At 46.6% G+C, this 53,726-nt stretch carries 71 protein-coding genes and 1 pseudogene (1 of these 72 running past the window's edge); 24 read left to right on the forward strand and 48 right to left on the reverse strand.

Annotated elements, in window-relative coordinates:
- Window positions 1–176 precede the first annotated feature (176 nt).
- Window positions 177–605, forward strand: a complete 429-nt coding sequence (locus JGK39_RS08240) for a hypothetical protein (protein WP_293250570.1) — start codon at window positions 177–179, stop codon at window positions 603–605.
- A 183-nt stretch (window positions 606–788) separates the two neighbouring features.
- Here JGK39_RS08240 and JGK39_RS08245 read toward each other — a convergent pair whose 3' ends face one another.
- Window positions 789–2,489 carry an ABC-F family ATP-binding cassette domain-containing protein gene (locus JGK39_RS08245; RefSeq protein WP_293250573.1) on the reverse strand — a complete coding sequence of 567 codons (1,701 nt, stop codon included), beginning with the start codon at window positions 2,487–2,489 and terminating at the stop codon, window positions 789–791.
- Window positions 2,490–2,778: 289 nt separating this feature from the next.
- Window positions 2,779–2,949 carry a hypothetical protein gene (locus JGK39_RS08250; protein ID WP_293250576.1) on the reverse strand — a complete coding sequence of 57 codons (171 nt, stop codon included), beginning with the start codon at window positions 2,947–2,949 and terminating at the stop codon, window positions 2,779–2,781.
- A gap of 268 nt (window positions 2,950–3,217) precedes the next feature.
- Between JGK39_RS08250 and JGK39_RS08255 the strand changes: the two are divergent.
- From JGK39_RS08255 to JGK39_RS08270, 4 genes and pseudogenes are all read left to right on the forward strand, one after another.
- Window positions 3,218–3,547, forward strand: a pseudogene (locus JGK39_RS08255) (element excision factor XisH family protein).
- A 74-nt stretch (window positions 3,548–3,621) separates the two neighbouring features.
- Window positions 3,622–3,996, forward strand: a complete 375-nt coding sequence (locus tag JGK39_RS08260) for a XisI protein (protein WP_293296037.1) — start codon at window positions 3,622–3,624, stop codon at window positions 3,994–3,996.
- Between the two features lie 42 nt (window positions 3,997–4,038).
- Window positions 4,039–4,242 carry a type II toxin-antitoxin system HicA family toxin gene (locus tag JGK39_RS08265; protein WP_366048847.1) on the forward strand — a complete coding sequence of 68 codons (204 nt, stop codon included), beginning with the start codon at window positions 4,039–4,041 and terminating at the stop codon, window positions 4,240–4,242.
- Window positions 4,239–4,457: a type II toxin-antitoxin system HicB family antitoxin gene (locus JGK39_RS08270; RefSeq protein ID WP_293296034.1), complete on the forward strand. Its 219-nt coding sequence runs from the start codon at window positions 4,239–4,241 to the stop codon at window positions 4,455–4,457. Before JGK39_RS08265 ends, JGK39_RS08270 begins: the two co-directional genes overlap by 4 nt.
- 19 nt (window positions 4,458–4,476) lie before the next feature.
- Here the strand turns inward: JGK39_RS08270 and JGK39_RS08275 are convergent, their stop codons facing one another.
- The 4 genes from JGK39_RS08275 to JGK39_RS08290 form a co-directional block, all read right to left on the reverse strand.
- A complete protein-coding gene (locus JGK39_RS08275; RefSeq protein WP_293296032.1) occupies window positions 4,477–4,647 on the reverse strand; it encodes a hypothetical protein in 171 nt (56 codons plus the stop codon).
- Window positions 4,648–4,740: 93 nt separating this feature from the next.
- Window positions 4,741–5,226 carry a hypothetical protein gene (locus JGK39_RS08280; RefSeq protein ID WP_293296030.1) on the reverse strand — a complete coding sequence of 162 codons (486 nt, stop codon included), beginning with the start codon at window positions 5,224–5,226 and terminating at the stop codon, window positions 4,741–4,743.
- Window positions 5,227–5,237: 11 nt separating this feature from the next.
- Complete coding sequence (locus tag JGK39_RS08285; protein WP_293296029.1) at window positions 5,238–5,981, reverse strand: hypothetical protein; 744 nt, start codon at window positions 5,979–5,981, stop codon at window positions 5,238–5,240.
- A gap of 153 nt (window positions 5,982–6,134) precedes the next feature.
- Window positions 6,135–6,746 (reverse strand): hypothetical protein, encoded by a 612-nt coding sequence (locus JGK39_RS08290; RefSeq protein ID WP_293308474.1) that lies wholly within the window; start codon window positions 6,744–6,746, stop codon window positions 6,135–6,137.
- A 148-nt stretch (window positions 6,747–6,894) separates the two neighbouring features.
- Here JGK39_RS08290 and JGK39_RS08295 point away from each other — a divergent pair, with 148 nt between their 5' ends.
- From JGK39_RS08295 to JGK39_RS08310, 4 genes are all read left to right on the forward strand, one after another.
- Window positions 6,895–7,713: a pentapeptide repeat-containing protein gene (locus tag JGK39_RS08295; RefSeq protein WP_293296026.1), complete on the forward strand. Its 819-nt coding sequence runs from the start codon at window positions 6,895–6,897 to the stop codon at window positions 7,711–7,713.
- A gap of 106 nt (window positions 7,714–7,819) precedes the next feature.
- Window positions 7,820–8,680, forward strand: coding sequence for an Rpn family recombination-promoting nuclease/putative transposase (locus JGK39_RS08300; RefSeq protein WP_293296024.1), 861 nt, complete (start codon window positions 7,820–7,822; stop codon window positions 8,678–8,680).
- A 65-nt stretch (window positions 8,681–8,745) separates the two neighbouring features.
- Entirely contained in the window at window positions 8,746–9,552 is an 807-nt protein-coding gene (locus tag JGK39_RS08305; RefSeq protein WP_293250612.1) for a pentapeptide repeat-containing protein, read from the forward strand.
- A 112-nt stretch (window positions 9,553–9,664) separates the two neighbouring features.
- On the forward strand, window positions 9,665–9,814 hold the full coding sequence (locus JGK39_RS08310) for a hypothetical protein (RefSeq protein ID WP_293250615.1): 150 nt from the start codon (window positions 9,665–9,667) through the stop codon (window positions 9,812–9,814).
- Between the two features lies 1 nt (window position 9,815).
- On the opposite strand, the gene JGK39_RS08315 is transcribed toward JGK39_RS08310, so the two are convergent.
- From JGK39_RS08315 to JGK39_RS08325, 3 genes are all read right to left on the reverse strand, one after another.
- Window positions 9,816–10,106 carry a helix-turn-helix transcriptional regulator gene (locus JGK39_RS08315; protein ID WP_293250618.1) on the reverse strand — a complete coding sequence of 97 codons (291 nt, stop codon included), beginning with the start codon at window positions 10,104–10,106 and terminating at the stop codon, window positions 9,816–9,818.
- Window positions 10,107–10,313: 207 nt separating this feature from the next.
- Window positions 10,314–10,679, reverse strand: a complete 366-nt coding sequence (locus JGK39_RS08320) for a helix-turn-helix transcriptional regulator (RefSeq protein ID WP_293250621.1) — start codon at window positions 10,677–10,679, stop codon at window positions 10,314–10,316.
- Window positions 10,680–10,729: 50 nt separating this feature from the next.
- Window positions 10,730–11,089 (reverse strand): helix-turn-helix transcriptional regulator, encoded by a 360-nt coding sequence (locus tag JGK39_RS08325; protein WP_293250624.1) that lies wholly within the window; start codon window positions 11,087–11,089, stop codon window positions 10,730–10,732.
- A 136-nt stretch (window positions 11,090–11,225) separates the two neighbouring features.
- Here JGK39_RS08325 and JGK39_RS08330 point away from each other — a divergent pair, with 136 nt between their 5' ends.
- Window positions 11,226–11,642, forward strand: a complete 417-nt coding sequence (locus tag JGK39_RS08330) for a hypothetical protein (protein ID WP_293250627.1) — start codon at window positions 11,226–11,228, stop codon at window positions 11,640–11,642.
- A gap of 18 nt (window positions 11,643–11,660) precedes the next feature.
- Here the strand turns inward: JGK39_RS08330 and prfA are convergent, their stop codons facing one another.
- The 31 genes from prfA to rplC form a co-directional block, all read right to left on the reverse strand.
- Complete coding sequence (prfA, locus tag JGK39_RS08335) at window positions 11,661–12,755, reverse strand: peptide chain release factor 1 (RefSeq protein WP_293250630.1); 1,095 nt, start codon at window positions 12,753–12,755, stop codon at window positions 11,661–11,663.
- 318 nt (window positions 12,756–13,073) lie between these two features.
- On the reverse strand, window positions 13,074–13,382 hold the full coding sequence (rpmE, locus tag JGK39_RS08340) for a 50S ribosomal protein L31 (RefSeq protein WP_293175969.1): 309 nt from the start codon (window positions 13,380–13,382) through the stop codon (window positions 13,074–13,076).
- A gap of 257 nt (window positions 13,383–13,639) precedes the next feature.
- Window positions 13,640–14,050, reverse strand: a complete 411-nt coding sequence (gene rpsI / locus JGK39_RS08345; protein WP_293250633.1) for a 30S ribosomal protein S9 — start codon at window positions 14,048–14,050, stop codon at window positions 13,640–13,642.
- Window positions 14,050–14,505 carry a 50S ribosomal protein L13 gene (rplM, locus tag JGK39_RS08350; protein ID WP_293175972.1) on the reverse strand — a complete coding sequence of 152 codons (456 nt, stop codon included), beginning with the start codon at window positions 14,503–14,505 and terminating at the stop codon, window positions 14,050–14,052. Before rplM ends, rpsI begins: the two co-directional genes overlap by 1 nt.
- Before the next feature lie 149 nt (window positions 14,506–14,654).
- A complete protein-coding gene (gene truA / locus JGK39_RS08355) occupies window positions 14,655–15,497 on the reverse strand; it encodes a tRNA pseudouridine(38-40) synthase TruA (protein WP_293250636.1) in 843 nt (280 codons plus the stop codon).
- A 29-nt stretch (window positions 15,498–15,526) separates the two neighbouring features.
- Window positions 15,527–15,877, reverse strand: coding sequence for a 50S ribosomal protein L17 (rplQ, locus tag JGK39_RS08360; RefSeq protein ID WP_293250639.1), 351 nt, complete (start codon window positions 15,875–15,877; stop codon window positions 15,527–15,529).
- Window positions 15,878–16,009: 132 nt separating this feature from the next.
- Window positions 16,010–16,954, reverse strand: coding sequence for a DNA-directed RNA polymerase subunit alpha (locus tag JGK39_RS08365; RefSeq protein ID WP_293250929.1), 945 nt, complete (start codon window positions 16,952–16,954; stop codon window positions 16,010–16,012).
- 174 nt (window positions 16,955–17,128) lie between these two features.
- On the reverse strand, window positions 17,129–17,530 hold the full coding sequence (rpsK, locus tag JGK39_RS08370) for a 30S ribosomal protein S11 (protein ID WP_265233150.1): 402 nt from the start codon (window positions 17,528–17,530) through the stop codon (window positions 17,129–17,131).
- A gap of 87 nt (window positions 17,531–17,617) precedes the next feature.
- Window positions 17,618–18,001 (reverse strand): 30S ribosomal protein S13, encoded by a 384-nt coding sequence (gene rpsM, locus JGK39_RS08375; protein WP_293250642.1) that lies wholly within the window; start codon window positions 17,999–18,001, stop codon window positions 17,618–17,620.
- Between the two features lie 87 nt (window positions 18,002–18,088).
- Window positions 18,089–18,202: a 50S ribosomal protein L36 gene (gene rpmJ, locus JGK39_RS08380; protein WP_015178722.1), complete on the reverse strand. Its 114-nt coding sequence runs from the start codon at window positions 18,200–18,202 to the stop codon at window positions 18,089–18,091.
- Between the two features lie 362 nt (window positions 18,203–18,564).
- Window positions 18,565–18,789 carry a translation initiation factor IF-1 gene (infA, locus tag JGK39_RS08385; protein WP_006276978.1) on the reverse strand — a complete coding sequence of 75 codons (225 nt, stop codon included), beginning with the start codon at window positions 18,787–18,789 and terminating at the stop codon, window positions 18,565–18,567.
- 420 nt (window positions 18,790–19,209) lie between these two features.
- The gene (locus JGK39_RS08390) at window positions 19,210–19,791 is read right to left on the reverse strand and encodes an adenylate kinase (protein WP_293250645.1); all 582 of its coding nucleotides are present in this window, start codon (window positions 19,789–19,791) and stop codon (window positions 19,210–19,212) included.
- 5 nt (window positions 19,792–19,796) lie between these two features.
- A complete protein-coding gene (gene secY, locus JGK39_RS08395) occupies window positions 19,797–21,101 on the reverse strand; it encodes a preprotein translocase subunit SecY (protein WP_293250648.1) in 1,305 nt (434 codons plus the stop codon).
- A gap of 103 nt (window positions 21,102–21,204) precedes the next feature.
- Window positions 21,205–21,651, reverse strand: a complete 447-nt coding sequence (gene rplO / locus JGK39_RS08400; RefSeq protein ID WP_293250651.1) for a 50S ribosomal protein L15 — start codon at window positions 21,649–21,651, stop codon at window positions 21,205–21,207.
- Between the two features lie 146 nt (window positions 21,652–21,797).
- Entirely contained in the window at window positions 21,798–22,346 is a 549-nt protein-coding gene (gene rpsE / locus JGK39_RS08405; RefSeq protein ID WP_293250654.1) for a 30S ribosomal protein S5, read from the reverse strand.
- Between the two features lie 185 nt (window positions 22,347–22,531).
- On the reverse strand, window positions 22,532–22,894 hold the full coding sequence (rplR, locus tag JGK39_RS08410; protein ID WP_293250657.1) for a 50S ribosomal protein L18: 363 nt from the start codon (window positions 22,892–22,894) through the stop codon (window positions 22,532–22,534).
- Between the two features lie 2 nt (window positions 22,895–22,896).
- On the reverse strand, window positions 22,897–23,445 hold the full coding sequence (rplF, locus tag JGK39_RS08415) for a 50S ribosomal protein L6 (RefSeq protein ID WP_293250660.1): 549 nt from the start codon (window positions 23,443–23,445) through the stop codon (window positions 22,897–22,899).
- A 261-nt stretch (window positions 23,446–23,706) separates the two neighbouring features.
- Entirely contained in the window at window positions 23,707–24,111 is a 405-nt protein-coding gene (gene rpsH / locus JGK39_RS08420; protein ID WP_293250663.1) for a 30S ribosomal protein S8, read from the reverse strand.
- A gap of 22 nt (window positions 24,112–24,133) precedes the next feature.
- Complete coding sequence (gene rplE / locus JGK39_RS08425; RefSeq protein WP_293250666.1) at window positions 24,134–24,679, reverse strand: 50S ribosomal protein L5; 546 nt, start codon at window positions 24,677–24,679, stop codon at window positions 24,134–24,136.
- A gap of 141 nt (window positions 24,680–24,820) precedes the next feature.
- On the reverse strand, window positions 24,821–25,183 hold the full coding sequence (gene rplX / locus JGK39_RS08430; RefSeq protein WP_293250669.1) for a 50S ribosomal protein L24: 363 nt from the start codon (window positions 25,181–25,183) through the stop codon (window positions 24,821–24,823).
- Between the two features lies 1 nt (window position 25,184).
- A complete protein-coding gene (gene rplN / locus JGK39_RS08435) occupies window positions 25,185–25,553 on the reverse strand; it encodes a 50S ribosomal protein L14 (RefSeq protein WP_193973611.1) in 369 nt (122 codons plus the stop codon).
- Between the two features lie 119 nt (window positions 25,554–25,672).
- Complete coding sequence (gene rpsQ / locus JGK39_RS08440) at window positions 25,673–25,921, reverse strand: 30S ribosomal protein S17 (protein WP_293250672.1); 249 nt, start codon at window positions 25,919–25,921, stop codon at window positions 25,673–25,675.
- A 71-nt stretch (window positions 25,922–25,992) separates the two neighbouring features.
- Window positions 25,993–26,235, reverse strand: coding sequence for a 50S ribosomal protein L29 (gene rpmC / locus JGK39_RS08445; protein ID WP_293133890.1), 243 nt, complete (start codon window positions 26,233–26,235; stop codon window positions 25,993–25,995).
- A 154-nt stretch (window positions 26,236–26,389) separates the two neighbouring features.
- A complete protein-coding gene (gene rplP / locus JGK39_RS08450) occupies window positions 26,390–26,809 on the reverse strand; it encodes a 50S ribosomal protein L16 (protein WP_293250675.1) in 420 nt (139 codons plus the stop codon).
- Between the two features lie 110 nt (window positions 26,810–26,919).
- Window positions 26,920–27,648 (reverse strand): 30S ribosomal protein S3, encoded by a 729-nt coding sequence (gene rpsC / locus JGK39_RS08455; RefSeq protein ID WP_293250678.1) that lies wholly within the window; start codon window positions 27,646–27,648, stop codon window positions 26,920–26,922.
- A 174-nt stretch (window positions 27,649–27,822) separates the two neighbouring features.
- Entirely contained in the window at window positions 27,823–28,182 is a 360-nt protein-coding gene (gene rplV / locus JGK39_RS08460; RefSeq protein ID WP_293250681.1) for a 50S ribosomal protein L22, read from the reverse strand.
- A 99-nt stretch (window positions 28,183–28,281) separates the two neighbouring features.
- Complete coding sequence (rpsS, locus tag JGK39_RS08465) at window positions 28,282–28,563, reverse strand: 30S ribosomal protein S19 (RefSeq protein ID WP_293250685.1); 282 nt, start codon at window positions 28,561–28,563, stop codon at window positions 28,282–28,284.
- A gap of 112 nt (window positions 28,564–28,675) precedes the next feature.
- Window positions 28,676–29,539 (reverse strand): 50S ribosomal protein L2, encoded by an 864-nt coding sequence (gene rplB / locus JGK39_RS08470; protein WP_293250688.1) that lies wholly within the window; start codon window positions 29,537–29,539, stop codon window positions 28,676–28,678.
- 168 nt (window positions 29,540–29,707) lie between these two features.
- Window positions 29,708–30,016, reverse strand: coding sequence for a 50S ribosomal protein L23 (locus JGK39_RS08475; RefSeq protein ID WP_293133910.1), 309 nt, complete (start codon window positions 30,014–30,016; stop codon window positions 29,708–29,710).
- Window positions 30,009–30,641 carry a 50S ribosomal protein L4 gene (gene rplD / locus JGK39_RS08480; RefSeq protein WP_293250691.1) on the reverse strand — a complete coding sequence of 211 codons (633 nt, stop codon included), beginning with the start codon at window positions 30,639–30,641 and terminating at the stop codon, window positions 30,009–30,011. Before rplD ends, JGK39_RS08475 begins: the two co-directional genes overlap by 8 nt.
- A 102-nt stretch (window positions 30,642–30,743) precedes the next feature.
- Window positions 30,744–31,379, reverse strand: coding sequence for a 50S ribosomal protein L3 (rplC, locus tag JGK39_RS08485; RefSeq protein ID WP_293250694.1), 636 nt, complete (start codon window positions 31,377–31,379; stop codon window positions 30,744–30,746).
- Between the two features lie 430 nt (window positions 31,380–31,809).
- Here rplC and JGK39_RS08490 point away from each other — a divergent pair, with 430 nt between their 5' ends.
- From JGK39_RS08490 to JGK39_RS08500, 3 genes are all read left to right on the forward strand, one after another.
- Window positions 31,810–32,286 (forward strand): NAD(P)H-quinone oxidoreductase subunit N, encoded by a 477-nt coding sequence (locus JGK39_RS08490; protein WP_293133916.1) that lies wholly within the window; start codon window positions 31,810–31,812, stop codon window positions 32,284–32,286.
- 123 nt (window positions 32,287–32,409) lie between these two features.
- Window positions 32,410–33,015, forward strand: coding sequence for a VWA domain-containing protein (locus JGK39_RS08495; RefSeq protein WP_293250697.1), 606 nt, complete (start codon window positions 32,410–32,412; stop codon window positions 33,013–33,015).
- A gap of 75 nt (window positions 33,016–33,090) precedes the next feature.
- Window positions 33,091–33,591 (forward strand): hypothetical protein, encoded by a 501-nt coding sequence (locus JGK39_RS08500; protein WP_293250700.1) that lies wholly within the window; start codon window positions 33,091–33,093, stop codon window positions 33,589–33,591.
- Between the two features lie 229 nt (window positions 33,592–33,820).
- Here the strand turns inward: JGK39_RS08500 and JGK39_RS08505 are convergent, their stop codons facing one another.
- Window positions 33,821–34,372 carry a dCMP deaminase family protein gene (locus tag JGK39_RS08505; protein WP_293250703.1) on the reverse strand — a complete coding sequence of 184 codons (552 nt, stop codon included), beginning with the start codon at window positions 34,370–34,372 and terminating at the stop codon, window positions 33,821–33,823.
- Window positions 34,369–35,898 carry a thymidylate synthase gene (locus tag JGK39_RS08510; protein ID WP_293296022.1) on the reverse strand — a complete coding sequence of 510 codons (1,530 nt, stop codon included), beginning with the start codon at window positions 35,896–35,898 and terminating at the stop codon, window positions 34,369–34,371. The genes JGK39_RS08505 and JGK39_RS08510 overlap by 4 nt, the downstream gene beginning before the upstream one ends.
- 206 nt (window positions 35,899–36,104) lie before the next feature.
- Here JGK39_RS08510 and JGK39_RS08515 point away from each other — a divergent pair, with 206 nt between their 5' ends.
- Both JGK39_RS08515 and JGK39_RS08520 read left to right on the forward strand, forming a co-directional pair.
- Window positions 36,105–36,899, forward strand: a complete 795-nt coding sequence (locus JGK39_RS08515; protein WP_293250709.1) for a hypothetical protein — start codon at window positions 36,105–36,107, stop codon at window positions 36,897–36,899.
- A 104-nt stretch (window positions 36,900–37,003) separates the two neighbouring features.
- The gene (locus tag JGK39_RS08520; protein ID WP_293250712.1) at window positions 37,004–38,116 is read left to right on the forward strand and encodes a DNA adenine methylase; all 1,113 of its coding nucleotides are present in this window, start codon (window positions 37,004–37,006) and stop codon (window positions 38,114–38,116) included.
- A gap of 32 nt (window positions 38,117–38,148) precedes the next feature.
- Here JGK39_RS08520 and JGK39_RS08525 read toward each other — a convergent pair whose 3' ends face one another.
- The gene (locus JGK39_RS08525) at window positions 38,149–38,736 is read right to left on the reverse strand and encodes a Uma2 family endonuclease (protein ID WP_293250715.1); all 588 of its coding nucleotides are present in this window, start codon (window positions 38,734–38,736) and stop codon (window positions 38,149–38,151) included.
- A gap of 156 nt (window positions 38,737–38,892) precedes the next feature.
- Between JGK39_RS08525 and JGK39_RS08530 the strand changes: the two genes are divergently transcribed.
- The 3 genes from JGK39_RS08530 (at window position 38,893) to JGK39_RS08540 (ending at window position 41,581) form a co-directional block, all read left to right on the forward strand.
- The gene (locus JGK39_RS08530; RefSeq protein WP_293296020.1) at window positions 38,893–39,468 is read left to right on the forward strand and encodes an HD domain-containing protein; all 576 of its coding nucleotides are present in this window, start codon (window positions 38,893–38,895) and stop codon (window positions 39,466–39,468) included.
- A 47-nt stretch (window positions 39,469–39,515) separates the two neighbouring features.
- Window positions 39,516–40,649, forward strand: coding sequence for an ABC transporter ATP-binding protein (locus JGK39_RS08535; RefSeq protein ID WP_293250721.1), 1,134 nt, complete (start codon window positions 39,516–39,518; stop codon window positions 40,647–40,649).
- 524 nt (window positions 40,650–41,173) lie between these two features.
- Entirely contained in the window at window positions 41,174–41,581 is a 408-nt protein-coding gene (locus JGK39_RS08540; RefSeq protein WP_293250724.1) for a hypothetical protein, read from the forward strand.
- Between the two features lie 65 nt (window positions 41,582–41,646).
- On the opposite strand, the gene JGK39_RS08545 is transcribed toward JGK39_RS08540, so the two are convergent.
- The 3 genes from JGK39_RS08545 to rbfA all read right to left on the reverse strand — a co-directional run bounded on the left by JGK39_RS08545 (window position 41,647) and on the right by rbfA (window position 44,468).
- Entirely contained in the window at window positions 41,647–41,877 is a 231-nt protein-coding gene (locus JGK39_RS08545) for a DUF4327 family protein (protein WP_293150704.1), read from the reverse strand.
- Between the two features lie 366 nt (window positions 41,878–42,243).
- Window positions 42,244–43,890: a glycoside hydrolase family 3 N-terminal domain-containing protein gene (locus JGK39_RS08550; protein ID WP_293250727.1), complete on the reverse strand. Its 1,647-nt coding sequence runs from the start codon at window positions 43,888–43,890 to the stop codon at window positions 42,244–42,246.
- A gap of 167 nt (window positions 43,891–44,057) precedes the next feature.
- On the reverse strand, window positions 44,058–44,468 hold the full coding sequence (gene rbfA / locus JGK39_RS08555) for a 30S ribosome-binding factor RbfA (protein ID WP_293250730.1): 411 nt from the start codon (window positions 44,466–44,468) through the stop codon (window positions 44,058–44,060).
- 283 nt (window positions 44,469–44,751) lie between these two features.
- Between rbfA and sipA the strand changes: the two genes are divergently transcribed.
- The gene (gene sipA, locus JGK39_RS08560; RefSeq protein ID WP_293250733.1) at window positions 44,752–44,973 is read left to right on the forward strand and encodes a regulatory protein SipA; all 222 of its coding nucleotides are present in this window, start codon (window positions 44,752–44,754) and stop codon (window positions 44,971–44,973) included.
- A gap of 246 nt (window positions 44,974–45,219) precedes the next feature.
- Here sipA and JGK39_RS08565 read toward each other — a convergent pair whose 3' ends face one another.
- Complete coding sequence (locus tag JGK39_RS08565) at window positions 45,220–48,546, reverse strand: EAL domain-containing protein (RefSeq protein WP_293250736.1); 3,327 nt, start codon at window positions 48,544–48,546, stop codon at window positions 45,220–45,222.
- A 576-nt stretch (window positions 48,547–49,122) separates the two neighbouring features.
- Between JGK39_RS08565 and JGK39_RS08570 the strand changes: the two genes are divergently transcribed.
- From JGK39_RS08570 to JGK39_RS08580, 3 genes are all read left to right on the forward strand, one after another.
- Window positions 49,123–49,563, forward strand: a complete 441-nt coding sequence (locus JGK39_RS08570) for a pentapeptide repeat-containing protein (protein ID WP_293250739.1) — start codon at window positions 49,123–49,125, stop codon at window positions 49,561–49,563.
- Window positions 49,564–49,688: 125 nt separating this feature from the next.
- Entirely contained in the window at window positions 49,689–49,988 is a 300-nt protein-coding gene (locus JGK39_RS08575; protein WP_293250742.1) for a type II toxin-antitoxin system Phd/YefM family antitoxin, read from the forward strand.
- Window positions 49,985–50,311 (forward strand): type II toxin-antitoxin system RelE/ParE family toxin, encoded by a 327-nt coding sequence (locus tag JGK39_RS08580; protein WP_293250745.1) that lies wholly within the window; start codon window positions 49,985–49,987, stop codon window positions 50,309–50,311. The genes JGK39_RS08575 and JGK39_RS08580 overlap by 4 nt, the downstream gene beginning before the upstream one ends.
- A gap of 66 nt (window positions 50,312–50,377) precedes the next feature.
- On the opposite strand, the gene crtH is transcribed toward JGK39_RS08580, so the two are convergent.
- Complete coding sequence (gene crtH / locus JGK39_RS08585; RefSeq protein ID WP_293250750.1) at window positions 50,378–51,922, reverse strand: carotenoid isomerase; 1,545 nt, start codon at window positions 51,920–51,922, stop codon at window positions 50,378–50,380.
- Between the two features lie 548 nt (window positions 51,923–52,470).
- Between crtH and upp the strand changes: the two genes are divergently transcribed.
- Together upp and JGK39_RS08595 are read left to right on the forward strand one after the other, a co-directional pair.
- The gene (upp, locus tag JGK39_RS08590) at window positions 52,471–53,121 is read left to right on the forward strand and encodes a uracil phosphoribosyltransferase (RefSeq protein ID WP_293250753.1); all 651 of its coding nucleotides are present in this window, start codon (window positions 52,471–52,473) and stop codon (window positions 53,119–53,121) included.
- 323 nt (window positions 53,122–53,444) lie between these two features.
- Window positions 53,445–53,726, forward strand: the 5' portion of a protein-coding gene (locus JGK39_RS08595; RefSeq protein WP_293250756.1) for a TMEM165/GDT1 family protein. Its footprint extends 186 nt past the window's final position; only the first 282 of its 468 coding nucleotides appear in the window; it begins with the start codon at window positions 53,445–53,447; its stop codon lies off the right edge, out of view.

Consider the following 53,726-nt stretch of genomic DNA (forward strand, 5'->3'; position numbering starts at 1 on the left):
AGGGCAACTAATTTCTAATGTCATATCACGCTATGGGAAACACTTCTCTAATTATAGCTTACTCCGATCCTTTCCTTCAGGGCACTACCCAAATTCAGAGGACTAAAGTCCTCACTACAAACTAATTTTATTGCTACGAACTAATCTTACTGTGTTCTTTCAAGCGCACATCAAATATGAAATATTGGCACTATTGCATCGATTTGGGATTGATAGCGGTATTTTCTATCGCCCTTGCCACTGAAAAATCTTTAGCTGCTTTACCCTTACAAGAAGGAGTCTATCACGGCGGCGGTTCTCGCTACATTCAGATCGCTCAAAAAGCAAATATAATCTGCTTCAAAGGCTTTTCTCCTAACGGAGTTACCGTAGCTTCCGTTACCGCAGATCCCATCCGGCAAAACTCCTACAAAATCAACGGATTCGATGGTATAGTTCTCAGGCAGCAAGATAAAGATACTCTCTTCTTTGGCCCGGCAAATCAGTTAATTAAATACATAGAAAACTCCGGTTTTTCCAGAGATTTAGATAGCGATTTGCAGCAATGCCTGAATTCCCAAAAGCCATTCTTCAAACAAAAATCAGGCGGTCGAAATGCGCGCTAAGAAAAGCGTAAATTCCTATCTATCCGTACAAAAGAAAACTGTAAAAAAGTTGCGATCGCATGAAGACGATTTATATACTTGTAGGGGAGAAGCATTCGGGCGATAATTTCTGCAATAAGTTTCAAGATTTGTCTCCGAATGCTTCGCCCCGGCCTTTACGCAACCGCTCTAACCAAACTCATCTTACTTTTGTTTTGCCGCCGCTTTCTTCTTCGCTTCCTTCTCCGATTTCTTCGCAGCCTTCTCAGCTTCAAGTTTTGCCAACTTGGCTAGTTCTTTCTCTTCTGCTATTTTATCTAGATAGTAATGGTAGTCTCCCAGATAAGTGCGAAACTCACCGTCGCGAACTTCTACTATTTTGTTAGCGACTTGAGAGATAAAATAGCGATCGTGCGAAACTATAATTACCGTACCGTCGTAATTCTTAATCGCCTCTTCCATCATCTCCTTCGCCGGAATGTCGAGGTGATTTGTCGGTTCGTCTAAAATTAGCAAATTCACGGGAGTCAACAGCATCTTTGCCAAAGCCAGACGGGCTTTTTCTCCACCGCTTAAAGCGCCAACGTGTTTGAATACTGTTTCGCCGTTAAACAAGAACCGCCCCAACAAAGTCCGCACTTCTTCATTTTTCCAGTCGGGTACTTCGTCGTGAATGGTTTGCATCACGCTTTTATTCAAATCTAAGGCTTCTGCTTGATTTTGTTCAAAGTAACCGGGGATGACGTTGTGGCCTCCCATTTTGACTGTACCTTCGGTGGGCGTTTCTAAACCCATGATCAGGCGCAACAATGTAGATTTTCCGGCGCCGTTGGGGCCTAGAAATGCAATGCGATCGCCCCTTTCAATTAATAAATCTGCTCCCAAAAATAGGATTTTGTCGCCGTAGGTGTGCACTAAGTTTTCAATTATGGCTACTTCGCGGCCGCTGCGGGGTGCGGGGGGAAACCGGAAATGCAAGGTTTTTAAGCCGCCGGTGGGGGCTTCGATGCGTTCAATTTTGTCTAACTGTTTCTCGCGACTTTTGGCCTGGGTGCTGCGAGTGGCGCTGGCGCGGAATTTTTCAACGAATGCTTGCTGTTTTTCGAGTTCTTTTTGCTGGCTTTCGTAGGCGCTGAGTTGGGCTTCTCTGGCTTCTGCTTTTTGTAGTAAATAAGACGAATAGTTGCCTAGGTAGGTGCTAGAAACGCCGCGTTCGGTTTCGACGATTTGGGTGCAGAGCCGATCGAGAAATTCGCGGTCGTGGGATACGATTACCATTGGGGTTGTCAGCCCTTTGAGGTAAACTTCCAGCCATTCGATCGTTTCTAAGTCGAGGTGGTTGGTAGGTTCGTCCAGCAGCAGGATGTCGGGTTTTTGGAGGAGAATTTTACCTAAACTCATCCGCATTTGCCAGCCGCCGCTGAAAGCACTGACTAATCGATCGCCATCTTCGGGTTCAAATCCGATTTCTGGTAAAATCTTCTCGATTTGGGCTTCTAAACCGTAGCCGTTTAAGCCTTCAAATTGCCGTTGCAAGCGATCCATTTTGTGGATCAGTTGGTCAAGATTTTCTGGGGTGGAGTTTTCCAAGTCTCGATGGACTTCCATCAGCGATTCGTGAACTTCATTGGCTTCGCTAAAAGCGCGCCAAAATTCCTCTTTAACGGTGCGGGTGGGGTCAATTTCAAATTCTTGGGAGAGGTAGGCGATGTGGAGGCTGGCGGGGCGAATGACTTCGCCGGAGGTGGGTTCCATTTCGCCGGCGATGATTTTGAGTTGGGTGGATTTGCCGGCACCGTTGACGCCTACTAAGCCGATGCGATCGCCCGGTTTGACTTCCCAGGTGACATCTTTGAGTACGACGCCTGTGGGATAAATTTTACTGATGTGTTCGAGTCGCAGCATTGTTGTGGGGACTGGGGAAGGGGAAGGTTTAGCGGCGGATGGGATGCCGGCGCTGAGGTCGAGTTAATCTTAACAAATTTTAATTAAATTTAGTCATTGGCAAGATTTGGGTTTGGGCGGGCGATCGGATTTTGCATTTTAGATTTGGGATTTTATAGCCCTGGGCGCGCGGGTAGCGAGAAACCGGGTTTTTTAGGAAAATACTTGTCACAAAGCCCCAGATTCTCGAAAAACCCGGTTTCTTTGGTGTATGAGTGCGATCGCATTTGGGGAAGTTGAGGAAACAGGGCTACCGTGCTGTTTCAGATTGAATTTCTCGAATAATGGTTGAAACTTCTTCTTCTGAATCTAGATGTCGTGCCAAAACTTGGGCTGTTGCTTCCAGGAGGCGATCGCTAAACAATTTTGTTAAATCTTGCCGCAAACCTTGCCCAATGTAAAATTTGAGCAAAGCTGACAAAGGCATATCTCGATGCAGTGCTACTTTGTTTAGGGATTCTCAAGTATCTGTTGGGATTTCGATTGATACTGTTGTTGGGCGCGATCGGACTTTTAATGTCAGTTCTTTTTCAACGTTGTTCATATAGTTTCCTTTCTGTACGGGTAACTGGACGTGCAGAAATTATTGGGAAAGGCGATCGTAATAGGTCGTATCTCAGTATATCTAATTTGTTGATACAATACATTATAATAGTCAGTGTCAACCTCGATAGCAAAAGAGAGCGATCGTGCCAGCAAGAGACATTTATCATCAAGTTGTCAAACAGGGTCTGATTAAGGCTGGCTGGACAATTACCCACGATCCCTATCCATTAGCTTGGGCGAAGAGAAACCTATCGATCGATCTTGGTGCAGAACAGCTATTAGCTGCTGAGAACAACGATCGCAAGATAGCCGTTGAAGTTAAAAGTTTGATCGGAGAGTCTAGAATTGCAGATTGAGAGCAAGCTTTGGGTCAATATACTCTTTACTATGACATCTTAAAACGGACGGAATCTGAAAGAAAGCTGTATCTTGCAATTCCACTAAATGCTTTTACTGATTTTTTTGAAGCATAAAAATTTGGTCAAATATTGCTCAATAATCGCATAAATCTTGTTGTTTTCAACCCAAAAACAGAGGAAATAGTACAATGGATAGCTTAAAGAATTATCGTCAAATTGTTAAGCAGCTCCTCGCTGAATATTCTGAGATTCCTGTTGTGGACAAGGGCATACAAAACGCAACACTTTTTGATGTAGAAAGTGACCGCTATATGTTAATAAATATAGGCTGGTTTAACGAGCAGCGCATTCACCATTGCGTGATTCATATTGATATTATTGACGGTCAGGTGTGGATTCAAGCAAATAATACCGATCGCCTGATTGCTGAGGAGTTAGTCGCAGCGGGAATTCCGGCTAAATCAATTGTTTTGGGGCTTCAACCGCCTGATGTTAGATCCTATACTGCTTATGGAGTACCCTGTAGGGAAATGGCAACCGCAGCCCAAGAATGTTATAAATGAGGGGAGCAGTAGACAAAATCCATGCCAAGGAAAATTCGACAGTTGAAAGTTGAGATTGCCCGTAAAGGGTTTGTTTATTTACCGAAACGTGGCAAAGGTAGCCATGAACGTTGGCGACATCCTTTGCTCAAAAAAACACTGACAATTTCCGGCAAAGATGGAGATGATGTGCCACTCTACCTAGAAAAGCAGTTAGCAGAGTTATTAACTGAACTAAATGAGTTAAGGGAGGATGAGGATTTATGAGTCGATACAGCATGATTGTTCAATGGTCTGATGAAGATCAGCTTTTCTTAGTCACGATTCCCGAGTTTGCCGATCGCGTTGTTATGCCTTGCACTCACGGTAAAACTCGCGAGGAAGCTATTCATAGCGGCGAAGAAGTGATTGAAATGTATTTGGAAGCTTGGGAAGCTGAAGGTGAATCTATCCCGGAACCTCGCACGCTTCAAATTGCTTGATTGCTATGACAAAAGTCTATTATTGTGGTGAAAAAGGGCGATCGCTTAACGTGCGGTTTCTGTGTTGCGGAATCATGACTAATAGTTCGATCGGGCGATCGCACTGAGGGCGATTCCCTACGAGATAGCTTCGCCGCGCGTGCTTTTGTGTTTGTTGGGAATTGACGAAAGGGCGATCGGGCTTCAACACCCTTTTTGCAAGCAATGAGACAAAGTGGGGAAGAAGTGAGGAGAGAAGTGCTACATCGCCCTTGGAGAAGTTGAATGAGAAGCGCTATCCTACTTAAAATTCATCAGATGAAGTTACGAAATATCCTACTATCATAGGACTTAATGCTGATATAGCTGTAGCAAAAATTATGACTATCCACTGCGCTAATGTTGGGGTAGGAATAGATGCAGCAGCGACAGCAGCAATACCAAAACTTCCCCTTGTCAATAATTGAATATTTCCTATTAGGGAAGTCCAGAAATCAAATAAAATAGCTGGCCACCACATCCAACATAAAATTGTACGCATTCCCAGATCCATAGCATATTCTTTGCCATTAATTGTTATAGTAAAATTATTTGTCTTCTTTTGAACCTCTGGTTTCCAAATATTCGTAGTTAGTACACTTAAGCCCGCAATAAAAAAGGCAAGAACTATTGCAACTCCCATAGTCCCTGAATTTTCACCACCTAAAATACTTACTATACCTTTGTAAGTCGTCACCACATCCCAAACAGCGGGAACGCAAAATACAATAATTGCAAAAGTTCTGATCATCACTAACTCCTCTAACGAAATAAAGTTAAGGCTAATATTAGACCCACGACCACAGTGAGAATAGCAATTGCTACATGAAGGTTCTTACCATAGACTTTAGATCCACCAGATAAGTTTTCAGAATTCTCAGATGCAGGCGATTGTGACTGATTGGAAGTTTCATCTTCTATCGCTGAATTTTGTGACCGTTTAATAGAAACATTTGGCCACGATCTACGTTTCAGCATTATAGTAGAAAAATTACTGAAGATACTACCCAGAATAGTAAACAAATTTTTATTTTTGGCAACATTGTTCGACAAATCTTTGTGATTTGTTGAAGACTTGAAGCATAGGTCGATTATATCTTTTAGTAATTCTTTCCAAATCTTTAAATACTTACGCCTATCTTCAAGAAAATAACCTTGTTTTGAAGCTTGAGTCTCTAGGATTTTTATTTTGTCGATAATTTTTAAATGTATGGTGCTGGCTTTTTGTGTAAAAGTGGAATCTTTGTTATTGAAATCACTAAAGAGTATTAGATTGCTATGGAGGAGTAATACTGCATTATAAAACGCTGTTAACGTACATTCATTTATTACTTTCTTTTTAAATTCTCTATCTATATATTTTACTTCATGAAGTATTGAAATTAAATGATTATTTTCGTTCCAACCGATTATTGATCCGACGACATCTAAGGCGGATTCAAGAGCCTCTTCAAAGGTAGTGGTTCGATCGATATTAATGCATTCATTATTTTGTTCACCAGTCATTGTGTGTTTTATCTCCTAGCTGATTTCCGTTAGGGGAATAACTTCAGTACAGCAATTGATTTTACCCAGCATCTCTAGTACCCCGCCCGGTGTTTCCAAGCGGGATGCTCATAAATCTGCTATTTACTGACTTGGGAAAATTTTGCCACCCTCCTACCACCAGCTACCTCCATCGCCGCCGCCAGAGTCAGAACCGCCGCCAGAGTCACTACCTCCATCGCCGCCGTCAGAGTCAGAACCACCGCCATAGTCACTGCCATAATCACTACTGGAGTCAGAACCACCGCCATAGTCACTGCTATAATCACTACTGGAGTCATACTCGCTACTGGAGTTATAGGAGTTATAGCTAGTAGTGGAGTCATAGTCGGTACTGGTATTAACCCTACAATCTTCAGTAGATCCAGACCATCCGAAAAATGACCATCCACCAGATGATTCCTCTACAGATGACGCAGGCGTGTAGTATCCAGAATCAGATTCATCATCATCATTCCCGCCACCGCCAAATAAGCCAAAAATAGAACCATTATCGTCATTGTCGTTTTCGGGTCTTTCTATCTCCTTTATGTTATTGTAGGCTTTCCAATTGTCGTCTGCTCTGCAATTCAATTCTGACGTTTCACCCGATTCCCGCTCACATGGTTGCTCTGGAGGGTACTGATTGAGAGCATTGTCAACTAAACCCAGTCCACCAGTAACAGCAACTACAATCTCTGTAATAACTGCTGTACAGTCATTAAAAAAATCACTTATTTCATCCATAAATGTCGCTTTGCTTGAGCTTTTATCTAATATAGTGCCTATGGCTCAGGTTGAACAGCGATTAAAAGGGATCAAAAGCGATCAAAAGTGATAATATATTTCTGCCAGTGCTAAGATAGAGAAAAATATTTTTCAGGAGAATTGACCCATGACTGCTGATGAAGCTCTAGCGCTTGTGGAAACAGTTCTAGATGGCAAACGGTTGAACGACGTGCAAGAGCTAATTTTCAGACAATGTTGGGAAGGACGACAGTCTTATAAAGAAATTGCTCAAATCAACAGTTATAATGATGAATATATCAAGTATATTGCTGGAAAATTATGGAAGTTACTATCAAAAGCTTTTGACGATAAGGTTAAAAGAAATAACCTAAAGTCAGTAGTAAATGGATACTTGCGGCGACATCAAGTGAACTCACAGCGAAATCAGTTAATGGGAATAAATCTGAGTGGAGCAGACTTAAGTGGCTCAATATTATGCTTTGCAAACTTAAACGGAGCCAATTCATTTCCAGCTAATTTAGACAATGCAATCAATCCTGATAATAAGACAGAATCAGATTTAGGCGATGAGAAAATACCGGATGAAAAGGGAAATAACCAAGAAATTGAGTCTAACACAGAAGAACTAATTTATCACTGGAATGATTTGTGTTTTCGCTGCGAAGAAGAAGTGAAAATTGCCGAAGCACTCGATCGCGCGAACATCTTTTTCTTCCCCAACTCCAAAGCCCGCCTCACAACACCGGAAGGCAGGCAAAGCCAAGAACCCGATTTCCTCATATTTCACCAAGGCAAATTGGGTATTCTTGAGATATGGCATCCCGACACACCAAAAGATGAAACGCGCGATCGCGACTTTGCCTCTGCTGGCATCTGCACTATCTACTATTGTGAAGCCCACAGGTGCAGTCAAGAAGCCGATCGCGTTGTGCAGGAATTTTTAGAGATTTTGAGTCACGCATAGGGCGAATGGTTTTTTCGTAAGGGCGATCGCACTCCCCAAAAAAGTCGAGTTAACCTTACAATACTCTAATCAACAATTCACACCCCCCTTTCACAACGCAACTTCCTTGGCCTACGACAACACCTGCAAATATCTAGCCGAAAAATTCCCCGCCGCCTTCGTCCACTGGCTACTACCAATTGATGAACCCACCGCTGTTCAGGTACTCAAAACCGAACTAATTCAAGAACCCATCCGAGCCGATTCTCTCGTTTTCCTGCAAACGGATAACCAAATCCTACATCTAGAATTTGAAACCCGACCCTACTCCGACCCGCCGATCGCCTTCAGGATGCTAGACTACTACGTCAGGCTCAAACGGCAATACTCCTGTGACATCAATCAAGTAGTAATTTTTTTGCAGCAAACAGCCTCAGAACAAGTTTTTGTATCCGAGTACACAGACGCGAACACCCGACACGGCTACCGAGTTATCCGCCTGTGGGAACAAGACCCCGCTTTACTGCTGTCCGTCCCCGGCTTACTCCCATTCGCGACACTATCCCAAACCGACTCGCCGCGAACTTTGTTAGAGCAAATCGCTACTCAGATTGCTACAATAGAAGAACCGAATCAACAAGCGGATTTACTCGCTTGTACCCAAGTGCTCGCAGGTTTGAGATTTGAAAAAAACTTAATCAGACAACTATTTAGGAAAGAAACTATGCGCGGTTCTGTGATTTACCAAGAAATTCGCGAAGATGGCCTCCTTGAAGGAAGACAACTAGGCCTCCTTGAAGGAAGGAAAGATGAGGCGCTGTCGTTGCTCACTCGCCTGTTGACTCGACGCATCGGTCCGATCGCACCTGAAATCCAAGAACAAATTCAGACCTTATCCGTAGAAGAATTAGAGGATTTAGGAGAGGCGCTGCTGGATTTTTCAGAAGCCTCTGATTTAAACAATTGGTTGAATGAACATCAGCCTTAATTTCTCAAACATAGTCTGCTCTGTTCAAAACTTCACCAGATATATACTTTAAGGAAACTTAAGCCATGACCGTTGATGAAGCAATCGCGATCGCAGAAACAGTCCTTGATGGCGAAGGCTTAAACGACGTGCAAGAGCTCATCTTCAGACAATGCTGGGAAGGCCGATGTTCCTATGAGGAAATTTCTCAACTCTCTCAATATAATGACGAATACATCAAAGCGCTAGCTGCTAAACTCTGGAAAAAACTCTCAGAGGCTTTTGATGAAAAAGTAAAAAAAAATAATTTACGCTCTGTTTTTAAGCGATACTTGCGACGACATCAAGTGACATTACATCGAACTCAAGTAATTGGAGTTAATCTTAGCGGTGCTAACTTAAGCGGAGCCAGAATATCATTCGCCAACTTAAGTGAATCTGATTCATCAACAGATTTACAGGGTGCAACTATATCTGATTATAATACAGTATCAGATGGAATTATTAAGCCTGAAAACGCGCATAACCAGGGAATTTTCTCAAGCATAAAAGAACGGATTTATCACTGGAATGATTTGCGTTTTCGCTGCGAAGAACAAGTAAAAATAGCCGAAGCGCTCGATCGCACAAACACCCTCTTTTTCCCCAACTCCAAAGCCCGCCTCACCACACCCTCCGGCCGACAAAACCAAGAACCAGATTTCCTCATCTTCCACCAAGGCAAATGGGGTATTCTGGAAATATCGCATCCCGACACAGAAAAGGATGAAACGCGCGATCGCCTATTTGCATCTCACGGTATCAGCATCATCCACTACTGCGACGCTAACAGATGCCGGGAAGAACCCGATCGCATTGTCGAAGAGTTTTTAGAGATTCTCAGTCAGGGATAGGGCGAGTGGTTTTTTCATAAGGGCGATCGTATAGGGCCCAGAAACCGGGTTTTTTAGGAAAATACTTCATTGTCACCGACAGATTAGGTAAAAACCCGGTTTCTTTGTCGGAGTGCGTCAGTCTATAAGGGCGATCGGACTCCGTAACCAAGTAGATTTAACCTTGACAAATTACTTGATTTGTGATATGCACGAGTGGTGGAAATTTTTAAGGGCGATCGGGATCTACTTCTGCAAAACGGGCGATCGCGATCGAGCCTAACTCATTCCCCAGCAGCCTCAGCCGACGCAGCGAATCTATCCGCTACAGCTTTGCCAATTAGCGCCACCTGACTCAGAGGCAAAAACTGAATTTTTTTGAGAATATCGTTAATTTCTGGTGGTTGCGAGACTGGATTGCCATCCAAAAAGCTGAGAAACTGTTCCAGGGTATAGCCGGTTCTGGCTGCAATCTTAGCCAAGTTTTCAGTATCGGGAACCGTATCGCCCCTTTCCCACAATTGCACGGCAGTCGCAGAAACCCCCAAAAGCTTGCCAAACCCTCGCTGACTCATTGTTCCCCGGGCCGTTTTGATGATTTCACTAAGTTTTTCTCTGTTTTGGATGTTCACAACTTAAAAGGTACTCGATCGTATCTACCAGTCTACTTAGGAATAGAAATTAAATAACTTAAGCAAATTTGTGGGATGGGCGGGACGCCCATCCCACAACAATCATTAAAGCCTAAGTTATTAAATTTTCATTCCTTACCAACTGATACATCAACTATATTTTCCAGACGACTCAGCAGCCGCCGCGAGTCTATCCATCACCGCCCTACCAACCACGGCTAGCTCACTAATTGGTATACACTGAATTTTCTTGAGCAGATCGTTAGTATCTACGGGTTCACGCATGGGCTTGCCTTCCAGATGAGCGAGCAACTCTTCCATCGTAAACCCTGCCCTCACGGCAATCTGAGCCAAATTTTCTGTATCTGGGATGCTCTGACCTTTTTCCCACAACTGAACCGCAGTCGCAGAGACGCCCAGAAGCTTGCCGAATGCCCGCTGACTCATGGAACCGCGAGCTAGTTTGACAATTTCGATCAACTTTTTCTTAGCTTCTGCGTTCACAGTATCAGTCACCAGATAAACACAACTCCCAGTTTACGGCCCAATTGACTTGGACTCCAGCCCTAATTCCCAGAAACCTCAGCAGCAGCAGCCAACCGCTCCACACCGGCTCGAACAATCACTGCTAAGTCACTCAGTGGCATACATTGGATTTTTTTAAGGAGCTCGTTGGTATTGACAGGTTCCGGCATTGGTTTACCTTCGAGATGAGCCATCAACTCTTCCATTGTAAAGCCCGCTTTTGCCGCAATCTGAGTCAAATTTTTCGTATCCGGGAGTACCTGGCCCTTTTCCCAATACTGAACCGCAGACCCAGAAACTCCCAATAGCCTACCAAAAGCGCTAAAACTCAGGTCGCCACGGGCTAGCTTCACAACTTCGCTCAGTTTCTTCCTAGCTTCTGTGTCCACAGTATTAGTCACCAGATCAACACAACTCCTAGTTTACTTATCTACCAAAAAATCTGTCTTTCTTGCTTGACAGCAAAAAGTTTACCAGTTAGAGTGTAAATACTTTTGAAATCATAATTCTATTTGTAGCCAATCAGGGGCAGTAAAAATGACTCGCAAGACACGCAATACACGTCAAAGCCTTACAGCCTCCGGTTGGCTAAAACCCCAGCGCTGGCAAATTTCCAAAACGGAAGCCGCCGAAGCCCTGAAAATGCCCGTCAACCGCATAGTCAAAGTCTACCCCAAACAACATCAGGTAATAGTCGTTTATCTGAACAAAAAAGGACAAAAATGCAGCTCCTTTTTCAGCTACAGACTATTTGCCAGATGGGAAAAAGAGACGATCGCAGCGATCGCCAGTTGTAGAAACCAGCAAACCCTCGCGCCTCTAGAAATCATTGTACAATACGACATCGAACATTTCAAATATCCAGTCCAGAGCGCCGACGCAATTTGGGAAGCCCTACTCAACAATATCTCCCGCGTCACCAGGGAGCTGAGGCTGAGCAAACAATGCGCCTAGCCCCCCACGCACGATTTATCAATTAGTAGAAGCAGCCAACTCAGCCAAACGTTCCTGCTGATCCTGAGAAATGCAAGTCTGAATAATCCCCTCAATATCTCCCTCCAAAACAGTATTGAGCGAGAAATTCTCCCCCAAACGGTGGTCAGTAGCCCGATTGTCCTTATAGTTGTAAGTGCGGATTTTCTCCGATCGCGAACCAGTACCAACCTGAGCCAAACGCCGCGACTTCACCTCATCCTGCTGCTCCCGCAACTTCATCTCATAGAGCTTAGCCCGCAAAATCTGCATCGCCCGCTCCTTATTCTGCAACTGACTGCGCTCCTCAGTACAGAAAATCCGAATCCCCGTCGGCTTGTGAAACAAATCCGCAGCAGTTTCCACCTTGTTCACATTTTGACCGCCAGCGCCGCCCGATCGAGCCGTACTCATCTCAATATCCTTCGGATCGATGTGAATCTCCACCTCATCCACCTCCGGCATCACCGCCACCGTCGCCGTCGAAGTATGCACCCGGCCGCCAGCCTCAGTCACCGGTACGCGCTGCACCCGGTGTACTCCAGCCTCAAACTTCAGTTTGCTGTAAACGCTGTCGCCCGTAACTTCCAGAATTACCTCTTTAAAGCCGCCCATTTCTGCCAGTGACTCGCTCACCAATTTTACCTGCCAGCCTTGAGTTTGAGCGTAACGGGTATAGAGCCGCAGCAAATCACCCGCCCAAATACTAGCCTCATCTCCGCCAGTACCCGCGCGAATTTCCAGCATAATATTCTTGTCATCGTTCGGATCGCGGGGGAGCAGCAAAACCTTCAAACGGCTTTCCAAATTCTCCAGCTTAGATTCAAGTTCCTCAACTTCCAAGGAAGCCATTTCTTGCAATTCTCGATCGCCCGCAGCCTCTTTCAACACCTGTTTGGCACCCGCCAAATCATCCTGAGTGGTTTTCCACAGCTCGAAAGTATCCACCACTTCTTCTAAGGACGATCGAGCTTTCGCTACCCGCTGAAACTCATAATTATCCCTAGCGACATCCGGGTCAGCCATGCGGCGAGTCAACTCATTAAAAGTTTGCTCTACCGACTTCAATTTATCCAGCAAATAAGATTCAGCCATGTCAAATGTCCTCCGTCAATCGATTTTAGATTTTAGATTTTAGATTTTAGATTTTAGATATTGAAGAGAAGTTGGGATAGAATCGCGATCTTTCCTCAGTTACGGGCCGTAGTAACTCTTCAGTCTAAGCTCTCCAATCCGAGGGCGGATAGATTTTAGATTTTAGATTTTTGAATTGAAGAGAAGTTGGGATAGAATCGCGATCTTTCCTCAACTACCAGCCGTAGCAATCTCAAATCTCAAATCCAAAATCCGAGAGCAGTCAGTTACCAGTAGAAAAAACTACTTCCAACCGACTGCGGACAAATGACAATCCGGCTACTTCTTCTTTTTGCCTTTAGCAGCAGCCTTAGCAGCATCAGCCTTGGGGTCTTCCATTTTCAGAGGCCCAGACATAGCATCTGCCTTCGGCATTTCTACTTCCGTCATGCCGTATTTCCGCATAAACCGTTCGACACGACCTTCAGTATCAATAATCTTCTGAGTGCCGGTATAAAAAGGATGATTTCCCGACCAGACATCAACTTGAAGCTTTGGTCTAGTGGAACCAACAGTCATCACAAGTTCCCCGTTGCAATAAACCTGAGCTTCCGGATACCACTCAGGGTGAATGCCTTCTTTCGCCATTTTTTTTACTCTCTAATTTTTGACTTTACAACCATTTTAGCTGTCCTAGGACTTGCGTACCAACAACAGCGGCAATTTTCCGCGATCGTTGGCTGTGAAAGCGCGAATCGGGAATCAGAAATATACCTTGAAAAAAAGAAGGATGGAATCAGGAAAATTTTTCCTTCTTCCCTCTTCCTTCTTTGTTCCATCCGTTACATCCGTTACATCCGTTACAAAATCCGCTGCCGAACTTCCCTCTTCCTTCAGAAGCTGGATTACCGTTTCGAGTATTGAGGAGCCTTGCGAGCTTTCCGCAAACCGTACTTTTTACGTTCTTTAGCCCGCGGGTCGCGAGTCAAATAGCCCTCAATCTTCAGAGGTTTCCGGTTGTCCGGGTCTAACTGACAAAGTGCTCTAGCGACACCCAAACGAATCGAGTCAGCTTGACCTGTCAGGCCGCCGCCTTCGACTTTCACCAAAATGTCGTACTCATTTTCTAGACCCAAAGTTTCCAAAGGAGCCTTAGCGAGTGCCAAATAAGTAGGGTTGAATTGCAGGTACAAATCCCCATCTTTACCGTTGACAGTCAGTACGCCTGTGCCGGGAACCAAGCGCACCCGCGCCACCGAACACTTGCGGCGGCCGGTACCCCAGTACACAGCGCGGCCGGTATCTGTTGCTTGCATTACTCATTTCCTCCCGGAATCGTGTGAACAATTAATTCTTCTGGTTGTTGAGCTGCGTGTGGATGGTTGGGGCCAGCGTACACCTTCAGCTTAGTAAACAGTTGTCTGCCCAGAGAAGTGTGAGGCAGCATTCCGCGGATAGCTTCTTCGACAATTCTTTCGGGCAAACGTGCTTGCAATTTTGCAAAAGTTTCTGTTTTCATACCGCCCGGTCTGCCAGAGTGGCGGCGGTAGATTTTCTGGGTGCGTTTTTTGCCAGTAACAGCGATTTTGTCAGCATTGATGACAATTACGAAGTCGCCGGTATCCATTGAAGGAGTGTAAGTGGGTTTGTGTTTGCCCCGGAGGTACATGGCAACTTCAGTTGCCAGACGGCCCAGCCGCTGGTCGGCGGCATCGACCACGTACCACTTGTGCTCTAGGGAGTCTTTAGTAGGGACGTAAGTTTTGTTCATTGTTAGTTGTTAGTTCTCTGTTAATTATTGTTAGTTTTTAGTCGTTAGTTTTTAGTCGTTAGTTGTTTTTAATTGTTACTTGTCCTTAGTTTTTTATTAGTAGTTGCCTAATGACTAATGACTAATGACTGACGACTAATGACTGACGACTAATGACTGATGACTAATTTTGGCTGAGTGTCGTACCAGACATCTGGGGGAAAGGGAAAGTCTGAATAGCCAACCCGCAGCAGGCACAAACCTTGAGCGGGAGCGGCGTATTTTACCATTTCTCGGCGTTCGTTGACCCAGATATCTGTGAAATTGTCGATCGCCCTTTCCCCCTGACCCACCTGCACCAGCAACCCCACCAGCAGCCGCATCATCCCGTACAGAAACCCGCTCGCCTGAACCTCAATATATATAAGAGGCCCAGAACGGTGACACTCTGCCGCTTGCACGTCCACCCAGGAATGGGGGCGGGCAGACCCCGCGCGGTGGAAAGCAGCCAAGTGATGCCGCCCGATTAGCGGTGTCAAAGCTGCCTGAATCAAAGATTCGTCCACAGGTGCGTGATAGCAGTGCCAAGCATAAGGACGCACAAACAGATTAGGAATCGGGTCTGTATAAAGGGTGTAGCGATAGCGCCGCCAACTGGCTGAGAAACGAGCGTGCCAGGTAGGTTCCACCTTTGCCGAAGCTCGAATTAAAATATCTTTTGCCAGTCGAGAGTTGAGAACGCTTGCCCAGCGGTGAGCCGGAATTGGGCCACCAGCATCAAAATGGGCTACTTGAGCAGCGGCGTGAACTCCCGCATCCGTTCTCCCGGCGGCGTGCAGCGTTACCGGGCGTTGGAGCACAGTCGATATTGCTGTTTCAATTTCTTCTTGTACTGTACGCTGGTTCGGCTGTCGCTGCCAACCGTGAAAGTTAGTGCCGAGGTATTGGATTACCAGAGCAACGCGCTGTGTCGATCGGGCATTTTCGATTGGGGATTTTGGATTGTCAGTCATAAATCACAAATCTCCAACCCAAAATAGAATTAAACCAGTTCAACGATCGCCATTTCGGAATTGTCTCCTTGGCGGGGGACAGTTCGCACTACGCGGGTGTAGCCCCCCTTGCGCGAGCCGTACCGTTCTTGGGCGGCTTCAAACAAGGCGTGTACTAACTGTTTGTCGTAGATAAAGCCCATAGCTTGCCGGCGAGCGGCCAAGGAGCCATCTTTTGCCAGGGTAATCATTCTGTCAGCTTCTGGGCGCAGCGCTTTGGCGCGGGCGAGAGTGGTAGTGATTTTACCGTGGCGGATTAATTCGGTGGTCAGCGAGCGCAACATGGCGCGGCGCTGGTCAGCCGGTTTGTTTAGTTGGGGGACGCGACAGCGGTGACGCATGGCAGTTAGTAATTGGTAATTGGTAATTGGGCGCGGGGATAGACAGTCTGCGAGCTCGGGCGGTGAATTCTTCTTGGTTCTGAAGCACTCGCGCACTGAAAATGCAGATTTTTTTTACTCGTTACCCGTTGATTAACTTTTAGCTGATTTTTCCTGTGGCAAGGTAATGCCCAAGCGTTTTTGTAAAGCTTCAATCACTTCTTCTGCGGACTTCTGCCCGAAGTTCTTAATCTCGAGCAAGTCTTCTTGGCTATATTCCAATAAGTCTGCAACTGAGTTGATCTGAGCCCGCTTGAGACAGTTGTAGGCCCGGACTGACAACTGCAATTCTTCGATCGGAATTTGGCTCGTAGGATCGGCCTCACCTGGATACTCGGGTTTGAGAGAATCGTGGGTGATGTCTTTGAGAGGTGCAAATAAATCTACCAGGATGTGGGCAGATTGACTCAGAGCTTCTTGAGGAGTCACGCTGCCATCTGTCCAGATTTCCATAACCAGCCGGTCTTTCTCAGCACTGCCACCGAGCCGAGCATCTTCCACGCTGTAGTTGACTCTGCGAATCGGCATAAAGATGGCGTCAATTTGGAGAAAATCCAAAGCCGACCCATCATCGCGACTGCGGTCTACTGCTCGATATCCGATGCCTTTTTCAATTCTGAATTCCATTTCCAGAACAGAACCCGGTGAGAGAGTCGCAATGTACTGCGATTTATCGATCAATTCCACCTCAGAGGGCAAATCGAATCGATCGGCAGTAACTGTGACCGGCCCCTCAATCCGCAACCTACCGATTTGCGGCTGCTGGGAATGAGTTTTGAGAACGACCTCTTTCATGTTCAGGAGAATTTCCAGAACGTCCTCACGTACCCCTTCGATCGTGGCAAACTCGTGATTGACTCCCGCGATGCGGACTGAAGTTACTGCCGTTCCTTCCAAATTTGACAGCAGAACTCGCCGAAGCGCATTCCCGACAGTTGTTCCCTGACCGCGATCGAGCGGTTCCAGAACAAATTTTCCGTACTGACTGCGGTCTTTGTCAGTGTTAGACTCTATACATTCAATTTGAAACTGCGCCACGGAGTGACCTCCCTTTTCCACTTTGGATTTTTGATTTTGGATTTTAGATTGCAGAGCATACCCCTGAACGGATTTCGGATTTTGGATGGACGGGGCAACAGTTAGAACCATTATTTTTTGACTTTAAGCAGTTAGCCAATATCCAAAATCTAAAATCTAAAATCTCAAATCGTTTTAGACTCTACGCCGCTTGGGAGGGCGACAGCCGTTGTGAGGAATTGGGGTAACATCTCTAATCAGGGTAATTTCTAGTCCCGCCCCTTGCAGCGCGCGAATAGCAGTTTCTCGACCTGCTCCGGGCCCGCTCACCATTACTTCTATTTGGCGCATTCCCTGGTCGTTGGCTCTGCGGGCTGCACTTTCTGCGGCTGTTTGAGCTGCAAAGGGAGTACCCTTCTTAGCTCCTTTAAAACCGCTGGAACCTGCTGATGCCCAGGATATTACTTCGCCATTGAGGTCGGTAATAGTCACGATCGTATTGTTAAAGGTAGACTGGATGTAGCCTACCCCATTCGGTACATTACGTTTCTGCTTTTTGGCACCAGATTTCTTGCCTGTCTGTTGTCGTGGCGGCATATTAGTCTCTTTATCGTTTTCATTGAATTGCTCTCCCCAAAGGCGGGGAAACAGTCGGCAGGAACATAAATTTCCTGCAAACTGCTGTTATTTCTTGGACGGTGCTTTTTTCTTGCCCGCCACTGTGCGGCGGACGCCGCGACGGGTTCTGGCGTTGGTACGGGTTCGTTGACCCCGCACCGGCAGACCCAAACGGTGACGCCGACCGCGATAAGTCCCGATATCCATCAGGCGCTTGATGTTCATTGACTCCCAGCGCCGGAGGTCTCCTTCGATTTGGTAGGTGCTTTCTACATGAGCCCGCAGAGCAGTCACGTCGGCTTCTGATAAATCCTTGACGCGAGTGTCAGGATTTACGCCTGTTGCAGCGATAATTTTTTGGGCCCGAGACAGGCCTATTCCGTAAATGTATGTCAGACCTATTTCGACGCGCTTATCGCGTGGAAGGTCTACACCGGCAATCCGTGCCACACTTTTGTCTCCCTAGTTTTCCTGTTTGGCTACAATATTGAATTAGGCAGCACCTGCGTGCATTGCCCAGCCCAATCTTCCTGTTTTCTAACCTTGGCGCTGTTTGTGTTTCGGGTTAGTGCATATCACCATCACTCGACCGCGACGGCGGATGACGCGACATTTCTCACAAATTTTTTTGACAGATGCTCGAACTTTCATCTTTCTTCCTGCCTGGAGAACCCCGCTCTACCGGAGAGCAGGCACGCTGGCCCGTAGAGCGGTGGGAGGAGAGGCTGGGCAAGGTGTAGGCCTCTCCTCGATTAAATTGTATAAAGTGCGGGTTGTTTTATGAAGGAGCTCGCTTGCACCCACTCCCATTGCTGGGTAAAGTTCGCGTGCGCCAGAATGTTGGCGATCGATACTTAAACGGCGTAGCAATGACTTAACCCGGTACGCCGCTGGGTTGTTGACGCCCTTCTAGGCAACACTACAAACGTAGCATTATAGCATAAATTTGAAGCTTTTTACCAAATTCTCTCTAATTAAACTTAGAATTAGTTTTTAGAAAGTTTTATCTAAGCCTATTTTTTCCGAAGGCGATAAGTAATCCTGCCTTTGGTCAAGTCGTAGGGAGTTAATTCAACTTTGACGCGATCGCCAGGCAGAATTTTGATGTAGTTGCGGCGGATCTTGCCGGAAATGTGAGCTAGCACGTTAAACCCATTATCTAGGTCAACGCGAAACATCGCATTCGGAAGTGATTCCGTCACTGTCCCTTCCATTTCAATTAAATCTTGCTTAGACAATTTGGTATTTACCTCAACTCTACATTTGATTAACTAGGAGTGTCCCAGCCTTTGCTTCAAAACCTATTTACCAAGTAAGGAGCGGCCGATTTGAGATTCGAGATTTTAGATTTTAGATTTACTCCACAGATGCATCAAAGGAGCACGAACTTCGGTCTAAAATTTGGGATCTCGACGATTGTCGGTGGCTTGTATCCGTTTTGGGCGGGTTGAAGGCGAACTGGGCAATAATTCGGGTAACTCGATCGACTGCTGGACTCAATTAACCCCTTGCTTCAGCTTTACGTGAGTAAAGTTGTGGCAAGTAGAATCGAGTTCAATCCGGTTTCTAGCAACCCTCACAAAACCTGATAGCACAAAAAGCTCCTAGTTAACACATCTTAGCAAAAGCTGGTGAGTAACAAGCTGTATTGCGAGGGTTCAAGAGTCGCCAGAGAGCGCTTGTTGCAGTTCTGCGGTGACTACTTCCATGTCGCGATCGCCATCAACCGCAACTAACTGTTCGCGAGCGCTATAAAACTCAATCAAAGGCTCAGTTTGCTCGCGATAAACTTGCAACCGGCGCCGGATCGTCTCCTCATTGTCATCCTGGCGGCCCCGCGACAGCAGGCGAGTCACCAAAACATTGTCAGGTACATCCAAATTGACAGCTCTGATAGCGCAGTCCTTACCAGACTGACTTCCCTCAGTACCAACCTCACACAGCAGTTTGTCAAAAAACGCTGCCTGTGCCACAGTACGGGGAAAGCCGTCGAGAATCCAGCCTGCACGAGCATCTGGTTCATTCATGCGTTCTTGGACGATATCCATCAATAACTCGTCGGGAACCAACTCACCAGCATCCATATAGGCTTTCGCCTTTTGACCTAAGGCTGTTTTCGCCACCACGCAGGCGCGGAGGATGTCACCCGTAGAAATGTGGGGTATTTTCCAGAGAGCGGCTAAAAGCTGAGCCTGAGTTCCCTTTCCCGCCCCTGGAGGCCCCATAAAAATCAATTGCATTGCGATTACTTCACCATTCCTTCATATCGCTGGGAGATGACGTAAGTTTGAATTTGCTTGGCAGTTTCGATCGCCACACCTACTAGAATGAGTAGGGAAGTTGCACCAAAACCTCTAAAAGTTTGGACGCCGATCGCACTTTCTACAGCCGTGGGTACAATCGCCACCAGACCGAGAAAAATCGCTCCCAAGAAAGTCAAACGGTTCAAAACCTTCTCCACATAATCGCTGGTTTTCTGACCCGGACGAATCCCAGGAATGCTGGCGCCCATTTTCTTCAAGTTCTGAGACATATCTACGGGGTTGACAATCAACGAAGCGTAGAAATAGCTGAAGAACAGAATCAAAGTCAGATAAAACAGCGCGTAAGCCCAAGGCGCAGGGCCGTTCGGACTCAACACATTAGCAACTTGAACCAAAAACGGCTGATTGAGAGACTGAGCGAGGAAAGAAGGCACAATCAACACCGAAGATGCAAAAATAATCGGCATCACTCCGCCTTGATTTAAGCGCAGCGGTAGATAGCTGCGGCTTTCCCGATAAACTTTGCGGCCGACTTGGCGGCGGGCCGAAATAATCGGAATCCGGCGAGTACCTTCCTGAACAAAAACAATCCCGACAATCGTCACCAAAAAGACCAGCAGCAGAACCACGACGCGACCTACAACTTGCGTGTCGCCACTTTGAGCCAATTCAAAAGTTTGTCCCAAAGAGCGCGGTAAAACCGACACAATGTTAATAAAAATCAACAGCGATGCTCCGTTCCCAATACCTCGCTCTGTCACCACTTCCGATATCCACATGACAAACATCGAGCCTGCTGTTAGAGCCAAAGCTGTTTGTGGGATGAAAAAAGGTCCCGGAGATTGGGCAAAAGGACTGACCCAAATCGCAATGCCAATGCTTTGCAGAATAGCCCAGCCCAGGGAAACGTAGCGAGTAATTTGAGAAATCTTGCGCCGCCCTGCTTCGCCGTCATTTTTCTGCATATCTTCTAAACTTGGCAAAGCCGCAGTTAGAAGTTGCACAATAATTGAAGCATTAATGTAGGGCAAAATCCCCAGCGCGAAAATCCCCAAAGCTGAGAGACCGCCTCCTGAAAACAAGTCCAAAAAGCCAATTAAAGGGCTATTTTGGACGTTTTGGGCAAAGGCGGCGCGATCGATCCCGGGGACTGGCAAGTGGACGCCCAGGCGCACTAAAATCAATAAGCCAATGGTGACGAGGATGCGGCCTCGCAAACCAGCAGCTTGAGCCATCTGCATGAACGTCTCTTGTGCAGTTGGCGCTTTTTCTTTACTAACGTCCATAGTTACGATTTGGGATTTTAGATTTGGGATTTTCGACTAAATCATTTTCTGATAGCAAGAAGAGAGGATTTGAGATTTGGACAAACTCTCAAACCTCAAATCTTCACGCAACTAATTCGCAACTTCCGCCAGCGGCTTCAATTTTGGTGCGAGCACCTGCGGTAAAAGCCTTGGCGCGCACTTGCAGAGCCACATTCAGTTCGCCATCTCCTAAGATTTTCAGCGGCCCATTGTCACTATTGACAATTTTTGCTTCCATCAAAGAGGAGAGAGTAACTTCTGTGTTTGCTGGCAGCGATGCTAATTTACTTACATTAATGGTAGTGTACTCTTTCCGGTTCACTAGAGGGAAGCTTTTCAGCTTGGGCAGGCGGCGGTAAAGGGGATTTTGACCGCCTTCAAAACCGGGTCTAGTGCCGCTACCGGCTCTAGATTTTTGACCGCGCATCCCTTTGCCGGAGCTCGCGCCTTGACCGGCAGAAATACCTCTGCCCAAGCGTCGGGGGCGCTTTTGGGAGCCTGCTTTGGGTCGGGCGTCTTGCAATCTCATAGTTTTAGTAATTGGTAATTGGTAATTGGTATGCAAGAGAGGGGGCGCGCAGTAGTTTTGAGTGCGTGAGTTTTGAGTTGCGGATTTTTTGATACTCAACGCAGGCACTTAACACTCAAAACTTACGGTTTCCCATTCTCTATGCCCTAACCGTAGAGGTTTTCTACTGGAATTCCGCGCTCTTGAGCCACTTCGGACAAGGTGCGGAGGGTGGAGAGGGCGTTGACTGCTGCTCGGGCGTTGTTCAAAGGATTTCCGGAACCTAGCTGTTTGGCTAAGATGTTGCGGACTCCTGCTAGTTCGAGAACAGTTCGCACTGCTCCCCCTGCAATTACCCCGGTTCCCGGAGCGGCCGGACGCATCATGACTTTGGCTCCGCCACCGTCACCGTTGATGGGGTGAGGGATGGAGTTTGATTTGGTGAGGGGAACTTCAATTAGGTGCTTTTTGCCGTCAGCGACGCCTTTTTTAACGGCACCGATTACGTCGCTAGCTTTGCCGACTCCCACTCCAACTTGACCGCGTTCGTTGCCGATAATGACTATGGCGCGGAAGCTGAGTTTTTTACCGCCTTTAACTACTTTGGTAACGCGACGAATCTGAACAACCCGTTCTTGCCATTCGGATTCTTTTTCGCGCCCTTTGTTGTTATTGCTTTTTTTCTTGTTGCGCTGTTCTTTTTGTTGTTCTGCCATAGTTTTGTCCTTAGGGAATTGAGGATTATTAACTCGTAGTCGGCGATCGGGAATTAACAATTAGGAATTCAGAATTTTGTTCTGGGTTTTTTCTTCCTTCTGTCATAGATAGCTAAAAATTGCTTCCTTCTATCCGTTACATCCGTTACATCCGTTACACAATCCGTTGCCGAACTTCCTTCTTCCTAAAAGTCTAACCCGGCTTCGCGAGCTGCATCTGCGAGGGCTTTGACGCGACCGTGGTAGAGGTTGCCTCCGCGATCGAATACGACTTTAGCTATGCCAGCGCTGGAACAGCGTTTGGCAATCAACTGACCGACTTGGACGCTAGCTGCACAGTTGCCGCCTGAAGTCAGAGTTGACTTCAATTCTGGATCGAGGGTTGACGCAGCAGCCAAAGTGTGCTGTGCCGTGTCGTCGATTACTTGAGCGTAGATGTGCTGAGACGATCGAAATACCGCTAATCTGGGACGTTCGGCAGTGCCGAATACCTTGCGCCGGACGCGGCGGTGTCTGCGGTGGACTGATTCTTTGCGAGTAAGCTTCATTGTTACTTCTTACCTGTTTTGCCTGTTTTACCAGCTTTGCGCCGGACGACTTCGCCGCTGTAGCGAATGCCTTTGCCCTTGTAAACTTCGGGCGGACGCACCGCGCGGATGCGGGCTGCTGTGTTGCCTACGAGTTCTTTGTCAATGCCGGAGACAATGACGTTGGTGTTGCCTTCAACTGCCATGGTGATGCCTTCTGGAGGGGGCATTTCAACTGGCTTGCTGTAACCGACGTTTAAAATCAGGTTCCGTCCTTGAACCTGTGCCCGATAACCTGTGCCGATAATTTCCAGACGCCGCTGAAAACCTTGCGATACACCTTCGACCATGTTGGCGACTAGGGTGCGACAGAGGCCGTGCAGTTGTCTGGCGACGCGAGATTCGTCTCGGCGGGTAACGAGTAAAGTCTCGCCTTCGAGTCCCATGAGGATTTCGGCGGGGATTACTCGGGAAAGTTCACCTTTAGGGCCTTTGACGGCTACATTTTGACCGTCTAGGGTGATGGTTACTTTACTGGGGATGCTAATCGGACGCTTGCCAATTCGCGACATAGTTTTTGTCTTTTGTTTTTAGTTATTAGTCTTTGATTGTTAGTTTTTAGTTATTAGTCTTTAGCGATCGATTTTTGAGTTTGTCACCCATGACCAGTGACTAATTATCCGTAATAAACGGGTACAAGTCGCCGACTCTGCTGAGTGGATACTCGCCAAATTTTAGACCCTGGTTCAATCTCTCAGATTCATCTGTTGAGTCAATCTAAAATCTAAAATCTAAAATCTAAAATCGACTGACTAATGACTAATGACTAATGACTACCAAACATAACAAAGCACTTCACCGCCCAAACCTTGGCGCCGGGCTTCTCGATCGGTCATAATGCCGCTGGAGGTGGAGATAATGGCAATGCCAATTCCGCCTAATACTCGGGGCAGTTCTTTGCGGTTCGAGTAAACGCGCAGTCCTGGTTTGCTGACTCGCTTAAGTGCCGTGATAATGGGCTTGCGAGTTTTACCTTTGTACTTTAGAGAAAGCACTAAATGTCTCTTGATGCCTTCTGGTTCTGCTTCTTCAAATTCGCCGATGAAGCCTTCATTCTTTAGAACTTGGGCGATGCTGCGGGTCATTTTTGTAGCTGGAATTTGCGTTGTTTGGTGGCGCGCCATGCAAGAATTGCGAATGCGCGTCAACATATCTGCTATGGTATCGTTAGCTGCCATCTTTTGCTTCTTACTCTAGTGCTTAGTTGTCCCGGAACGGCATTCCCATTTCTTTAAGCAAAGCGCGTCCTTCTTCGTCGGTGTTTGCTGTGGTGATAATTGAAATGTCCATGCCTCGAATTTGATCGATGCGGTCATATTCTATTTCTGGAAAGATTAGCTGTTCTCTCAGACCCAAGCTGTAGTTGCCGCGCCCGTCAAAGCTTTTGGGGCTGATGCCGCGGAAGTCGCGGATGCGGGGGAGTGCGAGGTTGATCAGCCGATCGAGAAAATCGTACATCCGATCGCCCCGCAGCGTCACCATCACGCCGACTGGTACTCCTTTGCGGATTTTGAAGCCTGCGATCGCTTTTTTCGCCCGAGTCACCACCGGTTTTTGTCCGGTGATGATGGCAATTTCATTCAGCGACGAATCCAGTGCCTTAGCATTTTGAGAAGCTTCTCCCAAACCGCGGTTCACGGTGACTTTGACGAGTTTTGGAACCTGATGGATATTAGTATATTTAAACTGATCCATCAGTTGGGGAACGATTTTTCCTTGATAAAGAACTTTGAGTTTGTCCGGCATAGTTTTTGTGTTTCGTTAACTGTCCCTGGGCTTGGTCAGGGAATTGTTCTTTGTCAGTTGTCAGTTGTCCGTTGACAATTGTCCGTTGTCCGTTGTCCGTTGTCCGTTGTCAGTTAATGACTAATGACTAATGACTAATGACTAATTATCGAGGATTTCTCCGGTTTTTTTGAGTTGTCGCAGTTTGCGGCCGTCCTCACTAAATGTATAGCAGACGCGGCTGGCGACTTTCTCTTTTTCGGAATAGTGCATCACATTTGAGCTGTGAATAGGAGCCTCAAAGGTGACGATTTTTCCCGATTCCCCTTCTTGTTGGGGCTTGACGTGCTTGGTTCGGATATTTACGCCTTTAACAATTACTTTGCTGACTTTGGGATATGTCTTTAAGATTTGTCCGACTTTTCCTTTCTCTTTGCCAGTAATTATTTGAACAGTATCGCCTGCTTTGACGTGCATTCTGTGGCGCTGCGGTTCGCTAGTTGCTTTACCCTTTTTTCCGTACATTTTAAAGTACCTCCGGGGCTAGGGAAACGATTTTAGTAAAGTTTTTGTCGCGGAGTTCGCGGGCGACTGGGCCGAAAACGCGAGTGCCTTTGGGGTTGCCTTCGGGATTGATAATCACGGCGGCGTTGTCGTCAAAACGAATGCTCATGCCGCTGTCGCGACGCAATGCTTTGCGGGTTCTGACAATGACGGCTCTGACGACATCGGATTTTTTGACTGCCATATTGGGAATGGCGTCTTTGACGACGGCAATGATGACATCGCCGACTCCGCCGTAACGGCGGTTGCCGCCTCCCAATACGCGGATGCACATGAGCTTGCGGGCTCCGCTATTGTCGGCGACATTGAGGTATGTCTGGGGTTGAATCATGGTGATTGTTGACTGTTGACTGTTAACTGTTGAGTGTTAACTGTTGACTGCTAAGGGAATTGTTAATCTTTGAGCGATCGGGCGATCCTCTTCGAGGGCTACGCTAAGGCGATTAGCTGTTAGCCGTTTTTTGTCCCAAAAATCTCAGCAACCGTCCAGCGTTTGGTTTTGCTCAGGGGGCGAGTTTCAGTGATGCGGACGCGATCGCCCGATTTGCACTTATTTTCTTCGTCGTGAGCTTTGTAGCGCTTGGTACGGACTACGATTTTGCCGTATTTGGTGTGGGAGGAGCGGTTTTCGATCGCTACCACGACGGTTTTATCCATTTTGTCGCTGACTACTACGCCAACTCGTTCTTTAACTGCCATACCTACCTATTGTTGTTGTGCAATTGAGTTTTTTTGAACTGCTGTGCGAACCTCGGCTCGGCTGCTGCTAACTACTCGCTGACTGCGGTGGGAGCAGACTTGAGAGCTGCTTCAGCAGCGATTTGGCGTTCGCGTTCAACTGTCATTAATTGAGCCAGCCGGTGTTTGGCGTGCTTGAACAGGTGAGGCTTTTCCATGCGGCCTGTAGCTTGCTGAAGCCGCAAGTCCATTAGTTGGCGCTTGACGGCTAAAATTTGCTCTGCTACTGCTGCATCGCTTAATTCTCTAGCTTCTTTAATCTTGGTCAAAGACATAATTGTGTGCTTTATCGTTAGCGGTCTAGTGAAGACAGAATTCTTTCTGATGCTGAAGACCGAAGGAAAGAAAAGTTGTACGTGCCAGATTTTAAATTGCTGTAGCCGTTTAAATTTCTGACGAATGCAGACCTAATTCTACCTTCGATCGCCACTATGACGGGCTTTCTTCGCGGGTGATGAACTTGGTTTTAATTGGTAATTTGAAAGATGCCAAACGCATTGCTTCGCGGGCCACTTCTTCGCTGACACCACCAATTTCAAACATGATCCGACCTGGTTTGACCACGGCTACCCAAAACTCCGGTGCGCCTTTACCAGAACCCATCCGGGTTTCTGCTGCGCGCTGGGTGACTGGTTTGTCGGGAAAAATGCGAATCCAGATTTTGCCGCCCCGGCGGATATAGCGGGTCATGGCGCGCCGTCCGGCTTCTATTTGGCGGGAAGTGATCCAGGCTGGTTCGACTGCTTGGAGTGCAAATTCGCCAAAGCTAACTGAGCTGCCGCGGGTGGAAATACCGCTCATTCGCCCGCGCTGTTGTTTGCGGAATTTTGTTCTTTTAGGGCTTAACATGACTTTGGGAGTTGGGAGTTGGGTAATTGGTAATTGCTAATTGCTAATTGCTAATTGCTAATTTGTTTGAGCTGACAATTAACAAGTGACAACTAACAGTTAACAATTAGCTAGCCTTCGTTCGATCGATCTTCAAAGTTCTGACGGCGGCGCTTTTGTTTAGTGCGGGGCACTGCTGCATTTGGTGCGGCTTCTTGTTCCTGTCCGGGAATAATTTCGCCTTTGAAAACCCAAACTTTAATCCCGAGAATACCGTAGATGGTTTGAGCGGTGCAGTACGAGTAGTCGATGTCGGCCCGCAGCGTGTGCAAGGGGACTCGGCCTTCGCGCGTCCATTCGGTACGGGCAATTTCTGCACCGTTGAGGCGTCCGCTGACTTGAATTTTGATGCCTTGAATGCCGACTTTTTGAGCGCGGGTAATTGCTTGGCGGACTACTCGGCGGAAGGATACGCGCCGTTCTAGTTGCTGGGCGATGTATTCTGCGATCAGTGTGGCATCGGCGTCTACGCGCTGAACTTCAACGACGTTGATGCGAATTTGGCGGTTGTTGCCGAGTTCTTTCTGCAAACCCACGCGCAAGGTTTCGATACCTGCTCCGCCGCGGCCTACGACTACGCCCGGTCTGGCGGTGAATACTTCTAGGTCGATTTGATCGGCTTTGCGCTCAATTTTGACCGAGGAGATACCTGCATTGCTGAGGGTTTTGCGGACGTACTTGCGAATTTTGAAGTCTTCTTGCAAGAGTTCTGGATAGTTTTTCGGGTCAGCAAACCAGCGAGAGCGGTGCTCTTGGGTAATGCCGAGACGAAAACCAATTGGATGTATTTTTTGGCCCATAATATTTGATGAGTTAATTGGTAATAGGGAAGGAAGAAGGAAGAAGGAAGAGGGAAGAAGTAAAAAACAACTATCTGCCACTCCGTGATTTCCGTGCTTTGAAGAAAAGTAATTGGTAATTACCTATTTTTTTCTACTTTAAGCTGTTTGTTACCTATTACGTTTTTCCGTTGTTTAGTTTTCTAAGAGCGGAGCAACTATTACCGTAATGTGGCAAGTTGGCTTGCGGATTTGGTAGGCGCGACCTTGAGCGCGGGGTCTAAAGCGTTTGAGGACTGGGCCTTGGTCTGCGTAAGCTTGAGAGACTACGAGCTTGGTTTTGTCCAATCCTGCGTTGTGTTCGGCGTTGGCTACTGCCGATCGCAAAACTTTGACAATTGGTTCGCAGGCGCGGTAGGGCATGAATTCGAGTAAAATCAGCGCTTCTTGGTAGCTTTTGCCGCGAATTTGGTCGAGGACTCGGCGCACTTTGAAGGGCGATGTCCGGATGTAACGGGCGATCGCCTTAATTTCGGATGTGGTATCTATAGCCATTTCGATTTTGGTACACTTGGTAATTGGTAATTGGGAAAAAGGTAAATGGTAATTGGTAAAAAGTTTTTCCTATTACCATTTACCTGTCACCTAATTAGGCTATCTTTTTGCCTTTTTATCACCACTTTTCGCGTGACCTCTAAAGGTGCGAGTGGGGGAGAATTCTCCGAGTTTGTGACCTACCATTTGGTCTGTCAGGTAGACTGGTACGTGTTGCTTGCCGTTGTGAACTGCGATCGTGTGACCTACCATTTGAGGCAGGATCGTGGAAGAGCGCGACCAAGTTTTAATTACTTGTTTTTGGCCTGCGGCGTTGAGTTTTTCGATTTTTGTCATCAGGTTGTCTGCGACAAACGGGCCTTTTTTTAGCGATCGAGACATAATTTTGGGAATTGGGAATTGGGCATCGGGAATTGGGCATTGGGCAGAGAGGGCATTGGTAATTTGTTATTTCCAATAACCCATTACCAATTACTACCCATTAGCTACTAAATTAACTCTGTCTGCCGCCCTTGCCGCGCTTGGAAGATTTGCGGCGGCGCCGGACGATTAAAGAGTCGCTGCGCTTGTTTTTGCGTCGAGTTTTGGCACCCAATGCTGGTTTGCCCCAAGGAGTGACAGGCCCCGGACGCCCGATGGGCGCTCTGCCTTCGCCACCGCCGTGCGGGTGGTCTACCGGGTTCATGACGCTACCGCGAACTGTCGGTCTGCGGCCTTTCCAGCGGGTGCGGCCTGCTTTACCGAGGCTGATGTTTCTGGCGTCTGTATTGCCAACTTGACCGATCGTAGCGTAGCAGTCGCCGCGGACTTTGCGCTGTTCGCCGGATGGCAGTTTGAGGGTGACGTAGCTACCTTCTTTTGCCATTAGCTGAGCGCTGGAGCCTGCGGAACGGACGATTTGTCCGCCTTTTCCTGGTACTAGCTCGACGTTGTGGACGCTGGTACCGAGGGGAATGTTCTTCAGGGGTAGGGCGTTGCCAATTTCGATCGGCGCGTCTGGGCCTGAGACAATTACTGTACCGACGTTTAAGTTGAGCGGGTGCAGGATGTACCGTTTTTCGCCGTCTTTGTAGAACAAAAGGGCGATGCGGGCGTTGCGGTTGGGGTCATATTCGATCGCCTTGACGGTAGCAGGAATGCTGTGTTTGTCGCGGCGGAAGTCGATGTCTCTATAAAGCCGTTTGTGACCGCCTCCCCGGTGGCGGCAGGTGATGACGCCTCGGTTGTTGCGGCCTTGTTTGGTGTGCTTGTTGCCGGTTAGAGACTTTTCCGGCTCTGATTTGGTAATCTCAGCGAAGTCCGAGACGGTATGTTCCCGGGTGCTGGAGGTATAAGGTCGGTAAGAACGGATGCCCATAATCGATCGATTTTAGATTTTAGATTTTGGATTTTGGATTTGACGTTGATCGATTTTAGATTTTAGGTTTAAGATTGGAAATCTTTGGTTAACTTGCGATTTTTCTAGTTCTAGAATTTGCGACTGTTAACCGCAATCTAAAATCTAAAATCTAAAATCCAAAATCGTCTAGACTTCTGGGAAGAGGAGTTTGCGGATTGAGTCTCCGTCTAGCAGAGTTACTGTTGCTCGCTTGTAGCAAGGTTTAAAGCCGACGAACTTACCAACTCGGCGCTTTTTGCGCGGCGGGTTTTGGGTGTTGACGCCAATGACTTTGACCTTAAAGAGTTCTTCGATTGCAGCTTTGATTTGAGGCTTTGTCGCTTTTGGTGCTACGTCAAATGTGAATTGATTTAATTCCATCATTCGGGTAGCTTTCTCGGTGAGAATCGGACGCTGGATCAAATCTGCGTAGTCGCGGGGGTCGATTTTACTCACCGTAAATCTCCTGAATTTTTGCTATGGCTGTAGAGGTGACGATTATTTTGTCAGCCGCGAGAACGTCGTAAACATTCAGAGAAGTTGCCAAGATGACGTTGACTAATTCGATGTTGCGTCCTGACAGGTAAACGTTGAGTTGCGGTTCTGGCAAGATTAACAGAACTTTTTTATTGGATTCGATACCCCAACGGGCGATCGCACTTAGCAATTCTTTGCTTTTCGGTCTCGGAAATTGCTCTGCAAATTCTTCAACCACAATGATGTCATCGGTGCGACTTTGGAATGCTGTCCGCAAAGCAAGACGGCGTTCCTTTTTGTTCATTTTGACTTCAAAGTCTCTCGGTTTCGGCCCGAAGATGACACCGCCGCCCCGCCACAGCGGAGAACGGATCGAACCTGCTCTGGCTCGGCCGGTGCCTTTTTGACGCCAAGGTTTGCGGCCGCCGCCTCTAACTTCCGATCGAGTTTTGGTGCAAGCATTCCCTTGACGGGCGTTGACCATTTGCCGTCTCAAGGCTCTGTGAACGATGTGAGACGCATTTTCTTCTTTGGCTACGCGAAGCTCTAAAGTTGTTTCTCCAACTTCTTCGCCTTGCCAATTTCGCACTACGCAGTTAACCATATCTTTTGTCCTTTGTCTGTTGTTAGTTGTCTGTTATTAGTTGTTATTTGTTATTTGTTATTAGTTATTTGTTAGTTCCTACTAATAACCAATAACTAATGACTACCGCCCAACTTTTTTCTCAGGCACAACATTGACTAAGGCGCCAGCTTTGCCGGGAACTGCTCCCTTGATCAGCAACAAATTCTGCTCTGCATCCACCCGGACAATTGTGAGTTTGCGGACGGTAACTTGAACGTTGCCCATGCGTCCTGCCATTCTTTTACCGGGATAGACGCGGCCGGGAGTTGTTCCAGGCCCGATCGATCCAGGTTCGCGGTGATTCTTAGAACCGTGAGACATGGGGCCTCGTTTGAAGTTGTGGCGCTTTTGAAAGCCTGCAAAACCTTTACCGATGCTGGTACCGATGACATCTACGATTTGTCCCGGTGTAAAAGAATCTGCTTTTACTTGTTGGCCTAATTCAAAGGAACTGGTATCTTCCAAGCGGTATTCGTGCAAGTGGCGCAATGGATTCGCCCCCGACTTGGCAAGGTGTCCCAATTCTGGCTTGTTGAGAGCCTTTGGTTTTACTTCTTCGTATCCAATCTGAATGGCAGTGTAGCCATCAGTTTGTTTAGTTTTGATTTGAGTTACTGTACAAGGCCCTGCTTGTATGACGGTGACGGGAATTGCTCTCCCTTCGGCGTCAAATACTTGAGTCATGCCTAGTTTAGTGCCAAGAATGCCTACAGACACGGATTTTTTTCCTTTTATTTACGCAAGAGGTTTCGGATTGCGAAGTTTACGTCAATCCGCTTGCTCTTGTGCAGAAACATCTATTTCAGTGTTCCTGCAATTAACTGTTATCAACCAACAGCTTTCCTCGGTGTTTAAAATTTGAGTTTTAAATTTGGGAGCGAGCTTGTGGAAGTCTTGCAAGGGTTGAGATTCTAGGTTTTTTACCTGTTCGATCTCCGAGTTTGATTTCGGTCTTGCTTATTTGGGCTAGGACTTGAATAGCAAGCTACTCAGTATCCTTGACAGCGCCAGTTAATAATAGTACATGAAGTGTTTGCTATTTGTCAAGGCCTATTTGATAACTTTTAGCCTCAGCTTTAGGATTTATAATACTTTAAGCTCGCAACGGGCGATCGACCAAATTTAAAACAGCAGGCTAGACAAATTTATGGGACTGATTACAACTGGTGCGGATATGATTCGGGATTTGGAAAAGTCGGGGTCGCTAGCCCTGTACGTTCCTTTAGAGGGAGGTTTTGAGGGCCGTTACCTGCGGCGCTTGAGGGCTGCGGGCTACGGTGCGTACACGATTACCGCGCGCGGCTTGGGCGATTTGGCGATGTATTTGACGGGAGTTCACGGGGTGCGGCCGCCGCATTTGGGCAAGAAAACTACTGGCAATGAAGGGGCTGTGGGTTACACCTACTACGTCCCGCCAATGTTGCAAACTCAATTAGATAATTTGCCACCGAAATCTAAAGGACTGGTGCTTTGGATTATTGAAGGGCAGGTTTTGTCGAGTCAGGAAGTTGAGTATTTGACTGTTTTGCCGACGCTAGAGCCGCGAGTTAAAATAGCAGTAGAGATGGGGGGCGATCGAGCTTTTAGCTGGAAGCCGCTTAAAAATGCTTTAGTTGCAGCTTAAATTCGGGTATTTGCGATCGCAAATCAACTAAAAAAACGCAGCGAGCAAAATCAAGCTCAAACGCTTCTGCTCGCTGGTTTTGCTCTTTTTTGGAAAAACTTCTTAATTAACAGGAAAAATCTTATGCTTCAGAATCGCGATTATACAATCATCATTGACAAAAGCGGCAGTATGTACACCAAAGACCAGATGGGCGGAAAAAGTCGGTGGGCGCTGATGCAAGAATCGACGATCGCACTGGCGAATAAATGCGAAGAACTCGACCCAGACGGCATCACAGTTTACGTGTTTTCCGGTCGCTTCAAACGCTACGAGAATGTAACATCAGCTAAAGTCGTGCAAATTTTCCAAGAAAACGAACCTTCGGGGACTACAAATTTAGCGGCAGTTCTGCTAGACTCTCTCAACAGTTATTTTCAGCGCAAAGCATCCGGTAAGACCAAGCTAAACGGGGAAACCATATTAGTGGTGACGGACGGTGAACCGGACGATCGCAAAGAAGTGATGAAAACGATTATAGAGGCATCGCGGAAGCTCGATCGAGATGAAGAGCTGGCGATTTCTTTCATTCAAGTAGGGAATGCCCCGGAAGCGACTAAGTTTCTCAAGATATTGGACGACGAACTGCAAAGCGCCGGAGCTAAATTCGATATCGTTGATACAGTGACGATGGATGATATTGAAGGCATGACTCTGACGGAAGTATTGCTGAATGCAATCACAGATTGATGAGGCTGCGCCTTGTTCGCGGGATTATATTTGTGCCTGGTTGCTGGGCAGCATTTTTTAAGGGGGTTTTAAGTCATGGAATCGATCGATCGCCTGTTAGCTGAACTTAGGGCAGAATATCAAGCATCTCAAAAAAAGCGGGAAGTTCCAAGTGGGCCGCCAGTGGAAGCACAACCGCCTTCCCAGCCAGCAGCAGTGCCGTCAAATCAAACATTTAAAACAGCAGATATAAAGTATCCTAGTAATCTTGACAAAGATTTAGCTGAAATTAAGGCTGAATACGCACAAAATAAAGCTCGGGAAGTGGCCCCGCAGGAACCGCTTCAACCTCTGCACGAAGCAGAAAATAAACCTCAGGAAGTGACTGCACTGGCACCGAAACCCCCAGAAAAAATTGTGCCCTCAGAGTTAGACGTACAAACGCACAGGCAAAAAGTCAGGCAAGCTCAGGTTTGGCTGAAAAATTTAGATAAAAATTCCGATGAGAGATATTGGTTCGATCAGTTTGCTTTTAAGTATTCTTCGAGGATAGATGCGGCGATCGACTATTTACAAGTTGTGAATGAGTTTGATTGATCTGGTTCGTAGTGAGGACTTTAGTCCTGATTTTTGCGGACTAAAGTCCTCACTACGAACCAAATAATTGAAAAGGTTCGTAGTGAGGACTTTAGTCCTTCTTGAATGCGAGTCCTTCTTGAATGCGGAAGGGAGTCCTGACTACGAACCGTCCTGACTACGAACCAAATAATTGAAAAGGTTCGTAGTGAGGACTTTAGTCCTTCTTGAATGCGGAAGGGAGTCCTGACTACGAACCAAATGGTCGATCGCCTTTTGGTACAGATGTAGGATTCAGCAGAAATGAAGCAGCTTTATTTGCTGTAATTTCAGATAGCTTAATTTGTTTGAACTCAACAATACCATCGGCAATAAAAGAATCTCTCAAAGCCGCTTTTTCTCCGCTGTTAAAAACAGTTTCGTAAAATACTTCGCGAATGCCGGCGGAAATAATTAATTTCAAACAATAAATGCAGGGTTCTAAAGTCACGTAAATGCTAGATCCTGCGGTAGATATCCCGTGTTTGGCAGCAGTGGCGATCGCATTTGCTTCAGCGTGAACCGCCCTTGAGGGCAAAGTTTTGCTAGCGTCGCAACTGCTCAAACCCGGATAGCAGAAGCCTTGAGCCGTGCAGTGTACCGATCCTGAGGGAGAACCGTTGTAACCCGTAGCTAAAACTTGCCTGTTTTTAGCGATTACCGCGCCGACGGGAAAAGCCAGACAAGTCGATCGAGTCGCAGCCAACTTTGCCAACATTAAGAAGTATTCGTCCCATGTTGGTCTTTCTTCTTCTAGATTCATCTTCTGTCCTGAATGTATTGGTTGCTGGTTTTCAGACACTCGGCAGCCTTCTGCAATTCTATTCCCAAATAACCAATATGCTCGGGTTGGATAGCCGGGGAAGCCGCACAAATTTCTCGCACTAACTTGAGAGGGTTTTTTCCAGAATAACAGGTGACAGCTTCGCCGCTGCCGGGGGTGGTTTGCGTGACAACGATTCGATTGTCGGCTACTTCAACTAAAAAATTGCCCGCTGCATCGAAAAAGTCTCGATCTTGGCAGATTTTAGCATATTGGGTTTGAATTAGTCGATCGGCATTTTCAAAAGTATCATCATACAAATGAGCCGATTGCGACAGCGTTATCAGCGGGCCCATTGTTAAATTGTAATCGGAACGCCTCGCAATTTCGTCGCGAAGGTGCTGCTGCAAAGCCCGCAAACCCATGGCATTCGCCGGCCAAGCCGCAAACATATCATTGCTGCGGAGAGTTGCAGTTAGCGATATTTCTTCATCAACAACTCGCACCCAAATGTGATTTAAACAAGGACTGCCACTGTGTTGGTGGTCGGAGGAACCGTCGGGTCTTCTGTTGATATTTCCCCCTGCATCCCACAAACTAATTACAGCACTTGCCGCGTCAATTTCTTTAATTAGTTTGGCAATAACTTCTTCAATTTGGTCGCCTCCGAACCACGACCGCATCCGCTGGGCGTAGGTATATTTTATCCCTTCGTTATATGGGGAATCTTCCAGCATTTGGGGTTTGTACTGTTCGATAAAATCTCGGTCTATTGGTAAGTAATTCGGTTCGGGAAAATAGAACTCGGGCGGTTCATCGGTAATCACTGCCATCAAGTCGATTAATTCTTGCCACTGTCCGTCATAACCTGTCGGCCGCAGTGTGCCGGTGGTCTTGATGCGGTGGATGATTTTTACCCAAGTTTCGGCGATCGTTTTGCCTTCGATTCTGTGTCCGTATTTCTGGCCGGGGAGTACAGTTGGGACGATTTCGACGATCGGAAAAGTTGCGGGTTCTCCCCAAGGTTCAACTGATTGTTTTTGGGAAAACTCCTTGACCAAATTCACTGTTTCTGCTATATTTTTAGATTCTTTCCATTCGATTGAATGACGCAATAGTTCTAAGGCTTCGGCTGCTATTTCAATATCGATGTAGCCAAATATTGCAGATTTAATCAGCCAGCAATCTCTGCCTGTATCGCTTTTTCCTGCTTCAAAGCCGTTGCGAAAAAAGTCGAGCAAGCACTCTGCTGCACCGGAGTTGCGGTCTTCTTTGGTGGCGTTGAGAATTACTAAAAAGCGGACCTGGGGATTGCAGAGCAAGTTTCTAATTAAGAAGTTGATGCCGCGAGTAGGAGAGTACAGTTGTCCGATGACAGCAAATTCGTTGGTTTGTAAGTTTTTGACTATCGCACTTTTGACCGTCCAGCCGCTGACAACCGCTGTTTGCCCGGTGCCGCAAATTAATTGATTCGGTTTGTATCGGGGTTTGTACTCAAATTTATTTGCGAGAGTTATTGCTGTCATAGTTTACGGTTACTTGCGCCGCATACTACTATATCAATACTGCGGACTGTTTGAATGGGGAATAAATTCCCTCGAAATGGTCTGTGGGAGTTGAGTGCGATCGCCCGCCACCAAACAACATATAGTTGCAACTGACGCGAAACCCCGCTCAACAGCTAGGTGAGCGTTATACTTAGTTGATCCAGATAGAAGATGTAGAATCCACCGTGACCGACGAAAGCCTTTACCTCAAAATATTTCTAGATCCGATAAAACTATGCAGACGATACAAGCCTAAATTTGGACTGGGCAATAAAGAACAAGGGCTAGATTTGGCAAGATTTTTATTACTCTACGGAGAAGACCCGTTTTACTCGTGGATCGGTCTTGACTCGGATTTGATGTATGCTGCCCATAAAGCCGCTGGTGGGATGACCTCGGTGTACAGACAGATTGGCAAAGGCTGCGAGAATCTATTCAGACAGATAATTATCGATCGCACAGAATACGAAGCTCCAGAATACGCCCTGTGGTCTTATATTACAAAAACCAAAAACGATACAAATAAAACCTTGTCCTTGGATGCGAGACTAGAAGTTGCCAAAATTCAGAATCTTGAAGTTAAAGCAAAAGTCCTTCAGTGGATAGCAGACTATAGCAATTTTCTCAGTGTGCCGGCACCGGCGAAAGGCGCAGTTTTTGAAGTTCGGCAGGGATATAAAAGTAAAGATAGCAAGAGACAAAATGCTGACATAGATAATATTGCTGTGGCTTGGGCCTACGGCTATCTAACTGTTTTTGCGATTTTTTCCTCTCAGATTGATGCTGATTTATTACTACGCTATCGAAACAGTCGTGGGGGAATAATCATTGGTACGACATCTGGCAGTAGTAAAATTTCGCTGTTTGCTTTTTGCAAGGAAGTTTTAGGCTATGATTTGGCCGACTTCTTTCGCCGAAATTCTGAGACGATCAAAAGCGAAGTTTACAGCACATTAGAAATTCTACTACGGGCAGAGTAATGATATCTACTATTCAACAAAGATCTGACTATACATTCAAAGCTAATCGGAGTCTTGGGCGGCACGGGTGGCTGCGACTGACTCCCGCCTATGGAGTTAAGCTTGTGGAAAAGCTTTTGGCTAATGTTGACAGAGAGGCGATCGTTATTGACCCTTTTTCTGGTACAGCTACCACAGCACTTGTTGCTGCGGAACTAGGACACCAAGCATTCTCATTTGACATTAATCCGTTTCTGATTTGGCTGGGAAATGCTAAGTGCCGGAACTACTCCGAACACTGCTTAATAGATATTCGCAAGCAAGTAAAACAAGTGCTAAAAGAGTACAAAATTTTGATAGGAGGCGACAACTGGACACCAAAAATATTTCATATTGAACGGTGGTGGTCTAGTGATACTATCAAGATTTTATCAGCTTTGCGAACTGCTTTAGTTAACCAGTTTGGAGAACCTGAAGATAATGATGACTATAATCTCGTTTGGATTGCATTTTGCCGCTTAATCATTGAAAGTTCCTCAGCAGCATTTAATCATATCTCTATGTCGTTCAAGGAGACAGTAGACGAGCATGATTGTGAATATATTGACGAACTATTTTTAAGTATTGTTGAGTTGATTTTGATGTCGGCTCAACAAAATATCTGCGGTAGTGTACAAGTAGTGAAAGTAGATGCTCGTCACATCACAGAATTAGACGGCATCAAGATCGATAAAGCGATCACCTCACCACCCTATCCGAATCGAATCAGCTACATTCGTGAACTTCGTCCATATATGTATTGGACAAAGTTTCTGAATGAGGCAAAAGAGGCGGGTGAACTAGATTGGCTAGCGATTGGTGGAACTTGGGGGATTGCAACGAGTCGCCTGAATTCTTGGCAGCTAGAAGACGAAACGCTACCCGATGAGATTTTGGCAACGGTAAATACTATCAAAATATCCGATGGAAAAAATGCGTCTATTTTGGCAGTTTATGTATTGAAATACTTTTATGATATGCACTTGCATTTGAGTTCACTCCGATCTATTTTGAAAGATGGATGTGAGTTGCATTACATTGTTGGAAATTCAACTTTTTTTGGTAATATGGTAGATACGGCAGCATTGCTTTCGGAATCTATGCGGGTTCTGGGTTACTCAAAAATTAGTTATGAAATCGTGAGAAAAAGAAACTGTAATAAATCCCTGTATGAATATTGTATTTCTGCTACTTGGTGAGCAGCCTAATATTTTCGGAATTACATTTCCCCTCAAGCCAACAATTCACTCACGGCAATGCTAAAACCTGCAAGTACAGTTTGGGTGTTAACAACTTCATTCGGATTAAACAAACGCCAGCCTTGACCTGCATTCACAAATACTAATCTTGCTTCAGGAAAAAGCAGCCAGACTTCCTGACAGCCAGACTCCAAATATTCCTGAGCTTTTGCAAATAATTCCTCGGCGCTGTCTTCCGGCGAAGCAACTTCGGCGATTAGGGGAAAACTTTGGGAAAATGAGGTAAAATTGCCTGATTGTGGTAGGAGTTCGGGGGTAATGTAGGCGACATCGGGACGGCGGCCCTGTTTAGCTGTTCGGCAAAGTATTTCGGTAAGAACTTCTCCTCCCTGTCCGCTGGAGTCTTTGTAATTTCCCCAGTAACGGGCTAATTTAGATTGAGCTAGACTGTGTTTAAATGTCATGCCTGTTTTCTCCACTAAGTTGCCGTCAACCCACTCCATTCTCTCCGGTGGCTTGGCGAGAAATTCTTCTAAAGATATAACATTTTCTGGTTGTGTTTTTTCAGATTGTTCTGGTGGTTTTTGAGGTGTTTCTGGTAAGATTAAAGTAGCTGTCATGGCGGGTTACTCGCTAAAAAGGTAAGAGAAATATTCTACAGGGGAGGGCGGGTTTATAGTTTTTTTCGGCACGTACAAATACTTTGGGTAAAACCCGCCCCTACAGCATTATCAACTTAGAAATCAAGACTTTTACTCAATAAACGCTCAATTACAATGATACTCTCAAACCGTTTTTCTGATGCCCTCACCTATGCCGCTCAATTGCACGCAACTCAAATCCGCAAGGGTTCCGGTGTTCCGTATATTGCTCATTTGTTGGGTACTGCCAGTATAGCTTTGGAATATGGGGCAAATGAAGATGAGGCGATCGCAGCTTTGCTTCACGATGCGATCGAAGATCGAGGCGGCGCCACCACCCGCGAAGCCATCCGCCAACGCTTTGGCGATACTGTGACAGCGATTGTAGACGGCTGTACCGACAGCGATGCGACGCCCAAACCCCCTTGGCGCGATCGCAAACAAGCTTATATCGATCGCATTCCTCAAGCCTCCCACTCAGTCAGATTGGTCTCGGCTGCTGATAAACTTTATAATGTGCGATCCATCGTGAAAGATTACCGTGAATTAGGCGATCGTGTTTGGGAACGCTTCACAAGTAAAAAAAATGGTACTCTCTGGTATTATAATTCTTTAGTAGAAGCATTCCGTCAAGCTGAATTAACTCCGATCGTTGAAGAATTAGCCCGCACAGTTTTAGAATTAAACAAGCTTTCGGTAGACAAAAAGTAAAAGCTACTAACAAATAACTAATAACCACTAACAAATAACTAATAACAATGGCAAATGTTCGCTTAGAAAACATTACCCGACGCTACCAAAACGTTACCGCGATTGAAAACATCAGTTTCAAAATCCCGGATGGAGAATTTTGGGTATTAGTCGGGCCATCCGGCTGCGGAAAGTCTACAATTATGCGGACAATTGCAGGTTTGGAAACTGCAACTTCTGGTAATCTTTATATTGGAGATAATTTAGTTAATAACATTCCGGCGAGACAGCGCGATGTCGCAATGGTGTTTCAAAATTACGCGCTTTACCCGCACATGACTGTCGCCGAAAATTTGGCTTTTGGATTGCGGATGCGGAATGTTGCTGCTGCAAAAATTAAAGAAAGAGTCGAAATTGTAGCCCGATCGCTCTCGATCGATCACCTCCTGGGCCGCAAGCCGAAACAGCTATCGGGCGGACAGCAGCAGCGGGTAGCACTGGGAAGGGCGATCGCCCGCGAGCCCAAAGTTTTCCTCTTAGACGAACCGCTTTCTAACCTCGACGCCCAACTGCGAGACGACACAAGGGCCGAACTAAAACAACTCCATCAACGGCTGGGAATTACCACAGTTTATGTCACCCACGACCAAGTGGAAGCGATGACTTTAGCTGATAAGATTGTAGTCTTAAATGGGGGGAAAATTCAGCAAATCGGAGACCCGCAAAGCATTTACGCTAAACCTGCTAACCGGATGGTTGCCACATTTTTAGGCAATCCTGCTATGAATATTTTACCTGCAATTTATGCTAGCGAATCTTTTCAGGTCGGAAGTCAATCTTTAGCCTGTCCGCCCTCGATTCAGAAAAGATTGCAGGCGAAAGAAGGACAAGCGTTTGATTTGGGAATTCGTCCAGAAAATATAGAAATGTTTGCGCCACAAACAGCAGAAAATGATGATTTCAAAAGGGATGTTTGGGCTTTAGAAAAAGTCCCTCTCGATGTAGAGGTAAAAGTAGTAGAACCTCTGGGGCGAGAAATTTTAATCCGGGCGAGTTTACCTGGGTTGAGTGCTGAAACTACTGTACAGTTACAAGTACCGGCGGGTGTTCGCTGGCGATCGGGCGATCGGCTGACGGTACAGCTTGACTTCGATCGACTATTTATCTTCGATCCATCCACTGGCGAGGCGCTGTATCCGTAAACTGGATTAAATCTCAAAGGTTAAATAGATATGATTTATCCACTTGCGACCTCAAAAACCCGGTTTCTACGAATATTTCTCGTTTCTCATCGCAATTTTTTCTCAGAAACCGGGTTTCTCGCTCCGGCTTTGTGCGATCGGACTCCGTAACTCTATCTAATACCATTTTTCTCAAATCGTGCAACACTCTTCGACCCCCCCTAGCCCCCCCCTTACAAAGGGGGGGAACAAGAATACTGTGGCATTCTTTTTTAAAATTGGTATAAAATCTAAAATCGATTGCCCCATCCATAGGTGAGATCTCGGTTTTCGTCACAAAACTTTACACTTGACGTTTTTTAATTTACACAGTAATGATAGAATGATTGTATTGCGAAAAAAAATCATCCCCCTAAAGGCGTATTTTCGTGAACGGCGATCGCAATCGATAACTTCGCATCTGCGATCGAAAAGCGGCAATCCCGCGGCATAGGGAGTAACTTCCCAGCAAAAACTCCGAAAAACGTTCTAGCGGCATTTCTTAGATGAATCCCGATAACCTGCCTCAAATGCTGCAAACAGGATTTCACCTAACTTTAGGTGCAACTTCCTTTTTACTTGAGACATTGCAAGATGCTCAGAAGCGAGAAGAAAATCTGGACAAACTCCGACAGCCAGATTTAGGCCCACTCGCGGATGAGTTGGTGGAAAAAGGAGAAATGACCGATCGAGAAGCGCGAAATTTTGTCGATACTATTTTTTCAGGGCCGGACGATCGGGAGAATGCACGCAGCGAGGAATCCGGATCGCATCAGCGATCGGATACAGCAACTGATACTCCTCCCGAGTCGGTTGTACAGCCTGATGTAAAAGAGATTCAAGAATTAACTGCACAGATGGCAGCGCTGAGGGCCGAATTGGAAAATTTGCGCGCCGAAAATTCCCATGATTAAAGAATCAAGCATCTTTAACACAGCCGGAGTTTAGTGGAAAACAACTTATTGAAGAGAACTAAGCTTTAGTCGTTGTCCCAGTTTTCTGTACCGATCAGATCGGCAATGCGATCGCGCAACAAGAAATCGCATTTTTCCAATTCTCCTTCGACACAAGCCCATTCTCGGGGCGGAATGAACTGACACAGAGTGTAAATAGGCTGTTGCCTGCTGAGTACGCCTTCATGGACGAGGTGGCGTGCTTCGTCTTGGATAACATCTAAAGAGTATTGGATTCTGATAGTTGACTGAATCATAATGCGCCCTCAAGGTTTTACTAAAAAAAATTATGGCCCTGTTAATAATATAGTCCAAACTTACGAATATGTAAGTTATTTTTTTTTCTGTATACTGGCATACAATTTGCTGTGATTAATTAAAAAAAAGTTATAGGAGTGATGAGCAATCGCTCGGATCTGTGTGGGGATTTTTGAGACGCGGCAAATTTTTCCGACTCACAGGCGGATGTGCTGCAAAGCTCAATTAAGGGCTTGGCCACCAGAGTTCGATTCCCGGTTTCTGCATATATGCTTCACCGCTGCCAAATTTTTCGCGAGAAACCGGGTTGATGAATTTAAGTCCTGACGCAGCAGCAAAAGAAAGATTCGCGAGGGGGCGAAAACTCAAGGATTGCCCGTTTTGTCAATGCCGAACAGCAACTCTAAACTGAGAGATTGCGCGGCAGGCATCTGCCCGAAACAAAATACATAAGGAATACTCGGAGGCAACTGCGGCAAGAATTGCTCTAAAACGTAGGGACTTCCGTAAATTAACACACCTTGCAGTTCTCCAGTCCTTAATAATTTATTAAACCAATCTTGAGCCGCTTGGGTTAACCCTGCACTACCTCGAAAGCAATTGCCGCGAATGAAAATTTGCAGCAGTGTCGGAGAAAAATGCTCGGCGCTTGAATTATGACTCAAATCGCCTGTCCGATCGTCAATTAGTTGCAATTCGTAACCAAACTGTTCGGGAATGACGATCGCCGGAGTGTGTTTTCCCAAAAACTCGCAACCCAAAACATCATCCACCACAATCAAATTCCGCAAAAGCTGGTTCTCAGGGGACTTTTTCGCCGCTAAAGGTAGCTTCCCGCCAAATTTCAAAGAATCTCGCAAAATATCGGCAGCCGTCGCCCTTGCCTCTGTGGTTGCCAGCAAAATTAAGTCGCTGGAACTGCCCCCCTTGCTCAGAGGGGGTTGAGGTGGATCGAATTTGGGATTTGTCGCTGTTTGCTCGATCGACAAACCCACTTTAATTTTCGCCTTCCAGATTCGCTTGACAGATTCCTTGATTTGTGATAATTCAATTCGCCCTTGATTGACAGCTTCGCAGACAGCCAGAATCGCCCCTTCCGGGTCAAGCGGCATCAGCAAAACATCAGCACCAGCCTCAGCAGCCAAAACAGCAGCTTCGTTAGCGCCGTACTTATTGGCGATCGCGCCCATCACCAAAGCATCAGTCACGATCAAACCATCAAATCCCAACTCTTGTCGCAGCTTCCCGATCAAAATTTTGCGAGAAAGAGTAGCAGGAAACTCGTCATCCCAAGCCGGAATCAGCAAGTGAGCGCTCATCACAGCATCAGCCCCGGCGGCGATCGCGCTTACAAAAGGAGGCAACTCGATCTGGGCCAATCGATCGGGCGAATGCAGCAAAACCGGCAATTCCAAGTGAGAATCAACCGCCGTATCTCCGTGGCCGGGAAAATGCTTAGCCGTAGTCAAAATCGGGTGTTCACCTGCACCGCGAATAAAAGCACTTGCCAATTTGGTGACAATTTCCGGTGTCTCGCCAAAAGCGCGGACGTTAATCACGGGATTGTCGGGATTGTTGTTAACATCGACAACCGGTGCGAGAATCCAATTGAGACCGATCGCCCTAGCTTCGATCGCAGTCACAGCGCCCATTTGTTGGGCATAGCGATCGGCCGCTGCTGGATTGTGCCGCGCAATTTCAGCAATAGCCATCGGCGGCCCGAACCAAGTCGCTCCGGCGAACCGCTGGCCGACACCTTCCTCAATATCAGCAGCCAGCAGCAGCGGAAACTTCGCCCAAGACTGCAATTGGTGCGATCGAACCGCCAATTCCGCAGCACTTCCCCCCACCAAAATCACCCCGCCCACGCCCAAATTTTCCAGATAATAGCGGAGTCTGTCGGCCGTCGGTTCCCAGGCCCGATAGCGAATTTGGTGGTCGAACAAGTAGCCTGAAGCGCGCACCACAAACATTTGGGCTACCAGTTCTGGTAAGGAAAGATTGTCAATCATTCGATTTTAGATTTTAGATTTGCGATTTTAGATTTGGGAATTGGGAATCGGGAAAAAGGGAATTGGGAATTGGGAATCGGGAAATTCTCCCCCGAACCCCGTCGGACTCTCAACATCCATCCGTTACATCCGTTACATCCGTTACCGAATCCGTTGCCGAACTTCCTTCAATCTAGACTTTCATCCTCGGCCAATTCTTCATCCCCATCTAGAATATCCGGTTTGCGATCGGCAGAAAGCTGATTCAGCAACATCAGCATTTTATCGCCCCGTTCCAAAGAACGATCTTCAAGAAATACCACTTCCGGAGTCCGGCGCAGTTGTACCCGGTGGCCTAACTGGTTTCGCACGTAGCTAGTCGCAGATTTCAAACCTTCCATAGTCTCGGCCTTCGCCTCATCAGTACCGTAGATGCTGACAAAAATCTTTGTATGCTGAAGGTCTCCCGAAACAATCACATCGGTAACGCTAACCATACCCGCACCTACACGGTCGTCCTTGATTCCATTCAGCAACATCAGGCTGACTTCCCGTTTAATCATTGAAGCTACACGCTCAATGCGACGACTTGTAGCCATAGCAACTATCCCCTACTTTCATATCAGCCATTTTCTATCAATTCTTAGTTTGACACAAAGCTGTCAGTCGATTTTAGATTTTAGATTTTAGATTTTAGATTTACTTGCACGTATTGAATCTAGGAGGTTGAACTTTGCTCTAAAATCTTAATCTCTCCCCGACTTAAGTTGTGGGTTTGTACCTATTTTTGGGTCGTGTAGAGGGGAATTCTGCCAAAAGTACGCCACAATGAATTTTGGCTAACCTAGCCGTGTCCCGATCGCCAATAAAAACATAAAAACTATGGATAAAGAATTTACCGTGGGTCAAAAAGTCCGAGTTGTGGCGATGCCGCCTTTCGTGAAAACTGCCGAACCGATGCCGGTGCTGCGGCCTGCGAATGTAATTGCGATCGGGGCCCAGGGTGTGGTGATCGATCGGCGTCCCGGCAATTATTGGGGCATTCGCTTTGAAAAAGGTGCTTTTCTCTTAGACAGTCAGTACATTGAATCAGTGGACAGTTGACAGTGGGCAGTTGTCATTGGGAATTGGGAATTGGGAATTGGGAATTGGGAATTGGGCTCCGTGGGCATGGGGCTCCGTGGGCTCCGTGGGCATGGGGCATTGCTCATTGCTAGTAAATAACAAACAACTAATGACCAATGACCAATGACCAATGACTAATGACCAATGACCAATGACCAATGACTAATGACTAATGACCAATGACCAATGACCAATGACCAATGACTAATGTAAACTGTCAACTATTCAAGAAGCTAACTTTGTCTCAAAATCCAAAGAATCAACCGAAAACTCCCCCAAAACTTCCTCTACAATAGGAGAGCCAACAGTACAATTTTGAGGCTTTCCCAAATAATAACCTTGACCGTAATCTACCCCAAGTTCCTTGAGTTTATCCATAACTGCTTGACTTTCCACATACTCGGCAATAGTTTTAATTCCCATGGCGCGGGCAATTTTGGCAATAGCTTCCACCATGACAATATCAATAGGATTCTCGGCAAGATTCTTAATAAAATTGCCATCTATTTTGATATAGTCAACAGGCAAGTTTTTCAGGTAAGCAAAGGAAGACATCCCGCTACCGAAGTCGTCCAAGGCAAACTGGCAGCCGAGTTCCTTGAGTTTCCAAATTAAGCAGGCTGCTTTGCTGAGATTCGCGATCGCCACGGTTTCGGTAATTTCAAAACAAATTATTTCCGGCGGTATTTGATAGATAGAAAACTGCTCTTGAATAAAGTCTATAAATTTTTCTTCGTTAAGGCTGTCCCCAGAAAGGTTGATTGCATAGAGGCTGGGATATTTTGCAAATGAAGATTGTGAATTAGACAAGGAGCAGCAAGCAGGCAAGGTAACTATTTTATCGCTGTCTGCGCCGGGGTTTTGGACTAAGAGATTTGCCGTGAAAATTTGAGATAAATTGCCAAATAAAGTGCGAATTACCCAGCGATCGATCGCGTGCATCAAGTTGTAGCGCTCGGCTGCCGGAATAAATGCCATTGGTGAGACTAACTGACCAGTTTCAAGCTGGAGGCGGAGGAGGATTTCACAGTGGGTGCCGGTGGTGGGAGAGTTGAGGAAAGGTACGATCGGCTGAGAGTACAAGCGAAAGCGATTCTCTTCTAAAGCTTGATTGATTTCGACCGCCCACTGGGTTTCGCCGTGCTGTTTGATTAATTCCCGATCGCCCGCTTGATAAACCTGCACCCGATTGCGGCCTTTATTTTTAGCAGCATAGCAGGCAAGATCTGCCGCGCTCAACACCGCCGAAGTCGATACTGTTTTGGGATTAATTGCCACCAAACCGATACTGACGCCGATCGCAAAAGTTTTGTCCTGCCACGGAAACCGGAATTCCTGAATGCTAGAGAGTAGCAATTTTGCAACATCTAAGCCCTGTTCAGCCGGACAATTGTACAGGAGTACAGCAAACTCATCGCCGCCCAGGCGAGCCAAAATATCGGTTTTGCGGATATTGCTTTTAAGTAGCTGGCTGACTTGGCGCAGCAGTTCGTCGCCTGCAACGTGACCGTTCGTGTCGTTAACTATTTTGAAGCGATCGAGATCCAAGTAAAGCATCACGTGTTCTTGACCGTAACCTTTAGAGCTGTGCAGGGCGTGTTCTAGCTGGTACTCAAATTCGTGACGGTTGACCAATTGCGTCAGGGGGTCGTGAGTTGCCTGCCAGGTGAGTTGTCGCGCTTGAGTTCGCACCTGGGTGACATCTCGAAATACTACAACTGCCCCGACTATTGTGCCGTTGCTGGCGTGGATGGGGGCGACGCAATGGTCGATCGCAAATTCGCGGTTGTGGCGGGCAATCAGCAAGCTGTTGTGTCCTTGGTCAACAATCCGACCTTCGTACAAAGCAATTTGGGCGATATTTTCGATCGGCATCCGAGTATTTTCGTCAACTATTCTCAACACGCTGGCCAGGGGCAAACCTTTAGCTTCCGAGGTTGACCAACCCGTGAGTTTTTCGGCAACTGGATTGAGGGTAGAAATGCAGCCCTCGCTGTCAGTAGCGATTACGGCATCGCCGATCGATTGTAGAGTAACTTGAGCTAGTTCTTTTTCCTTAAAAAAAGCTTGTTCCATGCGCTTGCGATCGCTAATATCCCGCTGCACGGACACCCAGTGAGTGAGGTTTCCCGACTCGTCAGCAACGGGTACGCTGTTGAGTTCCACCCAATAAGTTGAACCGTCTTTGCGGTAGTTTATCAATTCCAAGCGCAGGGGTTCTCGGCGAGAGAAAGCGCGGCGAATTTTGGCAACTTGAGCGCCATCGCTGTCGGGCCCGCGCAGACAACTCGGTGTTTGGCCGATAATTTCTTCGGGCCGATAACCGGTCATTTGGGTAAAAGCTTCGTTGACGTAGATGATGGTGGGATCGGAGATATCGTTGTATCCCGCATCCATAATTACGATCGCGTCGTTAGCGTTAACTACGGCAGATTCTAACAGTTGCAGCCGCACCTCTGCCTGCTTGCGGGTAACGATTTCCTGTTCCAGTCGGCTGTTAGTCAAGCTCAAAGATGCGATCGCTTTTTGCAATTCGCTAGTTTGTTCTTGGACGCTGGCGTGCAAAATATCGATCGCCCCGGACATTTCCATCGGGTCAAGTACGCGCAGCAAAGTGCTTTGAGTAACTATTCCCAGCAGTTCTCCCTGTTCCCCAGTGACTACTAACCTGCGGACTAAACGCTGCTGCATTTCCTGATGAGCCACCCAGAGCGAGTCTTCTGGCTTGAGACTAAATAAGGGGCTACTCATTACAGTTTCGGCGATCGTCTGCGACAAATCTATATCTAAAGCTTGAAAATCGACAATATCCCGTTCTGTGACGATACCTAAAGGAATTGGGAACGACAAATTCATCCATAATTCTGTTGGTGGTGTAATTACCACGCAGCTAACGCGGTGCTGCGCCATCAACTCGGCTAAACTCATAACTGACGAGGTAACAGGCGCTTGAATAACTTGTGCAGTCATTACTTCTTTCACCTGGCGCATTTTTAAGATATTTGCCGGTTGCACCATGCCTTGGCGAATGCTTTCTGGCGTAATTACTCCTAAAAGTTGACCGTCACTGTCTAATATTGGCAAATGGTGAATTCGTTGTTGCCCCAACAGAATTAAGGCGCTAAAAATGTCTCTATCTTCACCTTTCGTCAGAGTTGCTGCCGGCTGCTGCATAACTTCTGCGATCGTAACATTTTTTAAGTTTTTGCCCGATGCAATCAAATCGACGAGATCCCTCTCGGTGAAGATTCCTTGCAATTGAGAATTTTGAGCAGATTGCGAGTCGGATTTTTCGAGGGATTGTTCGACGACAAAGACGCAGATACCTCTGGCGTCTCTGAGGGCGCTTGAGGTGACGGGATTTGGCGTTTCTGTGAGTTGCGGGTAGATCTCCGTGGGTGGAATGTCTGCGTTTAGAGAGCAACTTGGGCGCCGTTGACCCATCAGGGTAATTACTTCTGCTAATGGGGTATCGGGCGCAACTGTCAAGGGGAAGCGGTCAATTACTTGATCTAAAGTCGGCAGATGCTTGGAGGAATCATTTTTTATCATAGGATTTAATTCATTTTGGCGATCGCGTTGACTCTGCAACCTTGCTAAAAAGCGCTGCTTTCCAAGCAATACGTGGATTTTGACAGCGCTGCTGAGACATAATTAAAATTTTTTCTTAAAAATGCACCCCGAACTCAGGCTGGGAAGCTGGCCGATAACGGCTCTGGCTCTACCTATAAAGTTATAACCGCATCTTGATTTTAAATGTAAATTTTCTTTCCCGTGACAGTTTTATAATAAAAATGTATTTCTCGGGAACTTTTTTGCAGATAATTAATTTATAAGATCGTCCACCGCACCGCTAATCATATCCATCTTTAGCAATACACATAGGTTTGGTGTCCTAGCTAACCTAGAAAAGGTTACTACCAAAAGAGACTGTATTTAAGTTTGGTAATGTTAAGTTTTGCGACATTAAGTTTTGCGAGCTTTTCTAGACCACCTGTCGGTTGCAGAGGACAATGGATATCACAGCCGGTCTGTGAATTCGATCGCAAATTTGCGAAAACGACCGTGGTAAGATTGTAGATACAAACAGAAGCACTTAAACATCAAGTCTGGGGAGGAAAAGGGATTATGAAACGCCATCTACTAGCCGCTACTCTTTTAATTACTCCCCTACTGTTGGCCGGGCCGGCTCGCGCTGCAAATCCCGCTCACGTCAAACAGTTACTCTCAACTGGGCAATGTTTTGGGTGCGACTTGTCGGGAGCAAATTTGGCGGAAGCTCATTTGATTGGTGCAGATTTGAGAGAAGCGAATTTGCAAGGCGCAAACCTGTATCGCGCTAACCTCGAAGGCGCTGACTTGACGGGCGCTAACTTGACAGGTGCTAACTTAACCGCAGTTTTCCTGACTAATGCCAGTTTAAATGGCGCAGACCTCGATCGGGCAAATCTCACTGCCGCCATCATCAACACCGCTGACGTATCAGGCGCATCAATGGAAAACATGACAATTACTGATGCCAAAATCTACAATACGCAAATCGGCGTAGGCGGCAGCTACGAGCAGTAAACTCATTTAAAGAATGCAAACAGGCAATTTTCAGTTTAAAAACCCGGTTTCTGGGCAGAAACCGGGTTTTTAATTGCTTCGCCGTATTTGGGCCCAGGTGCTAAATTAAAATTAGTATTGCTTTAATGCTGATAATCTTAACAAAGTTGTACAATACAGCCATGTCCAAACGACTCACCATTGCCCAAGCACAGCAGCAGCTTCCCAACCTACTTCAAGAACTCACCGATCAGCCGATCGTAATCACTCAAGATGGTGTTCCTGTTATGGCGGCAATCAGCTACAACCATTTGACTGAACTCCTCGAAACCTTGGACATTCTCACCGATATTGAATTCGTTAGCAAACTTCGCCAAAGCATCACCCAAGCAAGCGAAGGCAAAACTGTTTCCTGGGAAAATGCTAAAGCCAAACTGGGACTATGAAAGGCGAAGCAAATTCAACCGAATACGATATCCAACTTACGCCGTTGGCATTAGAAATGTTGGCGGAAGTCAAAGATAGACGAGAACAGCAGAAACTGCGCGATCGCATCGATCAACTCAAAATAGAACCAGAGAAGCAAGGCAAAGCGCTTGTTGATAACTTATCTGGATTTCGCAGTATCCGAGCCGTTGGACAGCGCTATCGCATTGTTTACAAAGTCGAGCAAGAGCGAGTTATGGTTGTTGTTGTAGGACTTGGGAGACGTAAAGATGGTGATAAAAAAGACATTTATTCCATCCTCCAAAAACTGTTAGATATCTAACAGAATTACCTCCCAATCCATAAGTCCTGAGTTAGAAATAAGGCAACTTGTGTTGCCACACTCCTCCTAAAAACCCAAATCCACAGCAATTCGGTGCGCGCAAGCAAACCCAGAAAACGCCACCGCATTTAAACCCTGTCCGGGAAACGTACTATCGCCCACACAATACAAACCAGGCATAGAAGTTCGATTAAACGGCATCCCCAACAAACCCATTAACTTCTGTCGCGGAATCGGCCCGTAAGTTCCATCTTCCCGGCCCAAAAAGCGGCGGTGAGAACGCGCCGTCCCAACTTCCATATAATCCAAACCAGCATCTAAACCAGGAAAAATCTTTTCTAATCTGTCAATAATTCTGCCGCCTGCCTCTTCCTTTTTATCCTCGTATTCCTGCGGCGAAAGTCCTTCCCACTCTTCCATCCAACTCGAAGTAAAAGCATGAACAATGTGATATCCTGCCGGAGCTAAATCTGGGTCTAGTACGGTCGGAATTGATACTAAAATAGTTCCCTCCGGCGCTTCCATTTTTTCCCAATCTTCTAACAAAATGTGGTGGCAGGCAGTACCGGCAGGGATGACGCTGGCTTCGACTCCCAAATGCAAGCTCAAGAAACTGGGGGCTTTTTGATAGCGCTGCTGCCATTTCTTCTCGCTAGCTGGCATCTCTTCAGCAGGCAGTAGTTTCTCAAAAGTATCCCACCGTGTGGCGTTAGAAACTATCCGCTTTGCTCGGTAAACTTCGCCGGTTACTAGCTCGACTCCAACAGCGCGACCGTTTTCTGTGAGAATTTTTTTGGCTTTAGCTTTGTACTGAATTTTCCCGCCACATTTTTCTAATCCTTCTACTAATTTTTGGGCAATTTGACCGACTCCGCCTTTGGGATAATTGATGCCGCCGTAATGTCTGTCGGAAAATACCATTCCGGCGTTAATCATCGGCGTTAAGTCTGCTGGTACTACTGACCAGTAGTAGCATTCCATGTCGATAAATTTCAGCAAAGTCGGGTCTTTTATGTAGCGCCGCGCAATGTCGCCAGTATTTTGAGGCAGATATTTTACTAATCCCAAACAGGCTAAAGGATTCTGAAAAAAGACTCGAACTAGATATCCAGGTTCTTCTAGGGATAGTAATTCCATGCCGTTGAGGCAGTTGAAGACGTTCCAGCATTCGCCGTAAAATTTCTGGATGCCTTCGCGTTCGTGGGGGAATCTGTCAATTAATTCTTGCAAGTATTTGTCATAAGGCTGGGGAACTTCTAGATCTAGACCTGATGGTAGGTGATAGTGAAGCTGTACGGGGTCGGGAATTGTTTCTAGGGTGACGTTGACGGCTTTGAGGGCGCGGGTGAGGAGGTTGGTGGTGCCGCGCTGTCCGAACCCAAATATCATGGAGGCTCCGACATCAAATCTGTAGCCTTCTCGATCGAAATATCCAGCGCTTCCCCCCGGAATTGTGTAGCTTTCGAGCACCAAAACTTTGGCTTTCTTGGCTGCTAGCTGGGTTGCAGTCACGAGTCCGCCAATGCCGGAACCGATGACTATCACATCAAACTCTTGCTCCCTCGGGCGGGAGTTGGGAGAGAATAACTGGGATTGGGTAGGGGCTGACATTTGGTGAAAAATCTTAATATTTTTACAATTTTACAGTCGATCGCTCCAGAAGGAAGAAGTCCGGCAACGGATTATATAACGGATGTAACGGATGTAAGGAAGACCGAAGTTAGGCAACCGATAATGTCCTATGCCCTATGCCCTATGCCCTACGCCATGCCCTATGCCCCATGCCCTATGCGCCATGCCCTATGCCCTATGCCCTATGCCCTATGCCCCATGCCCCATGCCCTATGTTTCAAAAAAAAAATGCGGGAACAGTCTACCATTGCCGACTGCCCCCGTCTGCCGATCCTTTGAGAGGAGAACACTAAAAATTACTATAGCCTTGTTGCTAATTTATGTCAATACTATTGGAAAAATATTTCAATAAGCTGACGGAGGTCTGTAAATTCGGTAAACAAAGAGACTTGTAGGATTTGAGATTTTAGATTAAAGAAGGGAAGATTGTGATAAGTTGCACAGAGCGATCGTTAGCGAAGCCCTCGAAAAGGATCGCACCGCATAAAATAAAATCTCTCAAACCTAGCAATCTCCCCAATTTCCTAATGCCCCTGCAACTGCGCGTTTACGTTCCGCCCCACCCGTTAATTAAACACTGGCTGGCTGTCGCCCGCGACGCCGCCACCCCATCGGTACTTTTTCGTTCTGCGATGACAGAATTGGGAAGGTGGCTGGCCTACGAGGCAATTCGAGAGTGGCTCCCGACAGTGGAAACAACGGTGCAGACTCCTTTGGCAGAATGTCCGGCGACTTTTATTAACCCGGAAGCTCCGTTAGTTGTGGTACCGATTTTGCGGGCTGGTTTGTCACTGCTGGAAGGAATTCAGACGGTTGTGCCGCTGGCTTCGGTTTACCACCTCGGGATGGCAAGAAATGAGGAGACGCTGGAACCGATTTGTTATTTGAATAAATTGCCGGCGCAGTTTAACCCCCAAACGCGGGTGATAATTAGCGAGCCGATGCTGGCGACTGGCGGGACGATTGTGGCGACAATGCAGGAGTTGATTGCACGGGGAATTGACCCGAGTTTGATTCGGATTATTTCTGTGGTGGCTGCTCCTCCGGCTTTGAAGAGGCTGAGTGCAGAGTACCCGAGTTTGATTCTTTACACGGCAACGATCGACGAAATAGTCAACGAACAGGGCTTTATTGTACCTGGTTTGGGTGATGCGGGCGATCGAACTTACGGCACATAAACCAGGGAATTTTAGATTTTGGATTTTAGATTTTGGATTGAAGATTTTGGATTGAAGATTTTGGATTGACTTCACAGATGTATCTCGCGCTTGTATCATTTTTCCCCAATCGTGCAACTTTAGGGAAGCGTCAAACCGATATCCAGTGAATCATCCCCAGTCTAAAATCTCAAATCTAAAAGGGTATGCGGTGAGGAGTTTCTGCAATGGGTTGCGGAATCTCCGGCAAAAAAGATGGGCCTGGCGCAGGTAAAAGCAGGCACACGGAAAGTTAAGATTAAAACTTGAAGTCAAAAATAAATAGCGTTTAGCACTCATTGCCCGTGAAACTTGATTCTGTACCGCCAAACTTGTCTGCTTCTGACTCAGCAAACCCCAATTGCGATTTGCCGCCACAACTAGAACGAGAACTAAAAGAGACTTCTGAGATTTGGGCTGCCTTAAGCCCAGAGCCGGCTGAACTTTCTGTGAGTGCAAATCCTGAGCTTTGTCAGGAAGAAAAAGAACTGAAGCCCCAGGACTGGGCAATTTTTGCCTCGACTTTTGCAACTATTTTTTTGGCTGAAATTGGAGACAAAACTCAGCTCGCGATTTTGTTGATGACG

The sequence above is a fragment of the Microcoleus sp. PH2017_12_PCY_D_A genome (assembly GCF_020738565.1).
Lineage (GTDB): Bacteria > Cyanobacteriota > Cyanobacteriia > Cyanobacteriales > Microcoleaceae > Microcoleus.

Excerpts from the sequence above, each read along its gene's own strand:
- JGK39_RS08240 (WP_293250570.1), top strand. The coding sequence starts at position 177 with ATGAAATATTGGCACTATTGCATCGATTTGGGATTGATAGCGGTATTT.
- JGK39_RS08245 (WP_293250573.1), bottom strand. The coding sequence starts at position 2,489 with ATGCTGCGACTCGAACACATCAGTAAAATTTATCCCACAGGCGTCGTA.
- JGK39_RS08260 (WP_293296037.1), top strand. The coding sequence starts at position 3,622 with ATGGATAGCTTAAAGAATTATCGTCAAATTGTTAAGCAGCTCCTCGCT.
- JGK39_RS08270 (WP_293296034.1), top strand. The coding sequence starts at position 4,239 with ATGAGTCGATACAGCATGATTGTTCAATGGTCTGATGAAGATCAGCTT.
- JGK39_RS08280 (WP_293296030.1), bottom strand. The coding sequence starts at position 5,226 with ATGATCAGAACTTTTGCAATTATTGTATTTTGCGTTCCCGCTGTTTGG.
- JGK39_RS08285 (WP_293296029.1), bottom strand. The coding sequence starts at position 5,981 with ATGACTGGTGAACAAAATAATGAATGCATTAATATCGATCGAACCACT.
- JGK39_RS08290 (WP_293308474.1), bottom strand. The coding sequence starts at position 6,746 with ATGGATGAAATAAGTGATTTTTTTAATGACTGTACAGCAGTTATTACA.
- JGK39_RS08295 (WP_293296026.1), top strand. The coding sequence starts at position 6,895 with ATGACTGCTGATGAAGCTCTAGCGCTTGTGGAAACAGTTCTAGATGGC.
- JGK39_RS08305 (WP_293250612.1), top strand. The coding sequence starts at position 8,746 with ATGACCGTTGATGAAGCAATCGCGATCGCAGAAACAGTCCTTGATGGC.
- JGK39_RS08315 (WP_293250618.1), bottom strand. The coding sequence starts at position 10,106 with ATGAGTCAGCGAGGGTTTGGCAAGCTTTTGGGGGTTTCTGCGACTGCC.
- JGK39_RS08330 (WP_293250627.1), top strand. The coding sequence starts at position 11,226 with ATGACTCGCAAGACACGCAATACACGTCAAAGCCTTACAGCCTCCGGT.
- prfA (WP_293250630.1), bottom strand. The coding sequence starts at position 12,755 with ATGGCTGAATCTTATTTGCTGGATAAATTGAAGTCGGTAGAGCAAACT.
- rpmE (WP_293175969.1), bottom strand. The coding sequence starts at position 13,382 with ATGGCGAAAGAAGGCATTCACCCTGAGTGGTATCCGGAAGCTCAGGTT.
- rpsI (WP_293250633.1), bottom strand. The coding sequence starts at position 14,050 with ATGCAAGCAACAGATACCGGCCGCGCTGTGTACTGGGGTACCGGCCGC.
- rplM (WP_293175972.1), bottom strand. The coding sequence starts at position 14,505 with ATGAACAAAACTTACGTCCCTACTAAAGACTCCCTAGAGCACAAGTGG.
- truA (WP_293250636.1), bottom strand. The coding sequence starts at position 15,497 with ATGACTGACAATCCAAAATCCCCAATCGAAAATGCCCGATCGACACAG.
- rplQ (WP_293250639.1), bottom strand. The coding sequence starts at position 15,877 with ATGCGTCACCGCTGTCGCGTCCCCCAACTAAACAAACCGGCTGACCAG.
- rpsK (WP_265233150.1), bottom strand. The coding sequence starts at position 17,530 with ATGCCGCCACGACAACAGACAGGCAAGAAATCTGGTGCCAAAAAGCAG.
- rpmJ (WP_015178722.1), bottom strand. The coding sequence starts at position 18,202 with ATGAAAGTTCGAGCATCTGTCAAAAAAATTTGTGAGAAATGTCGCGTC.
- JGK39_RS08390 (WP_293250645.1), bottom strand. The coding sequence starts at position 19,791 with ATGCAATTGATTTTTATGGGGCCTCCAGGGGCGGGAAAGGGAACTCAG.
- secY (WP_293250648.1), bottom strand. The coding sequence starts at position 21,101 with ATGGACGTTAGTAAAGAAAAAGCGCCAACTGCACAAGAGACGTTCATG.
- rplO (WP_293250651.1), bottom strand. The coding sequence starts at position 21,651 with ATGAGATTGCAAGACGCCCGACCCAAAGCAGGCTCCCAAAAGCGCCCC.
- rpsE (WP_293250654.1), bottom strand. The coding sequence starts at position 22,346 with ATGGCAGAACAACAAAAAGAACAGCGCAACAAGAAAAAAAGCAATAAC.
- rplR (WP_293250657.1), bottom strand. The coding sequence starts at position 22,894 with ATGAAGCTTACTCGCAAAGAATCAGTCCACCGCAGACACCGCCGCGTC.
- rplF (WP_293250660.1), bottom strand. The coding sequence starts at position 23,445 with ATGTCGCGAATTGGCAAGCGTCCGATTAGCATCCCCAGTAAAGTAACC.
- rpsH (WP_293250663.1), bottom strand. The coding sequence starts at position 24,111 with ATGGCAGCTAACGATACCATAGCAGATATGTTGACGCGCATTCGCAAT.
- rplE (WP_293250666.1), bottom strand. The coding sequence starts at position 24,679 with ATGCCGGACAAACTCAAAGTTCTTTATCAAGGAAAAATCGTTCCCCAA.
- rplX (WP_293250669.1), bottom strand. The coding sequence starts at position 25,183 with ATGTACGGAAAAAAGGGTAAAGCAACTAGCGAACCGCAGCGCCACAGA.
- rplN (WP_193973611.1), bottom strand. The coding sequence starts at position 25,553 with ATGATTCAACCCCAGACATACCTCAATGTCGCCGACAATAGCGGAGCC.
- rpsQ (WP_293250672.1), bottom strand. The coding sequence starts at position 25,921 with ATGGCAGTTAAAGAACGAGTTGGCGTAGTAGTCAGCGACAAAATGGAT.
- rpmC (WP_293133890.1), bottom strand. The coding sequence starts at position 26,235 with ATGTCTTTGACCAAGATTAAAGAAGCTAGAGAATTAAGCGATGCAGCA.
- rplP (WP_293250675.1), bottom strand. The coding sequence starts at position 26,809 with ATGTTAAGCCCTAAAAGAACAAAATTCCGCAAACAACAGCGCGGGCGA.
- rpsC (WP_293250678.1), bottom strand. The coding sequence starts at position 27,648 with ATGGGCCAAAAAATACATCCAATTGGTTTTCGTCTCGGCATTACCCAA.
- rplV (WP_293250681.1), bottom strand. The coding sequence starts at position 28,182 with ATGGCTATAGATACCACATCCGAAATTAAGGCGATCGCCCGTTACATC.
- rpsS (WP_293250685.1), bottom strand. The coding sequence starts at position 28,563 with ATGTCTCGATCGCTAAAAAAAGGCCCGTTTGTCGCAGACAACCTGATG.
- rplB (WP_293250688.1), bottom strand. The coding sequence starts at position 29,539 with ATGGGCATCCGTTCTTACCGACCTTATACCTCCAGCACCCGGGAACAT.
- rplD (WP_293250691.1), bottom strand. The coding sequence starts at position 30,641 with ATGGTTAACTGCGTAGTGCGAAATTGGCAAGGCGAAGAAGTTGGAGAA.
- JGK39_RS08490 (WP_293133916.1), top strand. The coding sequence starts at position 31,810 with ATGGGACTGATTACAACTGGTGCGGATATGATTCGGGATTTGGAAAAG.
- JGK39_RS08495 (WP_293250697.1), top strand. The coding sequence starts at position 32,410 with ATGCTTCAGAATCGCGATTATACAATCATCATTGACAAAAGCGGCAGT.
- JGK39_RS08500 (WP_293250700.1), top strand. The coding sequence starts at position 33,091 with ATGGAATCGATCGATCGCCTGTTAGCTGAACTTAGGGCAGAATATCAA.
- JGK39_RS08505 (WP_293250703.1), bottom strand. The coding sequence starts at position 34,372 with ATGAATCTAGAAGAAGAAAGACCAACATGGGACGAATACTTCTTAATG.
- JGK39_RS08510 (WP_293296022.1), bottom strand. The coding sequence starts at position 35,898 with ATGACAGCAATAACTCTCGCAAATAAATTTGAGTACAAACCCCGATAC.
- JGK39_RS08525 (WP_293250715.1), bottom strand. The coding sequence starts at position 38,736 with ATGACAGCTACTTTAATCTTACCAGAAACACCTCAAAAACCACCAGAA.
- JGK39_RS08530 (WP_293296020.1), top strand. The coding sequence starts at position 38,893 with ATGATACTCTCAAACCGTTTTTCTGATGCCCTCACCTATGCCGCTCAA.
- JGK39_RS08535 (WP_293250721.1), top strand. The coding sequence starts at position 39,516 with ATGGCAAATGTTCGCTTAGAAAACATTACCCGACGCTACCAAAACGTT.
- JGK39_RS08540 (WP_293250724.1), top strand. The coding sequence starts at position 41,174 with ATGAATCCCGATAACCTGCCTCAAATGCTGCAAACAGGATTTCACCTA.
- JGK39_RS08545 (WP_293150704.1), bottom strand. The coding sequence starts at position 41,877 with ATGATTCAGTCAACTATCAGAATCCAATACTCTTTAGATGTTATCCAA.
- JGK39_RS08550 (WP_293250727.1), bottom strand. The coding sequence starts at position 43,890 with ATGATTGACAATCTTTCCTTACCAGAACTGGTAGCCCAAATGTTTGTG.
- rbfA (WP_293250730.1), bottom strand. The coding sequence starts at position 44,468 with ATGGCTACAAGTCGTCGCATTGAGCGTGTAGCTTCAATGATTAAACGG.
- sipA (WP_293250733.1), top strand. The coding sequence starts at position 44,752 with ATGGATAAAGAATTTACCGTGGGTCAAAAAGTCCGAGTTGTGGCGATG.
- JGK39_RS08565 (WP_293250736.1), bottom strand. The coding sequence starts at position 48,546 with ATGATAAAAAATGATTCCTCCAAGCATCTGCCGACTTTAGATCAAGTA.
- JGK39_RS08570 (WP_293250739.1), top strand. The coding sequence starts at position 49,123 with ATGAAACGCCATCTACTAGCCGCTACTCTTTTAATTACTCCCCTACTG.
- JGK39_RS08575 (WP_293250742.1), top strand. The coding sequence starts at position 49,689 with ATGCTGATAATCTTAACAAAGTTGTACAATACAGCCATGTCCAAACGA.
- JGK39_RS08580 (WP_293250745.1), top strand. The coding sequence starts at position 49,985 with ATGAAAGGCGAAGCAAATTCAACCGAATACGATATCCAACTTACGCCG.
- crtH (WP_293250750.1), bottom strand. The coding sequence starts at position 51,922 with ATGTCAGCCCCTACCCAATCCCAGTTATTCTCTCCCAACTCCCGCCCG.
- upp (WP_293250753.1), top strand. The coding sequence starts at position 52,471 with ATGCCCCTGCAACTGCGCGTTTACGTTCCGCCCCACCCGTTAATTAAA.